Origin of the sequence: Frankia sp. R82 (assembly GCF_023716925.1) — a bacterium.
Lineage (GTDB): Bacteria > Actinomycetota > Actinomycetes > Frankiales > Frankiaceae > Frankia.
Window position 1 is genome coordinate 1 of the sequence record NZ_JAMQQG010000011.1, and the last position, 45890, is coordinate 45890.

At 70.6% G+C, this 45890-nt stretch carries 37 protein-coding genes and 3 pseudogenes; 20 read left to right on the forward strand and 20 right to left on the reverse strand.

Going from position 1 to position 45890, the window contains the following annotated elements; all coding sequences use genetic code 11:
* Both ND747_RS03815 and ND747_RS03820 read left to right on the forward strand, forming a co-directional pair.
* Positions 1-368 (forward strand): annotated as a pseudogene (locus ND747_RS03815) (hypothetical protein); the annotation flags it as partial.
* A gap of 3 nt (positions 369-371) precedes the next feature.
* The gene (locus ND747_RS03820; protein ID WP_251731845.1) at positions 372-1871 is read left to right on the forward strand and encodes a DivIVA domain-containing protein; all 1500 of its coding nucleotides are present in this window, start codon (positions 372-374) and stop codon (positions 1869-1871) included.
* Positions 1872-1888: 17 nt separating this feature from the next.
* On the opposite strand, the gene ND747_RS03825 is transcribed toward ND747_RS03820, so the two are convergent.
* Positions 1889-2731, reverse strand: coding sequence for a PAC2 family protein (locus tag ND747_RS03825; protein ID WP_251731846.1), 843 nt, complete (start codon positions 2729-2731; stop codon positions 1889-1891).
* A gap of 517 nt (positions 2732-3248) precedes the next feature.
* Here ND747_RS03825 and ND747_RS03830 point away from each other — a divergent pair.
* Positions 3249-4040 carry an HAD family phosphatase gene (locus ND747_RS03830; RefSeq protein ID WP_251731848.1) on the forward strand — a complete coding sequence of 264 codons (792 nt, stop codon included), beginning with the start codon at positions 3249-3251 and terminating at the stop codon, positions 4038-4040.
* Between the two features lie 76 nt (positions 4041-4116).
* Here ND747_RS03830 and ND747_RS03835 read toward each other — a convergent pair whose 3' ends face one another.
* The 4 genes from ND747_RS03835 to ND747_RS03850 all read right to left on the reverse strand — a co-directional run bounded on the left by ND747_RS03835 (position 4117) and on the right by ND747_RS03850 (position 11745).
* On the reverse strand, positions 4117-5340 hold the full coding sequence (locus tag ND747_RS03835; protein WP_251731849.1) for an endonuclease domain-containing protein: 1224 nt from the start codon (positions 5338-5340) through the stop codon (positions 4117-4119).
* Between the two features lie 553 nt (positions 5341-5893).
* Positions 5894-8425: an ABC transporter permease gene (locus tag ND747_RS03840; protein ID WP_251731850.1), complete on the reverse strand. Its 2532-nt coding sequence runs from the start codon at positions 8423-8425 to the stop codon at positions 5894-5896.
* Positions 8426-8429: 4 nt separating this feature from the next.
* Positions 8430-10499, reverse strand: a complete 2070-nt coding sequence (locus tag ND747_RS29160; RefSeq protein ID WP_285899941.1) for an ATP-binding cassette domain-containing protein — start codon at positions 10497-10499, stop codon at positions 8430-8432.
* Positions 10500-10860: 361 nt separating this feature from the next.
* Positions 10861-11745, reverse strand: coding sequence for a PD-(D/E)XK nuclease family protein (locus tag ND747_RS03850; RefSeq protein ID WP_251731851.1), 885 nt, complete (start codon positions 11743-11745; stop codon positions 10861-10863).
* A gap of 125 nt (positions 11746-11870) precedes the next feature.
* On the opposite strand from ND747_RS03850, the gene ND747_RS03855 reads away from it, so the two are divergent.
* Positions 11871-13085 (forward strand): site-2 protease family protein, encoded by a 1215-nt coding sequence (locus tag ND747_RS03855; RefSeq protein WP_251731852.1) that lies wholly within the window; start codon positions 11871-11873, stop codon positions 13083-13085.
* On the forward strand, positions 13082-14092 hold the full coding sequence (locus ND747_RS03860; RefSeq protein ID WP_251731856.1) for a tRNA (adenine-N1)-methyltransferase: 1011 nt from the start codon (positions 13082-13084) through the stop codon (positions 14090-14092). Before ND747_RS03855 ends, ND747_RS03860 begins: the two co-directional genes overlap by 4 nt.
* Before the next feature lie 224 nt (positions 14093-14316).
* Here ND747_RS03860 and ND747_RS03865 read toward each other — a convergent pair whose 3' ends face one another.
* Positions 14317-14646, reverse strand: a complete 330-nt coding sequence (locus ND747_RS03865) for a ferredoxin (RefSeq protein WP_251731858.1) — start codon at positions 14644-14646, stop codon at positions 14317-14319.
* 119 nt (positions 14647-14765) lie between these two features.
* On the opposite strand from ND747_RS03865, the gene arc reads away from it, so the two are divergent.
* From arc to ND747_RS03890, 5 genes are all read left to right on the forward strand, one after another.
* Complete coding sequence (gene arc, locus ND747_RS03870) at positions 14766-16571, forward strand: proteasome ATPase (RefSeq protein WP_251731860.1); 1806 nt, start codon at positions 14766-14768, stop codon at positions 16569-16571.
* Positions 16572-17133: 562 nt separating this feature from the next.
* Positions 17134-18651 carry a depupylase/deamidase Dop gene (gene dop / locus ND747_RS03875; RefSeq protein ID WP_374216135.1) on the forward strand — a complete coding sequence of 506 codons (1518 nt, stop codon included), beginning with the start codon at positions 17134-17136 and terminating at the stop codon, positions 18649-18651.
* A 140-nt stretch (positions 18652-18791) separates the two neighbouring features.
* Positions 18792-19010: a ubiquitin-like protein Pup gene (locus tag ND747_RS03880; protein WP_251731862.1), complete on the forward strand. Its 219-nt coding sequence runs from the start codon at positions 18792-18794 to the stop codon at positions 19008-19010.
* A 262-nt stretch (positions 19011-19272) separates the two neighbouring features.
* A complete protein-coding gene (locus tag ND747_RS03885; protein ID WP_251731863.1) occupies positions 19273-20526 on the forward strand; it encodes a WD40 repeat domain-containing protein in 1254 nt (417 codons plus the stop codon).
* 124 nt (positions 20527-20650) lie between these two features.
* Complete coding sequence (locus ND747_RS03890; RefSeq protein WP_374216136.1) at positions 20651-21124, forward strand: universal stress protein; 474 nt, start codon at positions 20651-20653, stop codon at positions 21122-21124.
* Between the two features lie 54 nt (positions 21125-21178).
* Here the strand turns inward: ND747_RS03890 and ND747_RS03895 are convergent, their stop codons facing one another.
* The 3 genes from ND747_RS03895 to ND747_RS03905 all read right to left on the reverse strand — a co-directional run bounded on the left by ND747_RS03895 (position 21179) and on the right by ND747_RS03905 (position 23475).
* Positions 21179-21811, reverse strand: a complete 633-nt coding sequence (locus ND747_RS03895) for a lipopolysaccharide assembly protein LapA domain-containing protein (protein WP_251731868.1) — start codon at positions 21809-21811, stop codon at positions 21179-21181.
* Between the two features lie 257 nt (positions 21812-22068).
* Positions 22069-22512, reverse strand: coding sequence for a hypothetical protein (locus ND747_RS03900; protein WP_251731895.1), 444 nt, complete (start codon positions 22510-22512; stop codon positions 22069-22071).
* A gap of 9 nt (positions 22513-22521) precedes the next feature.
* The gene (locus ND747_RS03905) at positions 22522-23475 is read right to left on the reverse strand and encodes a mechanosensitive ion channel family protein (protein WP_251731870.1); all 954 of its coding nucleotides are present in this window, start codon (positions 23473-23475) and stop codon (positions 22522-22524) included.
* Between the two features lie 157 nt (positions 23476-23632).
* Here ND747_RS03905 and ND747_RS03910 point away from each other — a divergent pair, with 157 nt between their 5' ends.
* Entirely contained in the window at positions 23633-24526 is an 894-nt protein-coding gene (locus ND747_RS03910; protein ID WP_251731871.1) for a DUF3710 domain-containing protein, read from the forward strand.
* A gap of 249 nt (positions 24527-24775) precedes the next feature.
* Positions 24776-25153 (forward strand): SsgA family sporulation/cell division regulator, encoded by a 378-nt coding sequence (locus tag ND747_RS03915; protein ID WP_251731872.1) that lies wholly within the window; start codon positions 24776-24778, stop codon positions 25151-25153.
* Between the two features lie 25 nt (positions 25154-25178).
* Here ND747_RS03915 and ND747_RS03920 read toward each other — a convergent pair whose 3' ends face one another.
* The 5 genes from ND747_RS03920 to ND747_RS03940 form a co-directional block, all read right to left on the reverse strand.
* Positions 25179-25400 (reverse strand): hypothetical protein, encoded by a 222-nt coding sequence (locus ND747_RS03920; protein WP_251731873.1) that lies wholly within the window; start codon positions 25398-25400, stop codon positions 25179-25181.
* A gap of 7 nt (positions 25401-25407) precedes the next feature.
* Positions 25408-25923, reverse strand: coding sequence for a DUF664 domain-containing protein (locus ND747_RS03925; protein ID WP_251731874.1), 516 nt, complete (start codon positions 25921-25923; stop codon positions 25408-25410).
* A gap of 83 nt (positions 25924-26006) precedes the next feature.
* Complete coding sequence (locus ND747_RS03930) at positions 26007-26846, reverse strand: ABC transporter permease (protein WP_251731875.1); 840 nt, start codon at positions 26844-26846, stop codon at positions 26007-26009.
* Positions 26847-26851: 5 nt separating this feature from the next.
* A complete protein-coding gene (locus tag ND747_RS03935; protein WP_251731876.1) occupies positions 26852-27943 on the reverse strand; it encodes an ATP-binding cassette domain-containing protein in 1092 nt (363 codons plus the stop codon).
* 147 nt (positions 27944-28090) lie between these two features.
* Positions 28091-29131 carry an aldo/keto reductase gene (locus ND747_RS03940; protein WP_251731877.1) on the reverse strand — a complete coding sequence of 347 codons (1041 nt, stop codon included), beginning with the start codon at positions 29129-29131 and terminating at the stop codon, positions 28091-28093.
* 214 nt (positions 29132-29345) lie between these two features.
* Here ND747_RS03940 and ND747_RS03945 point away from each other — a divergent pair, with 214 nt between their 5' ends.
* From ND747_RS03945 to ND747_RS30005, 5 genes and pseudogenes are all read left to right on the forward strand, one after another.
* Complete coding sequence (locus ND747_RS03945; RefSeq protein WP_251731878.1) at positions 29346-30494, forward strand: acyl-CoA dehydrogenase family protein; 1149 nt, start codon at positions 29346-29348, stop codon at positions 30492-30494.
* 333 nt (positions 30495-30827) lie between these two features.
* Complete coding sequence (locus ND747_RS03950) at positions 30828-31754, forward strand: serine/threonine-protein kinase (protein WP_251731879.1); 927 nt, start codon at positions 30828-30830, stop codon at positions 31752-31754.
* Complete coding sequence (locus tag ND747_RS03955; RefSeq protein WP_251731880.1) at positions 31755-33626, forward strand: hypothetical protein; 1872 nt, start codon at positions 31755-31757, stop codon at positions 33624-33626.
* Positions 33623-34576, forward strand: a complete 954-nt coding sequence (locus ND747_RS03960) for a hypothetical protein (RefSeq protein WP_251731881.1) — start codon at positions 33623-33625, stop codon at positions 34574-34576. The genes ND747_RS03955 and ND747_RS03960 overlap by 4 nt, the downstream gene beginning before the upstream one ends.
* A gap of 262 nt (positions 34577-34838) precedes the next feature.
* Positions 34839-35201 (forward strand): annotated as a pseudogene (locus ND747_RS30005) (helix-turn-helix domain-containing protein); the annotation flags it as partial.
* Here the strand turns inward: ND747_RS30005 and ND747_RS03970 are convergent.
* The 5 genes from ND747_RS03970 to ND747_RS03990 form a co-directional block, all read right to left on the reverse strand.
* Complete coding sequence (locus ND747_RS03970; protein WP_374216137.1) at positions 35189-35524, reverse strand: winged helix-turn-helix transcriptional regulator; 336 nt, start codon at positions 35522-35524, stop codon at positions 35189-35191. The pseudogene ND747_RS30005 and the gene ND747_RS03970 sit on opposite strands and share 13 nt — an antisense overlap.
* A 136-nt stretch (positions 35525-35660) precedes the next feature.
* Positions 35661-37169, reverse strand: coding sequence for an MFS transporter (locus ND747_RS03975; RefSeq protein WP_251731885.1), 1509 nt, complete (start codon positions 37167-37169; stop codon positions 35661-35663).
* Between the two features lie 245 nt (positions 37170-37414).
* The gene (locus ND747_RS03980) at positions 37415-38023 is read right to left on the reverse strand and encodes an RloB family protein (RefSeq protein ID WP_251731886.1); all 609 of its coding nucleotides are present in this window, start codon (positions 38021-38023) and stop codon (positions 37415-37417) included.
* A 53-nt stretch (positions 38024-38076) separates the two neighbouring features.
* On the reverse strand, positions 38077-39363 hold the full coding sequence (locus ND747_RS03985) for an ATP/GTP-binding protein (protein WP_251731887.1): 1287 nt from the start codon (positions 39361-39363) through the stop codon (positions 38077-38079).
* Positions 39364-39913: 550 nt separating this feature from the next.
* On the reverse strand, positions 39914-41329 hold the full coding sequence (locus ND747_RS03990) for an MFS transporter (RefSeq protein ID WP_251731889.1): 1416 nt from the start codon (positions 41327-41329) through the stop codon (positions 39914-39916).
* Positions 41330-41422: 93 nt separating this feature from the next.
* On the opposite strand from ND747_RS03990, the gene ND747_RS03995 reads away from it, so the two are divergent.
* The 3 genes from ND747_RS03995 to ND747_RS29170 all read left to right on the forward strand — a co-directional run bounded on the left by ND747_RS03995 (position 41423) and on the right by ND747_RS29170 (position 45356).
* Positions 41423-41806, forward strand: a complete 384-nt coding sequence (locus tag ND747_RS03995; RefSeq protein ID WP_251731890.1) for a helix-turn-helix transcriptional regulator — start codon at positions 41423-41425, stop codon at positions 41804-41806.
* A 398-nt stretch (positions 41807-42204) separates the two neighbouring features.
* Positions 42205-43353 (forward strand): hypothetical protein, encoded by a 1149-nt coding sequence (locus tag ND747_RS04000; protein WP_251731891.1) that lies wholly within the window; start codon positions 42205-42207, stop codon positions 43351-43353.
* A gap of 236 nt (positions 43354-43589) precedes the next feature.
* A complete protein-coding gene (locus ND747_RS29170; RefSeq protein ID WP_308204554.1) occupies positions 43590-45356 on the forward strand; it encodes an Ig-like domain-containing protein in 1767 nt (588 codons plus the stop codon).
* Between the two features lie 76 nt (positions 45357-45432).
* Here the strand turns inward: ND747_RS29170 and ND747_RS30010 are convergent.
* Positions 45433-45630 (reverse strand): annotated as a pseudogene (locus ND747_RS30010) (type II toxin-antitoxin system Phd/YefM family antitoxin); the annotation flags it as partial.
* Between the last annotated feature and the right edge of the window lie 260 nt (positions 45631-45890).

Genomic DNA, 45890 nt, shown 5'->3' on the forward strand with positions numbered 1-45890 from the left:
CCACGGCCCGGCTCGAGCGCTGGCGGGCCGCGGTCGCCCTGCCCGCGGGCCCGGACGCCACCGGGGTGCTCGACGCCGTCCGGGAACGCCTTGCCGACGACCTGGACGCCCCCGGCGCTCTGAACGCCGTCGATGCCTGGGCGGACGCCGCCCTGGCCGGGGCCGCCGCGGTCGACGGCGTTGCTGTTGGTTTCGAACCTGTTACCGAAATGCGCCCATCTGGTGGTGCCGATGCAGGTGAGGTCTCGTTCTCTTGGCCTTCTGGTGACGTGGCGGGCGTTGGGAGGGAGGCGCCCGCGCTGGTCTCCCGACTGGTTGACACACTGCTCGGTGTAGACCTTGAACCCGTCCGACCTACAGGGAGCTGAGGGATGGGGTCGCACCACCGCAGGACCGGTCCCGGATCCGCCGATGAGCGGCCCGCCTTCGACGAGGTCGCCCACGGCTACGACCAGCGCCAGGTGGACGACTACCTGCTCACCCTGTGGCGGTACGCAAGTTCCGTGACCTCCCGCGCCGCCGCCGCCGAAGCCGCCCTGCGGCACGAACAGGAACGCGGCGCCGCCGGGGGAACGGCTGGCGGTCCCCACGGGGCCGCGAGCGCCGGTGCCGGAGCTTCCGGTGGAGTCGAAGCGGAGGGACCGTCGGCCGGCAGCCGGATCGGTCAGATGCTCGCGATCGCCCAGCAGGAGGCCGAAGAGATCATCGACGGCGCCCGCCGGATCGCCGAGTCCGCCCTCGAAGAGGTCATCGAGGATGCCGGAGCCAACCACCCGATCGTCCGCGAGGCCCGCGAACAGGCCGAGAAACTGCTGCTCGACGCGGTCGAGGAAAGCCGGCGGATCGCTCACACCCGCCACCTCGAACTGCAGGAACAGATCGCCCGCGCCACCACCACCCTCGAGCTGCTGCGCCACCAGCAGGGCGAGATCGTCGGAGCGGTCCTACGGCTGCGCGCCGTGCTCGGCTCGGACGAGGTCGACCGGGCAGTCACCGATCTTGCCCGTGCCGGCTCCACCTCACCGCCCGGCGCTTCCCCGCCTGGCACTTCCCCGCCCGGGACGTCACCCTCCGGGACGTCACCCTCCGGCGGGGCCAGCCCCGATGGCGGCTTCGCAGGCTCGTCGGCCTCCGGTTCCTCGGCCTCCGGCCCGTCCACGGGCGGGTTCTCGGACTCCGGCTCCGCCGGCGACGTGTCCGTCCCGTCTGCCGCGGCCGACCCGGCACCGGCCGACTCCGGCTCGTCCACGGCAGGTCCGTCAGCAGCTGGCCAGGCGGCAGCCGGTGCGTCGGGGTCGTGGCCCGTCTCGTCCCCATCGGAGGCAGGCCCGGCGGACGAGCCGAGCAGCTACTCCGATGTGACCTTCGGTCCGGGCGGTACGGCCACGGCTGACCCGAACGGTCGCCCGTTCGGCAGCGGCCCCGCGGCCGGCGGCTGGGCCGCCGCCGCCGCAACGGCAGCGACCGGGAGAGCGACGACCACAACGGCGACAGCCGGCGACGGCTACTCCTATGGCACCGCCGGGGGCCGGTTCACCGCGGGGTCGGCCCGACCGTTCGTCCCCCGGACCCACGAGACGACCGCGGCGACCGGCCAGTCCGCCTGGGCCACTGCCGGCTTCGGCCGCCGTCCACCGGGACGCCACCGTCTCACCGACCCCACCGACGCAGGTCCCACCGACGCCAGCGCCACCAGCCCCGGCCCCCTGCCGACCGGCGCCGGCCACGCCGAATCCGGCCACGCCGACGCTGGCATGGCTGACCCGGTCACCGGGACGGCGGCGCGTCCGGGCAGCACAGCTACGACCAGCGTCCGCTACCGCCGCGGCGCCGACGAGGAGATCGTCGACGCGGAGATCGTAGAGGAGTAACGCCGGCGCCCGGCGACCTACTGGCCGCGGCGGCGCAGGTACCGCTCGAACTCGCGGGCGATCGCGTCGCCGCTGGCCTCCGGCAGCGCCGTCTCCGGCTCGCGCGACTCCAACGACCGGACGTACTCGGCGACCTCCGTGTCACCGGCGGCGAGCTCATCGACCTGACGCTCCCACGCCTTCGCCCGATCGGGCAGGTCCCCGAGCGGAATCTCGATATCGAGCAGATCCTCCACCCGGCGCAGCAACGCGAGCGTCGCCTTCGGGCAGGGCGGGTTGGCCACGTAGTGCGGCACCGCCGCCCAGAACGACACCGATGCGAGCTCGGCGCGTGCGCAGGCCTCCCCGAACACCCCGACGATGCCCGTCGGCCCCTCGTACCGGGACGGTTCCAGCCCGAGCCGCGCGGCGGTGGCCGCATCCCCGGCGGTGCCGCTGATCGGCACCGGGCGGGTGTGCGGCGAGTCAGCCAGCAGTGCCCCCAGCGAGATCACCATGTCACTGCCGAGCGCGTGCACCGCCTCGATGAGCTCATCGGTGAAACCGCGCCAGCGCATGTTCGGCTCGAGGCCACGGATGAGCACCAGGTCCGTCTCGGACTTGGGCGGCCGGGCCACCGACAGCCGGGTCGTCGGCCAGGTGATTTTCCTGGACGCCCCGTCAGTGCCACTCACCGTCGGCCGGTTGACCTGGAAATCGTAGTAGTCGTCCGGGTCGATCGCGCCGATCACCCGAGCCTTGAACGCCGTCTCCAGATGCTCGACGGCCGCGGACGACGCGTCGGCAGCGTCGTTCCATCCCTCGAAGGCGGCTACCACTACCGGCGACCGCAGCTGGCCGACGCCGGAGAACTCGATCACCTACCACCTCCTGCCGCCCAGCGGCGGCCCACTGCCCCCGTGACAGTGCAACGGTACGTCCTCACGCAGACGTCTCCTGCCCCGAGCCGACATCCGGTGACGTCAGCCCGCTTCGCAATCGGTGGGAATCCCCTACCCACGGGTACCCACCGCGGTACCAGTCTGCCGGTGTACTCGTGGGAACGCCCTTCCTCGGTCTGCTGACGGTCAGCTGACGCCACACAACTGCCTTGGTGTCACGTTCTGCGACCGACCTGGAGCGCCGTGCTCCAGCAATGCCGGACGGTGCCGGACCTACCGGGCTCACGTCCCGGATCGTTCCGCTGGCAGCACCGTATCGGCTCCGGACGGATACCCGCCGCCGCGGGATCGTGAACAGTTCCGCGGACCGCTGTCCGAGTCACGACACCCGGTGTGGGACAGACCGCACTGACCGGGTGTGGGGCGCTGCGACGCGGTCCGGCAGCATACGAGCTTGGACGGTTCACCTCACCGGCAAGCTTGGGCAGGAGCGAACGTGGGTAGCCTGGCGGCGGTCTTCTTCGACATGGACGGTCTGCTCGTTGACTCCGAGCCGATCTGGACCGTCGCCGAGCACGAGGCGGCCGCGCGGTTGGGTGGCATCTTCACCCCCGCGATGAAGCGGGCCATGATCGGCCATGGCATCGACACCGCGGTCCCCATCATGGTCTCGATGCTCGGCCAGCCACTGTCCGTTGTCGAGGACACCGCCCAGTTCCTCCTGCGCCGCTCCGCGGAGCTGTTCCGCGAACCCGGTGTCATCGTCGCCCAGCCCGGCGCCCTGGAACTGCTCACCGCCCTGCACGACCGTGGTGTGCCCACCGCTCTGGTCTCCTCGTCCTTCCGCAACCTGATGGACCCCGTCCTCGAGGTCATCGGCCGCGACCTGTTCACAGTCACCGTCGCGGGCGACGAGGTGCACCGCCGCAAGCCCGACCCCGAGCCCTACCTGACCGCCGCCCGCCAGCTCGGCGTGGACCCCCTGGCCTGCGTCGTCCTCGAGGACAGCCGGTCCGGCGCCACCGCCGGCATCGCCGCCGGCTGCGCCACCATCATGGTCCCCTCCATGCCCCCCCAGGACGACCCGCTCACCTCGCCCCCCACTCCGGCCGCTGATCCCGCCACGGTCCACCACCCGGCGGCCGCCCCGGGCCTCGCCGACCTGCCGGAGGTCGCCCACCTGCGCGACCAGCTCGCCGCCCTCGTCGCGAGCCTGCACGCCCTCGATCCCGACCGCCTCGAGACCATCCTCGCCGCCCACCGCACCCGCTCCCGTACTCACCCCTGACCTCCGCGCCGGTCGGCTCCTCCACCGCTGCCCTCCTTCGGCCTGTCCATCCCGCTCCTGCGTCCTGCCGATGCGGTCACAGTGTCCGGAACGTGAATGGCGGGCAGGGCAGACGCCGGGGAGCTCGCAGAGCATGTCGAACCTGCTCGACCACCGACTGCGGCCGGTGCAGCAGATCGGCCCAGGTGAACCGCAGCACCACCCATCCGAGAGCCATCAGGTCGTTCTGCCGGGTGCGGTCCCGGAACAGTGCCTGCGGCTGCTCGTGCACCACCGCCCCGTCCACCTCCACCGCCACCAGCCTGCTCGGCCACGCCAGATCAATCCGGGCCAGCACCTTCTGCTGCTCGCGTGGATGCCAGTCGCCGCCCAGGGACGGCCCCTCGCTTCTCACCGGAGCGGCGCAGCTGTGTGCCTGCGCCCAGTCATCCGAAAAGCCCGCCCCGAGTCCACCCGCCCCGACTCCTTCGGGTATCCGCGCCGACATCGGATCGCTTCTCCAGACCGGCCACTGCAACGCCTCGGGCACAAGGCCCGCATCCAGGAGCAGAAGCCGCAACCACGTCTCCAAGGGTGACTCCGCGCGCCCATCAACCAGCGCGAACCAGCCATACCGCTCGGCCATGCCCTTGCGCCCCACGGCAGCGTCGATGACCGGATCGAGCTCAGCGATCCGCCCGTGACGCAGGGCGGCATCCAGCAACCCGACGGCCGTCACCCGGTCACTGGTCCTGACGAGATCGACGAGAGTGCGGATCACCCCGGTCGCCGGAATGCCGTGGACGCTCTCCAACTCGTCCGGCCGCCAGGTACCACGATGGCGGACCAGCCCCCTGATGTCACCGGACCCATGGGCATCGAGCGGCACCAGCACATGCACCGGATGGACATGCACCGGATTGCTCTTCTGGCTCGGCTGGTCGGCAGCCCCGCGACCGCTGGCCGAGGCGGTGGTGTGCCGCCCAGCTGTCCGTCCGGGCCCGGACGGCCCGAGCTGACGGGATGAGCCTGGCGAGGGCGAGCGCGGCAGGCCCGGCAACATCAGCAGGTCAGCCGCGGTAGGGCCGCAGATCACCGCGTCGGGTCTACCCACCAACGCAGCTCGGGCCGGCCCCCGCACCGGATGGGCGCCGGGAAGCAGCACCGTACCGCGGCACGGCGTCGCCCAGCCATGCTCTCGCGTCATGCGTTCGAACTGCCAGCGAGTGATTCCCGCAGCGCGCACCTGCGGCCAGGTGAGCATGCCGTCCTGCCGACGCGAGAGGCGTCGCAGCTCGGTGGGAAGGTCGACGGACTTCACCTGCTCCACGGTGGACCGCCGACGGGCGCACGACCACTTTCTTCGGAAATCTGTGGACGACCCCGCCCCTGTGGAAAACTCGCTGGCGTTGCCTCCGTCCTTTCCCCGTTCCCATGCGCCACCGGCGTCCTGTCCCGACCAGTCGCCATCCGAGCGCGGCGGGCCACATGTGGAGGGTTGTTCGGGTTTTCCGGGGGTCATTCCTTGAATAACCCTCCACATGTCGGCGGAACGCCGGTTTCCTTGGCCCTGTGCACCGTTGCCGTTGCCGTTGCCGCGTGTAGAGGTGTGTCGCGACGTGTGATGTGGCTGCCGGAGTGGCTGTCCGGGAACGGAATTCAGGGTAGAGGGATCCACATGTGGAGGGTTGTTCGGGTTTTCCGGGGGTCATTCCTTGAATAACCCTCCACATCTGGGAGGATGGAACAGCGCTCTTGGCGAAGTGGTCGAAGGCGGGGACTCGGCTGTAGGCCTGGCACAGTTGTGGGATCAAAAGAAAGAAAAGTCCGAGTTTCCCACAGTAGCTGGCCAGGGCGAAGTGGATGGTCGACGGTCAGGCGGTGGAGATGGCGCGTAGGACGTCCATGCGGGCGGCGCGGCGGGCGGGGAAGACGGCGGCGAGGATGCCGAGCAGGACACCGATGACGATGACGATGACGATGGTGAACGCGGGATAGGCGAAGGTGCTGATGCCCTGGCTGGCCAGGGCCTGGGTGAGTGCCCAGCCGAAGACGCTGCCGACGGCGACTCCGAGTACGGCACCGAACACCGAAATGATGGTCGACTCCATGACGACCATGGCCCGCATCTGAGCTCGGGACATGCCGACGGCCCGGAGCAGGCCGATTTCCCGGGTTCGTTCGATCACGGACAGGGCGAGGGTGTTGACGATGCCGAACAGGGCGATGATGACAGCCAGGGCCAGCAGAACGTAGATGAAGCCAAGCAGCTGATCGACCTGTTTCTCCTGCTGGGCGACGAACTCGGACTGGTCGCGGACCTCGACCGTGGCATAGGGCTTGACGACTGCGTCGATGGTGGCACGCACCGCGGCCGGGTCGGCACCGTCGGCCCGTTTGACCAGGACGAACAGGTCGAGGTCCTGGGTGGTGTGCCGGGCGTACTGGCCAGTGGAAACGATCCAGGAGCCGGCGACCTGGCTTTTCTTGTAGATGCCGGCGACGGTGAGCTTTTCGGCACCGTCGGGATAGGTGACGGTCACGCTCTGGCCGACGGTGAGGTGGCGGTCGGTGGCGGTCGGCTCGTCCACGAGCAGGGTGTGGTCGGTGAGGCCCTGCAGGTTGCCGTCCACCTTCTTGATGGCGAGAACCTGGAGCACGCCGGTGGGGTCGCCGGCGAGCAGCTGGACGGCGCGCCCGTCGACCTTTGCCAGACCGCCACGCAGACCGGTGGCGACGCCGACGCCGGGACGGCTCGCCAGGTCGCGGGCGACCTGGCCGCTGAAGCCGGTGCCGAAGCCCTTCGCGGTGAGGTAGTAATCGGCGCCGAGGCTGTTGTTCACCGTGGTGCGCACAGATTCCTTGATGGACTGGCCGAGAATCGCGAACGCGCTGACGAGTGCCAGCCCGATCATGAGGGCGGAGGCGGTGGACGAGGTGCGGCGCGGATTGCGCATCGCGTTCTGCTGGCCGAGGTGCCCGGTGGTGCCGAACACGGCAACGAACGGACGGCCCAGGACCCGGATCACCGGGACGGACAGCAGCGGCGACAGGGTCGCCACGCCGAGGAAGATCGCTGCCGCACCGGCGCCGACGGCCCCGGCCGCCGACTTGCCCGACGAGGCGGTACCCACCGCGAGCAGCAGCACGCCGAGCCCGGCCAGCACCATGCCCGCGATCGCCCGCAGCCGCAGGGAACGGGCGGGCAGCACGTAGGTCTCCCGCATCGCCGCGACCGGCGGAACCGACGCGGCCTTGCGCGCCGGCACGAACGCCGCCACCGAAGTGATCACAATGCCGACGGCGTAGGCGATGATGATCGTGCGGGGCTCGAAGACCAGCGACCCGCTGGGCAGCTCCACCCCGAAGGCGCCGACGGCAGCCCGCAGCAGTACCGCGAGCCCCGCGCCGCAGGCGAGACCAACCGTCGCCCCGGCCGCGCCGACCAGAGCCGCCTCCATCTGCAGGGACACCTGGACCTGACGCCGGCTCGCCCCGATGGCCCGCAGCAACGCCAGCTCCCGCACCCGCTGGGCGACGAGCATCGTGAAGGTGTTGAAGATGATGAACGCCCCGACGAACACCGAGATCGCGGCGAAGACCAGCAGGAACGTGGAGAAGCCGCCGATCGCCTGCTGGATGGCGCTGGCGTTCTCGTCGGCGAGCTGCTTGCCGGTGATGGCCTGGACACCCGTGGGCAGCGTCGCGGCGACCCGCGCCCGCAGCGTCTCCTGGCCGATCCCGGGTGCCGCGGCGAGATACACGGAGCTGAACTGGTTCGGTGCGAGCAGCACCCGCTGCGCGGTGGCGGTGTCGAACGCGGTCACCGACGCGCCACCGAGGCTGTCCTGGCCGCCGATCGAGAAGGTGCCGACCAGGGTGTACGTCGCGGGGGCGCCCTTGGTCTGCACCTGGATCCGCGCGCCGAGCGCCAGGTGCATCGAGCGGACGGTGGCCCGATCCACCACGATCTCGCCGGTCCTCGGCGCGCGTCCCCGCACGATCGCCTGCGCGGACGTCGGCTCGCCGCCGGTCCAGTTCGAGCCGATCCCCGGCGGCCCGTTGTTGCCGGCAGGCTTGCCGGTGCGCGGATCGATCAGTACGGCCTGGCCCTGGATGGCGCCGACCGCGGCCCGCACTCCGTCCACTTTGGCCAGGGTCGGCACGATCGAGGCGGGCAGCGGCGGGCGCCCGGCGTCACTGGCCGCGTCAATCTGGTTGACGGCCCGGACGGAAACGCTGACGTTCTTGTCGATACTGGAGAACAGGCTGTCGAAGGTCTTGTTCAGCGTGTCGGTGAGAACCAGTGTGCCGGTGACGAAACTCACCCCGGCGACGACCGCCAGCAGGGACAGTGCCAGCCGCGTCTTGCGGGCCAGCAGGCTCTTGAAGGTGGCGCGCAGCATCGACTCAGGCCCACCCGGCGGTCTGCGATCCGCCGGAACGACGTCGACGCTGTCCCGTATCCCGGTAGAGCTCGCCGACCTCACCGGGCGGCCCGTCCACGCCGCCCTGGCTGTCCGCGCTCCGTCGATCGTCCGCGCCCCGTCGATCGACCACACCGCCCGGGTCGTCCGCGCCGCGTTCGGAGACGTATCCGCGGGCGTGGTCATCGGGCGAGTAGTTCCCCGGTGGGCCACCCGCGGTGTACCGCGCGTCCGGCGCGGCGAACCGTTGACCCGGCTCGGGGTATCGCGGCTCCGGATCGCCGTATCGCTGCCCCGGCTCGGTGTACCTGGGGTCCGGTCCGGCGGACCGCGGGCTTCGCTCGGCGTGCCGCTGGTCCGGGTAAGGGAGGTAGCCGCCCGTGTTGTCACCTTCGATGTAGCCGTCCGGGCCAGGCCGGTAACTCTCGGGAGCCGCACCGAAGCCGGCATCCCACGCCGACGGGTACCCGCCCGTGGGCGGGGTGCTATACCCGCCCGTGGGCGGGTTGTCGTAGCTGCCGCTGGGCGGGCCGCCGTACCCGCCGCCGGGTGAAGCGCCGTACCCGCCGCCGGGCGAGGCGCCGTATCCGCCGGTGGACGGATCGCCGTACCCGCCCGTGCCCGGGGTCCCGTACCCGCCCGTTGGATAGCCGCCCGTGGTCGGGTCGTAGGCCTGCGGGTCGGTGGGGTGGCCTACAGGCTCGGGCCACGAGCCCGCAGGCGCCCCGCGGTAGCCGGCGGGCTCGGCGCCGTAGGACTCGGCGGCACGGCCGTACCCGTCGCCTGGACGGCGGTCATACCCGTCCGCCTCCCGGGCGCCACCACGATCGCCGTAGCCACCGTCGGTGCCGCGATCTGCACGGCCGTCGTCGGTGCCGTGATCGCCGTAACCCGCCTCGGTGGGACGGGTGCCGGGGCCACGGCCGTCCCGGACGACGGCGCGTCGGCCCGGCCTTTCGGCCCTGCGGACCCCTCCGGTGGACGGATTCGGGACGTGTCCGGGCGGGTTCGGCCCGTAGTCGGCGGCGGCGTTGCTGTAGGCGTCGTCGGCGGGAGCGTATTCGTGTTCGTCCGTCGAGGGGCCCGGGATCAGACCGCGCTGGGCCGCGTCGAGGTGTTTCATCCGGTCAAGCACCTCGTCGGCGGTGGGCCGCTGCAGCGAGTCGACGAGCCGGCCGTCCGCGAGGAAGATCACCTCGTCGGAGTAGGAGGCGGCGGTCGCATCGTGGGTGACCATCACGATGGTCTGGCCGAGCTCGGTCACCGAGTCACGCAGAAACCCCAGCACCTCGGCGCCGGAGCGGGAGTCGAGGTTACCGGTCGGCTCGTCGGCGAAGATGATCTCGGGCTTGGTGACGAGGGCCCGGGCACAGGCGACCCGTTGCTGCTGGCCGCCGGACAGCTCGGTCGGACGGTGCGCCAGCCGCGGGGCGAGCCCCACCGCATCGACCACCGTGCGCATCCACTCCCGGTCGGGGGATCGACCGGCGATGCTCAGCGGCAGGGTGATGTTCTCCTGCGCGGTCAGCGTCGGCAGCAGGTTGAACTGCTGGAAGATGAACCCGATCCGGTCCCGCCGCAGCCGGGTGAGCTCCTTGTCGGACAGCCGGGACAGATCGACATCGCCGATGAACACCCGGCCGCGGGTGATCGTGTCCAGCCCGGCCAGGCAGTGCATCAGCGTGGACTTACCCGACCCGGACGGACCCATGATCGCGGTGAACCGGCCACGCGGGAAGCCGATGTCGATGCCCCGCAGCGCGGTGACGATCGTGTCCCCGGAGCCGTAGACCTTGGTCAGCTGGCTGGCGCGGGCCGCCGCGACCGGTGTTCCACCCGTCTCGGTGGGGCGCTGCTGGCCGCCGCCGGCGGGACCACCACCCCGAGGGCCGCCGCCGCGAGAATCGCTGACGCCTCGAGAGCCACCGCCGTCACGGGGGCCGTCCGCGGGAGCGGCGCCCTCATCTCCGCCGCGGCGGCGCCCGGCTGTGGAGCCATGGCTCGTTCCCGTGTCCCGCCTCCCGCCGGGGGATGCTCCGGTGCGTCGGGCCATCGTAGGGTCCTCCTCGCGCGTCGCCGCCTGTGCGGGACGGAGTTCACCGCGGCCACCGCGGCCGGGGAGCATGCCATCGTCCTATGTACGTCGTTGACCCTCGGATGGCCGCAGCGAGATCTTCCCGGCGGGCCCGGCCCGTCCGGGTGCGGCGGGCAACCGGGTAGTCATCGCCCGACCTCCAACGAACCAGCGGCGATCAACGTCTCCGGCGATCACCATCTCCGACGGTCACCGTACCGTCGCCGTCCGGTCTGCCTTCCAGCGTCCTGCGTGCTCGCCGCGCCACGACCGGCTGACCGCACATACCCGGCGGTGCGACCGAGACCGGTCACCACCGCGTGGGCGACACCTGCCCGGATCACCCCTCGGCCTCGCAGACCGGCGGGGCGCCGTCGTCGAGACCGGCCGCGGCCTGCGGCGACGGCAGCGGCGGCGGGGTGCCACCGAACGCCGGACACCGCGACTGGTGATCGCACCAGGAGCACAGCCGACTGGGCGTGGCCCGCCAGTCGCCCGTGCGGTGGGCCCGCTCGATCGCCGCCCACAACGCCGTGATCCGCCGTTCGGTGGAGCGCAGATCGGCCTCGTCCGGCGAGGCGCGCAGCCAGGTGCGGTCACCCAGGTAGTACAGGCGCAGCTCGCGGGGGATCACCCCGCGCACCCGCCACAGCAGCAGCGCGTAGAAGCGCATCTGGAACATCGCCGACGCCTCGAACGCCGGGCCCGGGGAGCGGCCCGTCTTGTAGTCGACCACGCGCAGCGCCACGCCCTGCGCCGTGGTCGCCGCATCAAGCCGGTCGACATACCCGCGCAGCCGCAGACCCGACTCCAGCACATGCTCGACGTACAGCTCCCGGGCGGCGGGGGCGAGCCGGGTGGGATCCTCCAGCGCGAAGTAGCCGTCGAGCAGATCGCGCGCCGAATCCAGCCAGGTGGCCAGCGCCTCGGCACCGTCGAACAGCTCCTCGACCGCCGGCTCCCGGGCCCGTAGCTGCACATAGGCCGGCTCCACCAGCGCCCGGGCAGCCGACAGCGTGCGCTCCGGCGACGGGAGATCGAAAAGCCGCTCCAGCACCGTGTGCACGAGCGTTCCCCGGCTCGCCGCGGCACTCGGCGGCTCGGGCAGCCGGTCGACGACCCGGAACCGGTACCGCAACGGACAGCTGACGAAATCCGCCGCCCGCGACGGCGACAGCGACCCGATCAGCGGCCGGGAGCCGGATGGTGGGGTAGTCGTGGTCACGCCCCGACCCTAGATCCCGCCACCGACAGTTTGACGCGCCGCCTCCCGCTTCTCCCGCCCCCGCTGGTCACGAGCGTGCACAGGCCCGGCAGACGGGGCCGGATCCACTCCGTAGCATCGGATCCATGACGGACCAGCGCTCCCACGTCGGCTCGGATGCCCACGGCGGCCCGGGTGACGCCGGGCAGCCACCCGGGCAGCGCCCCGGGCATCCGGGGGGTGAGCGCCCGGCCGGTATGACACTGGGGCGCATCCGCGGCGTCCCGATCTTCGTCTCACCGTTCGCGCTGGTCTTCGCGGTGCTGGTCGCGTACCTGATGTCCGGCTCGATCCACGACCGGCTGCCGGCCGCGTCCGACAGCCAGGTGCTGGTGCTCTCCGCGGCGATCTCGGTCGGCTTCCTGGCGTCCCTGCTCGCCCACGAGCTCGGGCACGCCCTGGTCGCCCTGCGTCTGGGACACACCGTGCGCTCGGTGACGCTGCACGGCTTCGCCGGATTCACCGAGTACGAGCCCGAGCCGCGCGGCGCCGGGCGGATGTTCCTGATCACCTTCAGTGGCCCGGCGGCCAACGGGATCCTCGCCGGAGCCTGCTACCTGGGCCTGCTCGCCGTCTCCGGCGACTCCCACCTCGGCGTCGTGCTGCGCGACCTGGGCCTGGTCAACCTCACGCTGTTCGTGTTCAACCTCGCCCCCGGCCTGCCCCTGGACGGCGGGCGCATCGTCATGGCGGCCGTGTGGGCGGCCACCGGCGATCAGCTGCGCGGGCTGCGCGCCGGCGCGTACGGCGGGTTCGTCGTCGCCGCGGGGCTGGTCGTGTGGGGATCGATGCTGGGCGGCAGGGGCATCGGCCTGTTCTACACGTATGCTCTGGCGGGCTTCCTGGCGTTCGCGGCCTACCAGTCGCTGCGCGCCGCCCAGCTGCGCGGCCGGCTGCCCGGGTTGTCCGCCGGGCGGCTCGTGCGGCGCACCCTGCCCGTCGAGGGCGCGGTCCCGCTGGCCGAGGCACTGCGTCGCGCCCAGGAGGTCGGCGCCACCGCGGTCGCCGTCATCGGCCGCGACGGCGCCCCCCTGAAAATCATGAACGGCTCGGCGGTCGATGCGCTGCCCGAGCATCGGAGGCCGTGGATGAGCGTGGACGAGGTGAGCCGGGAGATCGGGCCCGGCATGGTGCTCGATGCCGATCTGGAAGGCGAACACCTGCTCGCCGCCGTCCAGCGGGTCCCGGCCTCGGAGTACCTCGTCACCCAGGCCGGCCGGCCGGTCGGCGTGCTCGCCATGGTCGATCTCGTCGCCCGGCTCGACCCGTCCGCCGCCGCCCGCATGGTGGCCCACCGATGAGCGTCTCCGCGCCCGAACCGACCGACCCACTGCCGTCCACGGTGGACGAGGACGACTCGACGCTGCGGCCGGGGCCGACGGGGGCATCGCATCGGCGTGGGCCATTCACCAAGGGCGACCGGGTCCAGCTCACCGACCCCAAGGGACGCAAGCACACGGTCGTGCTCGAGCCCGGCAAGCAGTTCCACACCCATCGGGGCGCCGTCGAGCACGACGCGCTGCTCGGCCGGCCCGAGGGCATCGTCGTCACCAGCACCGGTGGTACCGACTACCTGGCGTTGCGGCCGCTGCTCGTCGACTTCGTGCTGTCCATGCCCCGGGGGGCCACCGTCGTCTACCCCAAGGACGCCGGTCAGATCGTCACCTACGCGGACGTCTTCCCGGGCGCGCGGGTGCTGGAGGCCGGCGTCGGCTCGGGGGCGCTGTCCTGTTCCCTGCTGCGCGCCATCGGCGACGACGGACGGCTGGTGTCCTACGAACGGCGGGCCGACTTCGCCGACATCGCCCGGCGCAACATCGAGACGTTCTTCGGCGGCCCCCACCCGGCGCACACCATCCGCGTCGGTGACCTGGCCGAGACGTCCGAGCGCGACATCGACCGGGTCGTGCTCGACATGCTCGCGCCCTGGGACGTCGTGGACGCCGCCAGCGCCGCCCTGGTGCCCGGCGGCGTGGTCTGCGCCTACGTGGCGACCACCACGCAGCTCTCGCGCACCGTGGAGGCCCTGCGCGGCCACGGCACCTTCGCCGAGCCCGCCGCCTGGGAGACGATGCTGCGCGACTGGCACGTGGAGGGCCTCGCCGTGCGACCCGGGCACCGCATGGTCGGCCACACCGGCTTCCTGGTGACCGCCCGCCGCCTTGCCGACGGCGTCACCCCGCCGGTGCGCCGCCGCCGCCCCGCCAAGGGCTCGCTGCCCGACCCGGCGGACGTGGCCGCCACCACGGAACCGCCCGGGCCCGGTCCGCAGGCCGTCCCCGCCGAGCCGCCCGCCCCGCTGCCGTGATCGGGTCGCCGATCACGGCACCCGAGGCCAGGTAGCCGGTGATCCGTCCGCGCGAACCACGGTGCGTGACGGAGATCTCGGTGGCACGCGGGAGACTGGCGCCATAGCGGTCGCCGTGGGGGCGTTCATGGGCGATTCGCCCCCATGGCGACCCGTGCGGACGGATCATGCTCGGTGGGCTGTTGCTGAGTGTGGCGACGCGCGGGGTGCGGCGGGTGGCGGGGTCAGACCTCCTCGGCGGGGCCGCCGGCCTCCAGGGTGCCGTCGGCGCGTTCGACGTAGATGCACGTCCCGGGGCACTCGTCGGCGGCGCCCAGGACGGCGTCCACGACGGGCAGGGGGACGGGCACGCGCGCGCCGTCGAGCGTCTGGAGCTCGCCCGTGTCGTCCTTGACGTATGCCAGGCCGTCGACGTCGAACTCGAACACGCTCGGAGCAAGCTGGACGCACAGGCCGTCACCGGTGCAGGCGTTCTGGTCGACCCGCACGCGCAGGCCTGCCGAAACGCCCGACTTCGCTGGAGTTGCCACAGGGCTCCGATCTTCTGTCACCATGGCACCGTAACCCGCTGTTTACGGCAAAGCCGGGTCGTCCTTGCCCGACCGGCCTGCCGGCGGCGGTCACAACGGTAGTGTGGGTGCGTCCCGGTCAGCACGGGGGAGGTGGAGGCGCAGTGTCCGGTCCCCGTTCGGGCTCTGGCTCCGATGGGAGCACGGGTCGTCCAGGTGATGCCGAATCACGGCGGTCGGCGTACGAGAAGGAATCACACGAGCTCACGACGCAGGTCGCCTTCCTGGAAGAGGAAGTGGCCATGCTGCGGCGTAGGTTGTCCGAATCGCCCAGGCAGGTCAGGGTGCTGGAGGAACGGCTCGCGGAGGTCCAGGCGGAGCTGTCGTCTGCTTCAGGGCAGAACGACAGACTCGTCGCGACTCTGCGCGAGGCGCGCGACCAGATCGTCACCCTGAAAGAGGAGGTCGACAGACTCGCGCAGCCGCCCAGCGGCTACGGGGTCTTCGTCTCCGGCTACGACGACGGTACCGTCGACGTGTTCACCCAGGGCAGAAAGCTCCGGGTGACAGTGTCGCCGAGTGTCGTCATCGAAGCTCTCGAGCCTGGCCAGGAGGTCATGCTCAACGAGGCCCTCAACGTGGTCGAGGCGCGCTCGTTCGAGCGGCAGGGCGAGATCGTCCTGCTCAAGGAGGTCCTCGAGGGCGGTGATCGAGCGCTGGTGCTCGGTCACACCGACGAGGAGCGCGTTGTCATGCTGGCCCAGCCGCTGCTGTCCGGGCCGATCCGCGCGGGCGACTCGCTGCTCATCGAACCCCGCTCCGGGTACGCCTTCGAGCGCATTCCCAAGTCCGAGGTCGAGGAGCTGGTCCTCGAAGAGGTCCCGGACATCGGTTACGAGCAGATCGGTGGGCTCAAGAGCCAGATCGAGTCGATCCGGGACTCGGTCGAGCTGCCGTTCCTCTACAAGGATCTCTACAAGGAGCATCAGCTCAGGCCACCGAAGGGCGTGCTGTTGTACGGCCCGCCCGGCTGTGGCAAGACGCTGATCGCCAAGGCGGTCGCCAACTCGCTGGCCAAGAAGGTCGAAGCGGCGACCGGCCAGGGTTCCGGGCGGGCGTTCTTCCTCAACATCAAGGGCCCGGAGCTGCTCAACAAGTTCGTCGGCGAGACCGAGCGGCAGATCCGGCTGGTGTTCCAGCGGGCGCGCGAGAAGGCGTCCGAGGGGATGCCGGTGATCGTGTTCTTCGATGAGATGGACTCGATCTTCCGGACCCGTGGCTCGGGTGTGTCCTCGGACGTGGAGAACACGATCGTTCCGCAGCTGCTCAGCGAGATCGACGGCGTCGAGCAGCTCGAGAACGTCATCGTGATCGGCGCGTCCAACCGCGAGGACATGATCGACCCGGCGATCCTGCGGCCCGGCCGGCTCGACGTCAAGATCAAGGTGGAGCGCCCCGACGCCGAGGCGGCACGCGACATCTTCGCCAAGTACGTCGTGACCAGCCTGCCGTTGTACCCGGACGATCTCGCCGAGTTCGATGGCAACCGTGAGGCCACCGTCGCGGCGATGATCCAACGGGTCGTCGAGCGGATGTACGCCGAGACGGAGGAGAACCGCTTCCTCGAGGTGACCTACGCCAACGGCGACAAGGAGGTCCTGTACTTCAAGGACTTCAACTCCGGTGCCATGATCGAGAACATCGTGGCCCGGGCCAAGAAGATGTCGGTCAAGGAGCACATCGAAGGCGGCAAGAAGGGCCTGCGCATGCAGTACCTGCTCGCCGCCTGTCTGGACGAGTTCAAGGAGAACGAGGACCTCCCGAACACGACCAACCCGGACGACTGGGCCCGGATCTCCGGCAAGAAGGGTGAGCGGATCGTCTACATCCGCACGCTCGTCACCGGTACCAAGGGCACTGAGGCCGGCCGCTCCATCGACACGGTCGCCAACACCGGCCAGTACCTCTAGGACGTCCTGGAAGTACCGGTCACCACGCCGAGTCCCTTGCCGGGGCCTCGGGGATCAGCACGGCGCGGGGCCTGCCCACGGGGCCGTGACCGCCCATCCCGGGTGGTCGCCATCCGTGGGCAGGCCCTTGCCGTTTCCGAGCTCACCGTCCGCGGCTGCGGCGACGTTATGTCTGTTCAGTCGGATGTCTGTGCGGCTGGACCTCGCGCTGTCTCCTGTACAGGGCTACGCGTCCGTTTTGCCCCTACGGAGCAGACGGCGGCCGGCTCGGCCGTGCACCGGCGCCGGACGGCGGCTGCGTGCCGGGCCTGGCCGGGCCGGGCCGGGCCGACGATCGCTTCGGGTGACTGGTGCACGTGCGGACGTGTCGGATCGGCGTGTTCGGCGTGCACGAAAGTGCGGGGGAGGGCAGGGGGATACGCGGGGCGGCGCGTGAGCGGATGCGAGCGGACGGTGGCGGAGCTGATCCTGGCGGCGCCGCGGGCAGCGGGGTGGACCGCCCAGAACAAACAAGCGCGACGTCCGGCTAACCGATGGGCCGCGCAGGACCTACGCTTGCAGGGTGAGCGCGCGCCGGATCATGGGGATCGAGACCGAGTACGGAGTGTCGGTGCCCGGTCAGCCGAACACCAATCAGATGTTGGCCTCGTCGTTGGTGGTGAACTCCTACGCCAACCGGGCCTCGTCCACGGGCAGTCGCGCCCGGTGGGACTTCGAGGAGGAGTCGCCACTGCGGGACGCCCGCGGCTTCGAGCTGCCGCGGGAGCCGGTCGTGGACCCGAGCGCGCCGGCCAACGAGGACGACCTGGGCCTGGCCAACGTCATCCTGACGAACGGGGCCCGACTGTACGTCGACCATGCGCATCCGGAGTTCTCCGCGCCGGAGGTCACCAACCCGCGGGACGCGGTGCTGTGGGACAAGGCCGGCGAGCGGGTGATGGCCGAGGCGGCCCGTCGCGCGCTGACGGTGCCGGGGACGCGTCCGGTGCACCTGTACAAGAACAACACCGACAACAAGGGCGTCTCCTACGGCTGTCACGAGAACTACCTGATGGCGCGGTCCACGCCGTTCGGAGAGATCGTGCGCCATCTCACGCCGTTCTTCGTCTCCCGGCAGGTGGTGTGCGGGGCGGGGCGGGTCGGCATCGGGGTGGACGGGCGGGAGTCCGGGTTCCAGATCAGCCAGCGGGCGGACTTCTTCGAGGTCGAGGTCGGCCTGGAGACGACGCTGAAGCGGCCGATCATCAACACCCGGGACGAGCCGCACGCCGACCCGGAGAAGTACCGTCGGCTGCACGTGATCATCGGCGACGCGAACATGAGCGAGGTCGCCACCTATCTGAAGGCGGGGACGACCTCGCTGGTCCTGTCGATGATCGAGGACGGCTGGTTCAGCGTCGACCTGTCGGTGGATGCGCCGGTGGCGACGCTGCGCGCGATCTCTCATGACCCGAGCCTGACCCATCTGCTGACCCTGAACGACGGGCGGCGGATGACCGCCGTGCAGTTGCAGATGGAGTACTACGAGCAGGCCCGCAAGTACGTCCAGAACCGGTACGGGGCCGATGTCGACCCGCAGACCGCCGACGTGCTGGCTCGCTGGGAGTCGGTGCTCGGCCGGCTCGAGGTCGACCCGATGAGCTGCGCCCGCGAGCTCGACTGGGTCGCGAAGCTGTCGATCCTGCAGGGCTACCGGTCCCGCGACGGCCTGCCCTGGGACTCGCCCCGCCTGGAGCTCGTCGACCTGCAGTACCACGATGTGCGGCCGGACCGCGGTCTGTACAACCGGCTGGTCGAGCGGGGTCGCTTCGACCGGATCGTCACCGAGGACCAGGTCACCCGGGCGATGACCGAGCCGCCGGAGGACACCCGGGCGTTCTTCCGTGGTCGCTGCCTGGCGCGCTACCCGCAGCAGGTGGCCGCCGCCTCCTGGGATTCGGTCATCTTCGACATCGGTCGGGACTCGTTGCAGCGCGTCCCGACGCTGGAGCCGCTGCGGGGCACGAAAGCGCACGTCGGGGAGCTGCTGGACCGCTGCGCCACCGCCGCCGAGCTCGTGGACGCCCTCGCCGGCCGCTGATGTCCGGGCTCGCGGGTTGCGCCCTGGGCGGACGGGGCCACGGGACGGCCGGATCGTGATGGAGTGGACCTCTCACCGACCCGACCGACAGTGTCGGTGGGGCGGGATAGTCTCACGCGAGGCGATCGAAGGAGGGCGTCATGGCCACCAGGGACAGTGACGGCGGGCAGCAGCATGCCAACCGGCGCGCGGATGAGGCTGACGAGGTCGCGACCGAGGACACCGCCGCCTCCGACCTCAAGGAGCGGCACGAGAAGCTCTCCGAGGATGTCGACTCGTTGCTCGACGAGATCGACGACGTCCTGGAGGAGAACGCCGAGGAGTTCGTGAAGGGCTACGTCCAGAAGGGCGGCGAGTGACCCACCGCGGCACGCGCTGACCGGCTGACCCGTCGGCCACCGACCCGCGCCGTAGGTCGCGCGGGCCGGTGGCCGGTGGGGTGGGGCCGGCCGGGTGGGTCGTCCAGCTCAGGACAGTCCCGCACCGAGCCGCGGCTCAGGGCGGCAGAGTGGTCCAGAGCGGAGCGGTTCGGGGCAGCAGGACCGTGCGGGGCAGGACCGTGCGGGGACCTCGTCGGGGGCGCACGCGGGGCGGGTCCGGCGGGGACGGCGGTGGCTGGGTGTGGTGGCGATCGTCGTCGTGCTGGTCGTCGGTGGGGTCATCCTGCTCGCGGGACGGGACAAGAACGACTCGAACGTCGCCGACCTGCCGGCCACCGTCGCCCTGGAGGCGATCACCACGCAGGACACCGACCTGGGCCTGGCCCGACGACTCGCCCTCGCCGCCTACCGGGCCGCACCCACGTCCTCGCGGACCCGTGAGGCGATGATCGCCGTGTTCGGTGACGTCGTCCCGGAGACGTTCGACTCCGGGTCGGCCGACGTGCACTCGGTCGCCGTCAGCCAGGACGGCACCCTCGTCGCTGTCGGTGGCGCTGACGGTGTCATCACCCTGTGGAAGGTCACCGACCGGACCCGGCTGCAGCGCCTCGACCTGGCGAGGACCTCCGGATGGGTCGATTCCCTCGCCTTCAACCGCGACGGCAGACTGCTCGCCTCCGGCAGCGCCGACGGCTCCGTCCGGGTGTGGGACGTGCACGATCCCACCGACCTGCGCCAGCTGTCGATCACCCACCGGCACACTGACACGGTGCGCGCGGTCGCCTTCACTCCGGACAACAACACGCTCGCCTCCAGCGGTGCCGACGAGACGCTGGCCCTGTGGGACATCACCGACCCGGCGCACCCCACCATCCGTTCGCATATCCGCACTGTCACCGGTGGCGTGTTCGGCATCGCGTTCGCGCCGAAGGGCGGCATCCTCGCCCTCGCCGGGGAGGACGCGACCATCGGCCTGTGGAACATCACCGACGCCGCGAATCCCGTGCGCATCCAGGTGCTGCGTGGTCACGCCCACGCCGTGCAGGCCCTGGCCTACACCGCGGACGGCGCGACTCTCGTCTCCGGGGGCGTCGATGCCACCGTTCGGCTGTGGAACGTCGCCGACCCCAACCAGCCCGTCTCGCTGGGCACGATCCCGGGCCAGCTCGGCGGCGTCACGACGGTCGCAAGCTCCGGCACCGTCATCGCCTCCGGCGGCGACGCCCAGGTCGTCCGGCTGGCCGGCATCACCGACCCCACCGACCCCGCTCCGCTTATCAGCTGGCACGGCCCCACCCGATCGGTGACCACCGTTCGCTTCCTGGGGGACACCGGCGTGGTCCTGGCCGCGGCCCACGACGGCACCCTGCGCCTGTGGGACGCCGACCCCGCCCACCTTGCCACCGCCGCCTGCAAGGACGCCGCCAACCGCATCACCGCCGCCGAATGGTCCACCGCGTTCGGCTCGATGCCCTACCACCCGCCCTGCTCGTAGTTGTTGCCATTCCCATCGGACGTCGTGACCTGGGTGTTGCAGACTGGGCCCCGTGGGTGACGACGGATGTGTGGATGATGTCCCAAGCGGTGCCAGCGACGAGATCGGCCCCTCGGTACTTCAGGTGGAGGACTTCGGTCCGGCCCACGTGCCGGGACGTTTTGAGCTCGGCACCGACGGTCCCGGCACGATCATCGCCGGGGTGGACGGTTCCCGGACCTCGCTGCGCGCGGCGGCCTACGCCGCGGGACTCGCTCGCCGTCAGGCGTCCCGTCTCGTCGTCGTGTACGTCGTCGCCCCGCCGACGTGGGCCGCGATCTCGGCGGTGCCCGCTGGCGACGCCCTGCAGGAGGCCACGAACGAGGTTGTCGCCGAGGTGCGCTCCCTCATCGTGAACCGCTACGCCGAACTCCAGATTTCCATCCGCCTTCTGGTGCGTGCCGGCGACCCACTGGACGGCATCCGCCGCACCGCCACCGAGGCCCAGGCCGACATGGTCGTGGTCGGTGCCTCCGAAAGCGCCGGTCACCGGCTCGTCGGCTCGCTGGCCGGACGCCTCGTCCGCACCGGAAAATGGCCCGTCCTCGTCGTCCCCTGACCGATGGCTCCGATGTCTCCGGGCAGCGGCGCGGTTGAGTGACGGGTCGAGCGATCAGTGGCGATGCCTGATCTTCGTCATGGCGCCGGAGCGCTGACCGGTGGGGGCGGGGCCGTCGACGGGTGGCTGGGCGGCGACGCGGCGGACGGTCTTGCGAAGCTGAATCATGCGGCCGACGCCGGGGATGGCGACGAGCAGCGCGCCGGCGACGGCGGCGAACAGCATCGCCACGGCGAGCGGCATCGAACCGCTTGCGCCGAGGAAGGACACCTTCACACTGTCCAGATTCTGCAGAATAAAGATCAGCAGAATGATCAGGACCAGCGAGAACAGCACCAGAGTCGTCCACACCCGGCTGGTCCGGGTGGAGTGAAGGTCCGGTCGTGTGGCCGGAGGATAGCCAGGACCTGAACCCGGCCCGGCCGAGCCGGGTCCGACGGGGCCGGGACCGACGTTGCCGGGGCCGGGGCCAGGGCCGACGTTGCCGGGGCCAGGGCCGGCGGGGCCGGGGTGCACCGGGTCCGAACCGGTGAGGCCGGGATAGGCGGTGGCAGCGGGCGGTGCGCCGGTCGGCGGAAAGCCCGGCTGCGGGCGGGTGCTCGTGGGGGGCCCGGCCGTCTGGCCTGGGCTGGGAGTCGGTCGCGCAGCGCCGCCCTTGGGCGGCAGGTCGCGGGGCGGCGTCGTCATGCCCGGCGTATACCCCGCCGGCTTGACAGTATCCCGGCTTTGTGAAATTCCAGCCACGCCGCTTGCTGGCCCTCGTCCGCCCGTGGTGGTCCCTCACTGTTCGCCGGTCGGTGGCGGGGTGTGGCGGTGGCGGGGGTGGTGTTGCTGCCGGGCTTGGAGTCACCCTCCGCACCGTGGTCGCTCAGCCCGGCTGACGCCGTGGCCAGCGACCACACATCACCCCCGACCGCAGCAGCCCCTGATCCACGGAAAACGGCCTACGGCGCCGTGGTCAGGCCGGGGGTGACCTGCCCGGAACCGGGGAGGGTACCGGCGGTGCTCCCGGGGGCGGGGCTCGCGCCGTTCGAGCCGAACAGACCGCCGTCGGTGGACGGGGTCGGGGTGAGGTCGGCCGGGGTCGGCGTTGTGGTGGGTGTCGGCGTCGCGGACGGGTCCGGAGTGGGTGTGACGACAGGCGTGGGGGAAACGGTCGCCCGCGGGGTGGAGCGGGGGACGGTGGTCGTGGTGACCGTCGTCCCGTCCTCGTCCACCGTCGTGGTGCGGACCAGCCGGTTGGTCTGCGCCACGTGGGTCGGTATCGGCCGGACCACGAGATACGCGGCAACCGTGACGAAGAAGAAGATGATCAGTGCGGCGGTGGAGCGCCGCATGTGGATCGACTGGGCGAAGCGGATCACCCGCTCGCCGGTGGACGATGTCACCTGGCAACCTCACGAGGCGGTGGGAGCGGCCGTGTCGAGGTCCGCGGGGACGGTGATGCCCTCCCGTTTGAGCGCGGTGCTGATCCGGGCCCGCAGGGTGCGTCCGACCTCGAACTGACGGCCGGGCTGGGTGCGGGCGACGACGCGGATGCGGTATTCGTCGAGGTCGAGGCTCTCCACGCCCATCACCGACGGGGCGTCGAGCAGCAGGTCGTGCAGCACCTCGTCGGCATATGCCTCGATGCCGACCCGGTTGAGCAGGTCACTGACGGTCGTGACGTCCGCCGTCGCGGGAATCGGCACGTCGATCACGGCGCGGGCCCAGTCCCGGGACAGGTTGATCACCTGGACGATCTGCCCGTTCGGCGTGGTGACGACCTCCCCGCTGGACGTCCGCAGCCGGGTGATCCGCAGTGTCACCTCCTCGACGGTGCCCAGCGATCCGGCCCCGGGGCCGCCGGAGACGTACAGCCGGACCAGATCGCCGAAGCCGTACTGCCGCTCGGCGATCAGGAAGAACCCGGCGAGCATGTCCTGCACGATCCGCTGCGCGCCCAGGCCCAGCGCCACACCCACGATCGTGGCCGGCGCGACGAACCCGGTCACCGGCACGCCGAAGCGTTGCAGGACGAGCACCGCCGTCAGACAGTAGACGAGCACGAGGGCCACCCACGTGATCACCTGGGCGACGGCATGGCGATGTTTGGCCGCCTCGGTGCGCACTCCCCGGTCCTGCCCGGAGCGGACATCGATCCGGCTGGTGACCCGATCACCGACGAAGGTGGCCAGCCGGGTCAGCAGGATCGCCCCGATCAGCAGCATGACGACCTCGAGGCCGCTGCCCCGGGCCCAGTGGGTGATGTCGCTCAGCGGCGCCGTCGCGGTGACCGTCGCCGACGCCTGCGCCGCTCCGGCGGCCACGACACTCACGTCGGCAGGTGGGATCGAACTCCGCTCACTCACCCGAACCTACCCGCTGCCCGCACCCCGGGTACCCGACGGAGGTGCCCCGTCCCACTGCGAACCGGCGACCAGCGCGTCGTCACCGAAGCCGGCGGCAGTCGACAATGCCGCCCGCGGCGGCGACCATGAGTGTGCGGACGGTAGGAGGTGGACGCGCATGCGGCCAGGTCGGTGGACGTCATCTCGGTGGACGAGCAGGTCCCGAGTCCAGGCACGGCCAGCTGGGCCTGCTGCCCCGCCCGGTGGCGAGGCCGGTCCCGGTGGGGCGGTCGGCCCCTACGACCTGGCCGATGCCCCGAGCGACGGGTGGTCGCGGGTCGATCTGGGTTCGCTCGTCGTCCCGTCACCCCCGGGGGCGACGGTCGGCGTCTCCGGGCGGCGCACCGCCCGCGGCGAGCGGGAGGCCGTTGCGGTGGTCGGGCTCGGGCAGGCCGAACTCGTCCTCGCCGCGTTCGCCGCACCTCGATCCCATCCGCTGTGGGGCGCCCTGCGTGCGCAGCTGCGCACCTGTCCACGGGCCATCCTTGCCGCCGCCGGCCTACCGGCCACACCCCCGTTCGGTCCGGTCCAGGAGACGATCGGCCCCTGCGGCCCCGAACTGCGCCTCATCACCGGAACCGCCGGTGAGCCCCGCCTCGTTCGGGTCTTCGGTTTCGACGGGCCGCGCTGGTTGCTGCGCGCCGTCCTCACCGTCCCGCTCGAGACCGTCCCGCTCGAAGCCGTCCCGCTCGAACCCTCCCCGGACGGGGAGCGCATCGTCGCCGAGGTGCTCCGCGGGGTGATCGTGCTGCGGGGCGGCCGGGCTGTTCCCAGCGGTGGGGCCCTTGCGCTGGTCCCCGCGGAGTCACCTGGTGGGAAGGATCATGCCCACGTGGCCGCACCTGCGCGCGAGGGCCAGGCGGACGTGCTGCACGACGCGGTCGAGCTTGATGATCGGCTGGGCCGGATTCGGCCGAACGGCGCGATCGTCGGGGTGGCCCGGGAGAGCACCTCGCGGGATGTCGCCGAGCGCGGCCCCTACCTCAACCGCGATCTGTTCACCTGGTCCTGAGTCTCCTCCCGGCCTCCTCGCCCGACGTCCGACCTGCGGCAGACGCCGCCGCCACGGCGTGGTGCGGCCGACCGGCCCGTGGTCGGCGGGTTGTTCCGCCTGTGGACTCGGGTCCCCCGGGGAGCGCGACGAGGCGGTTACGGCAGCGATGCTGACAGGGTCGGTTCCGATCGTGTTGGGAGGCAGCGAATGCTCCGTCACAGCTCGACGCCCGCGCATGTCGTGGTGCGCGACCTCTGTGCCGATTTCGTGACGGAAGACGGGGCCCGAGCGGCCGTCGCGGGTACCCTCCGTTATGACCCGGCGGACCCGTTCGCGGTCGAGCTCATCCTGCGCCCCGGCCGGGAGTCGATCACGTGGATCTTCGCTCGTTCCCTGCTGGCGGACGGCACCCAGTCCCGCGCGGGCACCGGTGACGTGCGGATTCGTCCGAACCGCTCGCACGGACGCGCGGTGGTGACCGTCTCCCTGTCCAGCCCCTCCGGGCGCGCCGACCTGGAGCTGCCGCGTTCGGTGGTTGCCCGCTTCCTCTCCGAGATCGAGGCGCAGGTGCCCACCGGACGCGAAAGCGACTCCGTCGACTGGGACGCCGAACTGCGCACCCTGTGGCGCACTCCCAATCCCTGATCACGCCGCCCGTACTGCTTCGACGTCAGCGGTCGTCTTTGTCGGTGCGGTCGGTGCGGTCGGTGCGGTCGGTGCGGTCGGATGTGGGGGGCCAGGGGGGAATCGGCGGGGGGCGGTCGATGCCAGCGTCGTGCATGATGGTTTCGATGGTCAGGGGAGCGACGTAGGTGCGGTGCAGGGTGGCTGCCGGTTCGCAGGCGTCCAGGTGGACGGGCCGGCCGTCACGGGTGACGAAGCGGCTGGCCACGGTGGGCTCAGGCTCCCCGCCGCTCGAGGATGCCGCGTAGCAGGGCGGCTTGGCCGACGTGCTGCAGGTCGTCCGCGATCACACTGATCAGGCGGACGCCGAGGGTGACCGGCGGCTCCCAGCGCCGGTCGACGACCCGGTCGAAGTCGGCCGCGGCGAGAGTGGCCAGATAGCTGACGGTCTGGTCGTGGACTGCCTCGTGGTAGGCGACGAGCAGGTCGGGGTCGTCGACCTGAACCGCATCGACCTGGGCGGACGTGTGCCCGTAGCCGATGGACGAGGTGTCCAGCCCCAGGGCGAACCGGTCGGCGAAACCCTGGGCCGTCCAGACCTGGTCGAGGCCGGCGACCTCGGCGACATGGTCGTCCTGCACCCGGGTGAGATGCCAGATCAGCCAGGCGATCGAGTTGGCTGAGCCGTCGACGCGGACGCCGAGGGTCAGACCGCTCAGCCCGGTGACGGCATCGCGGACCTCGTCGCGGATCCGCCCGAACGCGTCGGCCAGCAGATCGGAACCGTTCATCACGTGGACTCCCTCCCGTGATCATTACGGTACCGGTGGTACCGGTGCCGATCTTAGGTGTCGGCCGGGTGTCTGCGGGCTGATCAGACCCGCCGTTTGAAGGCGCGCACCGCCAGCGGCGCGAACACCGCGACCAGGACCACGCCCCACACCAGCACGTGCCAGGTGGGGGTCAGCACCGGGCCGCCGACGAACAGCCCGCGGGTCGCGTCCGCCAGCGCCGTCACCGGGTTGACCTTGACGAAGGCCTGCAGCCAGCCGGGCATCGTGTTGGTCTGGACGAAGACGTTGCTGACGAACGTGAGTGGAAAGATCAGCGTGAAGCCGAAGACCATCACCTTCTCCGGCTCGGACACGAGCATCCCGACCAGCACCGCGATCCACGACGCGCACAGCGCGAACAGCGCCACCAGCCCGACCGCGGCCAGGGCCTGCAGGGGTCCGGTCTCGATGCGGAAGCCGAGGATGTAGCCGAGGCCGAGCAGGATGCCGATGGCCCACACCTGCTTGGCGAGGTCCGCGAGGATCCGTCCGGCCAGCGGCGCCGAACGGGCGATCGGCAGGGACCGCAGCCGGTCGAACACGCCCTTGGTGAGGTCGGTGTTCAGGCCGGTGCCGGTGTTCAACGTGGCGAACAGGGTGTTCTGGACGATCAGGCCGGGCAGCGCGAACGTCAGGTACTCGCTGGTCGACCCGGAGATCGCGCCGCCGAACACGTAGGTGAACAGCAGCAGGAACATCAGCGGTTGGACGCTGAAGTCGATCAGTTCCATCGGGTTGTGCTTGACCTGGACGAGGTTGCGCCAGGCCAGCGTGCGCACATGGCGCAGTGTCTCCAGCGGGCTGACCCGGGCCGGGCCGGGATCGGGCCACACCGCGCGGCGAGTGGACGGCTCGGGCAGGACGGCGGTCACCGTGGACATGGCGGTCAGCTCCTGGTCGCCGCGGGAATCCGCGCGGCGGGGTCGTCATCGTCGTCTGAGGTGGAACGGGTGCCGGCGGGGGAGTCGGCTGCGGCCGGAGAACCGTCATCGCCGGTGCCGGTGCCGGTGCCGCCGCCCGCCGGCTCGGCGGGGTGACCGGTGAGGGCGAGGAAGACCTCGTCCAGGCTGGAACTACGCAGGGTGATCTCACCGACGGTGACGCCGGCATCGTCGAGCCGGCGCACCACCGCGGGCAGCGTCGCCGGATCGGTCACCCGGGCGCTGACCAGAGTGCCGGCGACCTCGGGGCTCGTGTCGAGGACGGCGGCGACAGCGGACACGACCAGCGGCAGATCGGCCTCGGCCGCCGGGCGCACCGCAAGAGTCTGCGCCCCGGTCTGCCGCTTGAGCTCCTCCGGTGAACCCTGGGCGATGATCCGACCGTGGTCGACGACGGCGATGTCATCGGCGAGCTGGTCGGCCTCCTCCAGATACTGGGTGGTCAGCAGCACTGTGACCCCGTGCACGCCGACGAGGTCGCGGACCACCTCCCACATCTCGTTGCGGCTGCGTGGGTCCAGCCCGGTGGTCGGCTCGTCGAGGAACAGCAGGCGGGGCCGCCCGACCAGGCTCGCGGCGAGGTCGAGGCGCCGGCGCATCCCGCCGGAGTAGGTCTTCGCCGACCGGTCGGCGGAGTCGGACAGCCGGAACTCGGCGAGCAGCTCGCGGGCCCGCTGTTTCGCCTGCGGACGGGACAGCCCGAGCAGTCGGCCGATCATCAGCAGGTTCTCGGTACCGGTGAGCATCTCGTCGACCGACGCGTACTGCCCGGTCAGCCCGACCAGACGGCGCACCCGGTGGCCGTCGTGGCGGACGTCGTAACCGCCCACGAACGCGGTGCCGGCATCCGGGCGGACCAGGGTGGCGAGCACCCGTACCGCCGTCGTCTTGCCGGCACCGTTCGGCCCCAGCAGCCCGAAGACGGTGCCGGCCGGCACCTCCAGGTCCACTCCGGCCAGCGCCGTGGTCTCGCCATACCGCTTGACCAGGCCTTCGGTGACGATCGCGGGGATCGTCTGTTCGTCTCGAACCGTCATGCCCGCCAGCATGCCCGCCAGCACCGACAGTTTGACGACTCACCGCGGTCTCCCGGCTGTCAGCGGCGACAACCCGCTGGCAACCCGCTGACCACCGGCCGGCAGATCGCTGGCGCTGCCAGCGGGTGTCCGGGCCGGTCGGTCAGGTCAGCGGCGGCGGCGATCGGGGTCGAGTGCCGGGCTGCGGTCGAAGTGGTTGACGCCGCTGATGTCGGTGCCCGGCGGTACGACCTTGTCGATCGCGTCCAGGGTCGCCGGGTCCAGGACGACGTCGGCGGCGCCGAGGAGATCCTCGAGCTGCGTCATCGTCTTCGGCCCGATGATCGCGGATGTGATGGCCGGGTGGGCGTCGACGAACGCCAGCGCCAGGTGGGTCAGCGACAGACCGGCCTGCTCGGCGATCGTGATCAGCGACTCCACCGCGTCGTACCGGGCGGGTGTGCTGGGATCGGCGTCGAGGTCGGCGTTCGGTCGGATCCGGGAGAACGGGCCGTCCTTGCCGTAACGCGAGCCGTTCGGGGTGTCCTGACCGCGGCGGTACTTGCCGGTCAGCCAGCCGCCGGCCAGCGGGCTCCACGGGATGACGCCCAGGTCGTGGCGCTGCGCCGCCGGCAGCACCGCCTCCTCGATCCTGCGGGCGAAGATGGAGTACTGCGGCTGTTCGCAGACGAACCGCTCGCTGCTCCGGCGGCGCGCCGCCCACTGCGCCTCGACGATCCAGTCCGCGGGGAACGTCGAGGAGCCCAGGTAGCGCACCTTGCCCGCCCGCACCAGATCGGTCAGGGCTCCCAGGGTGTCCTCGAGGTCGACGTCCCAGTCGAGGCGATGGATCTGGTAGAGATCGATGTGATCGGTGTCGAGGCGGCGCAGGCTGTCCTCGACGGCCCGGATGATCCAGCGCCGCGAGCCGCCACGGTGGTTGCGCTCGTCGCCCATCGGGTTGAAGAACTTCGTGGCGAGCACGACGTCGTCCCGGCGGCCCTGCAGGGCCCGCCCGACGATCTCCTCGCTGACGCCCTGTGAGTAGACGTCGGCGGTGTCGATGAAGTTGATCCCGGCGTCAAGCGCCCGGTGGATGATGCGGACGGCTTCGTCCTGGTCGTTGTTGCCGATCGGGCCGAACATCATCGCGCCCAGGCACTGGGTACTGACCTCGACTCCGGTCCGGGCCAGCTTGCGGTACCGCATGGGGATGCTGCCTCCTGCGCTGTCGTCTGCTGTCGTCGCTCTGTGCTGTCGTCGATCACGGTTGCCGCTCGAGGTCATCGGTGAATCGAGGACGTCAGCGACATCGCGGCTGGCGTCCACGTCACGGGAGGTGCCCTGTCGACCGTAGCGACTTCGCCCCATGGGCAGTAGCCTTACGGCGCGTAGCAGTGTTGGCGCGCAGGGGAGGTCCAGGGTGCAGCGCACGCTGTTCGACGCCGACCATGAGCTGTTCCGTGCGTCGGTGCGGGCCTTCGTCGAGCGGACGATCGAGCCCGGCCTGCCGACGTACATGGCCGAGCGGCTGATCGACCGGGCGGCCTGGCGGGAGGCCGGCGAGGCAGGTTTTCTCGGTGTCGGCATTCCCGAGGAGCTCGGCGGCAGCGGCGTCGGCGACTACCGGTTCAACGCCGTCTGGCTGGAGGAACTGGCGAAGGCCAGCCTCGGCGTCGCCACCTCGTTCAGCCTGCACACCGACATCGTCGCGCCGTACCTGGTCGAGCTCACCACGCCGCAGCAGCGCACCCGCTGGCTGCCCGGGTTCTGCGCCGGGGACATCGTCACCGCGATCGGGATGACCGAACCGTCCGGCGGGTCGGACCTGGCCGCGCTGCGCACCACCGCCGTCCGGGACGGCGACGACTGGATCATCAACGGGTCGAAGACGTTCATCACCAACGGTTCCTCGGCGGAGCTCGTCATCGTCGCCGCCCGCACCAACCCGGACGCCAAGGCCGCCCGCGGCATCACCCTGTTCGCCGTCGAGGAGGGCATGCCCGGCTTCACCCGCGGTCGCAAGCTCGACAAGGTCGGCCAGCACGAGGCGGACACCGCCGAGCTGTTCTTCACCGACCTGCGGGTCGGCGCGGACGCGGTGCTCGGCGAGGTCGACCGCGGCTTCGTGGCGATGATGGAACGCCTGCCGCAGGAGCGGATCAGCTGCGCGATCACCAACCTCGCCCACGCCGACGCGATCCTCGCCGAGACCATCACCTACGCCCGCGAGCGCCGGGCGTTCGGCGCGCCGATCGGCAGCTTCCAGCACAACAAGTTCCTGTTCGCCGAACTCGTCACCCAGCTCGACGTCGCCCAGGCGTTCATCGACGCCTGCGTGCTCGCGCACAGCGCCGGCGAGCTGTCCGCGGTGGATGCGGCCAAGGCGAAATGGTGGTCGTCGCAGGTGCAGAACGACGTGCTCGACGCCTGCGTCCAGCTGCACGGCGGCTACGGCTACATGACCGAGTACCGCGCGGCCCGCGCCTGGATGGACGGCCGGGTCACCCGCATCTGGGCCGGCTCGAACGAGATCATGAAGGAGATCATCGGCCGCGATCTCGGCTTCTGAGTACTCCGGTCGGCCCGACCGGCGGATTCCAGCCGCGTCGCGCGGGTGGCGGCTCGTTCCGGCCGGTTCCCCCGTCCTCCGATTGGTTCTCCCCAGCTCTCGCCGGCATTCCTGGGTCGATGCGCGAGGATGCTATAGTTCCCGGGAAATCCGTTGTTCTTCCGCGTTTCGGACACGGATCGGGGGGCCCGTGTTCCATCAGTGCCGAACTTCGCCGTGGCCGTTGGCATGCCGCTGGCGGAGCTTCGACGGATCAGTGAGCCGGCCGGCTCCGGCCAGGCCCGGAGCGCGGGTCGAGGCGTTTTCTGGTGCTGGCGCCAGCGCGAGGCTGGCATGAGGGGCGGGTACGGGCTCGGCCCCTACGATCCGCGGTGGATCGGGCCGTACCGCGTCGACGGCCTGCTCGGCCAGGGCGGTATGGGCCGCGTCTATCTCGGACGTGATCCGGTGGACCGGCCGGTCGCCATCAAGGTGATCAAAGACGACCTCGCCGGAAACGCGGAGTACCTGCGGCGTTTCCGCGAGGAGGCAGCCAACGCGCGGCGCATCGCCCGCCAGCACACCGCCCAGGTGCTCGACTTCAACGTCGACCGCGGTTCGCCCTATCTGGTGACCGAGTACGTCGAAGGTCCGACGCTACGTGACCGGATTCGCCACGGCCGGCCGATCGTCGGCTCCGAACTCGACCAGCTCGCCTTCGTGCTGGCCACTGCGCTGCAGGCGATGCACCAGGTCGGGCTGATCCACCGCGATCTCAAACCGGAGAACGTCATCCTGTCGTCGATGGGCCCACGCGTCATCGACTTCGGGGTGGCCCGGGTCTCGGACGGCCCGCATGAACCGGACCGGAACTCGACCTTCGTCGGCACCCTCGGGTACATCGCCCCCGAGATCCTGGCGAGCAGACCCGCGACGGCGAAGGTCGACATCTTCGCCTGGGGGGCGACGGTCGCCTTCGCCGGTACCGGTCGGCCGACGTTCGGCGACGGAAACATCGAACAGCGCCGGTACCGCACCCTTGGGCAGGCTCCGGACCTCAGCGGACTCGAACTGCCGCTGCGGGACGTGGTCGATCGTGCCCTGCACAAGTCGCCGGCGATGCGTCCGTCCGCAGCCGATCTGGTCCGGGTGCTCAACGGTGGCGCGGCGCTGGGCGCCGGGACGGACGAGCTGTCGGCCGGCCTCGACGGTGAACTGCCACCGCGCCCGGAACGTGAGCTCACCCTGGAGCAGGAAATTCTTCGCAGAATGGGGATGTAGGTGCACGGAGCAGCGCCGTCGATCGTCGCCGCCGTTGATTTCGGCACCTTTGGCTCCGGCTATGCCTGGGCGTTGAAGAATCCGGCCGGCACCTACATCCCGAGCCATGACATCAACTGCAACGACCAGTGGAAGGGTGCGGATTCCGGATATCCCAAGAATCGCAGCGCGATTCTGCTGGGCGACCAGGGCGAGACCCTGGCCTGGGGCTACGAGGCGCTCAACCGTTACACCGACGGGGGCGAGCAGGCGGGCGGCTTCGCCGTCGACTTCAAGATGCGGCTTGCCTCCGGCGACGGTCCGGGCGCGGGGCCGGGCACAGCTCCGCAGGCGGGGTCGGGCAGTGGTCCGGGTGGTCGGCCCGGGAGTGGTCCGGGGAGTACCCCGAGCCAGGCCGAGGGCGGTCGCAACGAGACCGGCCGGTCGACCGAGCATCTCATTGCGGCCTATCTGCGCGAGCTCCACACCGTCGCCCGTCAGCACATTCTGCGGGCCGGGTACGGTGATCTGCCGATTTCCTGGTACCTCAGCGTGCCTGCCATCTGGAGTGACTTCGACCGGCAGGTCATGCGCCGGGCCGCGATGGCGGCCGGTCTCCCCGCCGACCCGTACCGGTTGTCGATCGTTCTTGAACCGGAGGCGGCCGCGCTGTACTGCATGGCCAGCGAGGCCCGCGCCGGCGGTTTCGGCCCGGCCGGCCCGGTCGGTGTGCCCGGTCCGGCCCAGGTCGCCGGGCTGGGCACACCGCGGCACCGGCCGGGCTCCCGGTTCGTCATCGTCGACTGCGGTGGCGGCACCACCGACCTCGTCCCACTGACGATGCGTTCCGACGGCACCTTCGACCAGATCGGCGTGGCCACCGGGGACACGTCCGGGGCGAACCGGGTCACCCGGCAGTTCACCGTGTCCGTGCTGGCCGAGCGGCTGGGCCGCCCGACACTGCTGCACCTGGTGAAGGCGGAACCGAAGGCCGTCAACGAGCTGATGCGGGCCTGGGAGAAGGCCCGCGACGTCTTCGACCCCGCGCAGCGCACCCCCCTGCGGATCGAGCTGTCCATGCGGCTGTGGAAGGCGCTTCCCGGGTCGGCCCGCGCACAGCTCGCCGCCACGCAGAACGGTGAGAACGAGGCGATCCTGCTGTCCGCGGCCCAAACCCGGGCCCTGCTCGACACGTCGGTCGACCCGATCTGCGCCCTGGTGGACGAGCAGCTGCACCGGATCGCCGAGCAGGCCAGCACGCGCGGGCCGGGCGATCCGGACGAGCCGACCGCGGTCTGTCTCGTCGGGGGATTCGCCAACTCGCGGTACCTGCAGCAGCGGCTCGCCACGGTGGTCGAGGGACGGGCCCGGCTGTTCGTGCCACCGCGACCGGAGAACGCCGTCCTGTTCGGCGCGGTGCAGTACGGCAACAACCCGGCGCGGATCCGTTCCCGCACAGCCGCGCGGACCTACGGCTACGGTCTGCTGGACGCGTTCGATCCCGCCCTTGATCCTCCCGAGCGGTTGTACCTCAACGCGGAGAAGAAGGCCCTGTGCAAGGGGCGGTTCCGCGTCCTGGTCCGACGTGGAGAGATCATTCCGGTCGGGAGTGAGAAAACCTCACGGGTCTATCCCCGCGAGGGGAACCAGACCCGGATGAAGCTGTCGTTCTTCTCCTCGGACGAGGACGATCCGCGCTACGTCGACGATGGCCGGGTGAGCGAGGTCGGCTTCGTGACCATCTTCCTGCCCGACGTCGGGAACCGGCGGTACACCGCCCGGGAACGCGCCATCGATGTCAGGACGATCTTCGGTGAGACGGTGATCCGGGTGCAGGCGGTCGATCTCGCCACCGGTTACCAGACCGATGCGGAGATCGAGTTCACCGCATGACGGCGTCGGTGTTGCGGCAGCGGGCGGTGACGTCGGCGGGAAGGAGATGCGGTGCGGGCCGCGGTGGCGGAAAGGAGCAGCGGATCATCGTGAGGATCTTCCGGGCCGCGGACTCTCTTCCGGCCGCGGATCCGGTGGTGGATCCGGCGGCTGGTCCGGCGGTGGCTGATCCGCGCCTCGAGGCGGTGCTGGGCGACGTGGCGCCCGGCACGGTGGATGGTGCGGCCGTTCCTGCCTCGGTCGGCGCGGACATCGTCCGCCTGCAGGCGTACTTCGAGGCGATCCGGGACGATCTGGGCGCCCGCCTGCTGGCCGCCGAGGCGCAGATCCGGGACCTGCGCGTTCGGGTGGCCGAGCTGGAACGCTTCCGGGGCCCGGCCGATGCCGCCGCCGCGACGATCGGGGCCTCGACGGCGCGCCATGACGAGTACCGCGCGATCGCGTCCCGGGTGGAGGGCCTGCTCGACCAGCAGATCACCTACCTGGCGACCCGCGGTGGACGGGCGACCCCGGACGCGGCCCGGCTGGCCCGCCGCCTCGCTGACGTGCTGTTCACCGGCCCGGCGCCGGACGTCGAAACCGTCCGTGACGGGCTGCGGCAGCTTGTCGCGGACGCTGTGGTGGATCCGACCATGCCGGCTGGTGGCGGTGTTGTCGATGCCGGTGCCGTCGAGACGGAAACCGCCGCGGCCGTCGCGGCTGTCACGGCCGGTGCGGAGATCGGCCGGCTGCGTGACGCCGCCGTGCAGGGCGGACTCCCGCATCAGTGGACCTTTGAGGCCGCTCTCGGCGGACCGCTCGACGAGAGCCGGCAGCGGACCTTCGGCCTGTGCGACCCGGATCATCGTGTCGATCTGGTCGTCTTCCCCGCACTCGTGGTGGACGGCGTCATCATGATGCGCCAACGCGTCCATACCGCAGCCCGGGTCACGCCCGTTCGGACCGGGTGACGCAGGCGCGAGGGTGCGTTCTCACCCAGCAGCCCGCGTCTGGTCCCCTGCCTGGCGGCTGGCGGCTGGCGCAGCGGCTAGTAGCGGACGGTGCTGGCCAGCAGCGGTGGGTAGACGGTGGACGGTTCACCGTGGTGCCGGCGAAGATCGGCACAACCGTGCCCGTGGTGGCGCTGCGGCGGTACTTGCCAGAGAGAAAGCTGCACGCGCCGGCAGCGGGCCGAGACACGTCCTGCGTGGCAGCGTCGACATCGACGGCGGACTCGCCCAGGTCAGCCGAGCGATCCGCTGGATCCGCGAGCACTACGCCGAACCGTTGCGGATCGCCGACCTCGCCCAGCTCGCCGGCCTGAGCCCGTCCGCCTTCCACCGCCGCTTCCGCGAGATCACCGCGCTCAGCCCGTTGCAGTTCCAGAAGCGCATTCGGCTGTAGCAGGCCCGCACTCTGCTGGTCGCCGGCCCGGCAGACATCGCCGGCGTCGGCCACCTCGTCGGCTACGACAACCCCACCCAGGTCAACCGCGAATACCGCCGCCTGTCCGGCGCCCCACCCGGCCGCGACGCCACCCGCCTGCGCGCCGACCCCGAGACCCAGCTCCTCGACCCGGCTCGTCACCTGCCGTGAGATGCGGCCGCGTCGTAGGCGGTACGGGCGGCGGCGATGTCGCCTCGGTGCCGCTCGGCCCAGCCGGTCAGGGACAGCAGCGAGGTCAGCAGCTCCCTCGCCATGTCCGTGAGCCGATAATCGACCTTCGGCGGGACGGTGGCGTAGACCGTGCGGGTCAGCAGACCATCCCGTTCGAGGTTGCGCAGGGTGAGCGTCAGCATCCGTCGGCTGATGCCGTCGATCGCCCGCTCGAGCTCGGTGAAGCGCGCCGGCCCGTCGGCCACCGCGACGATGATCAGGATGCTCCACTTGCCCGCGACCCGGTCGAGCACCTCGGTCAGCGGGCAGGCACGCGTGCTGAGGTCGCTGGCGGGCTGGCCACGGGTGTGCTGGTCGCTGACGTACCGATCGGGCAGGTGGGACACCGCGGAGCTCCCCTCGACGAGCTCTACGATGCCATCCGGGGGCCCCGTCGGGTCAGACCTCGGCAGGTCCCACCCCGAGCTCGGCGCCGGTGGCCCCCAGACGCGCTGGCTCCCGCTCTGGTTCGTGCGCCGACATCGATTCCGGTTCCGCTGCCGGCGGGGGTTCCGTCGCAGGTCGAAGGGTGATGGCGGCCAGCGCCAGCGCGGCGAGGGCGAAGGCGGCCGCGAGCAGAAAGGCGACGTGATAACCGCCGAGCAGGGCGGCCCTCGGGGACGAGCCGGACCCGGCAAGCGCGGTCGTCCGGGTGCCGACGGCAGCGTTCAGGACGGTCAGGCCGATCGCTCCGCCGATCTGCTGGCTGGTGTTGAACAGCCCGGACGCAATGCCGGCATCGGCCGGTGCCACCGCCGACATGCCCAGCCCCATGGCGGCCGGGAGCGCCATGCCGGCACCGCAACCCAGCAGAAGGGACGCGGGCAGAAAGTCAACGAGGTAGCTTCCGTCGGCGCGAGAGAACGACAGCCCGACGAATCCCAGCACGATCAGGGCGAGCCCGCCGACCAGCATCGTGCGTGGACCGACCGACAGAACCAGCCGGGCGGCGAGACCCAGCGACACCGCCGCAATCGTCAGCGCGATCGGCACGAACGCCAGTCCCGCCTCGAGCGGGTTGTAGCCGAGCACGCGCTGCAGGTACAGGGTGCCGAAATAGAGCAGGCCGAACAGGCCGGCGATCAGCAGGAACTGCACGGCGTTGGCGGCTGACACCTGACGGGACCGAAAGATTCCCAGTGGCAGCAGCGGCTGCACCGCGGTGGCCTCGCGCAAGACGAAGGCGACCAGCAGAACAATCGACAGCGGGCCGAGTACCACGGTCCCAGTGGAACCCCATCCGACCTGTTCCGCATGGACGATCGTGTACACGAGCAGCATCAGCCCGGAGGTGACCAGCAGTGCGCCCGCGATGTCGACACCCCTGGCAAGACCGGGCCCGGTGTCGCGTTCGACGGTGCGCAAAGCACAGATCACGACGAGGGCGCCGATCGGGACGTTGATGAAGAAGATCCAGCTCCAGCTGGTCAGATCGGTCAGCACACCGCCGGCCAGCGTGCCCACCGTGCCGCCGCCGGCCGACGCGAAACTGTAGGCGGCGATGCCCTGCGCCTGCTCGCGTGGCCCGGCGGACATCGCCGCGATCATCCCCAGCACGCAGGCGGACGCCACCGCACCGCCGACTCCCTGCGCAAAGCGGAACACGATCAGGGTGGCCTCGGAGGTGGCGAATCCGCACAACAGCGAGGCGGCGCTGAACAGCGTCACCCCGGTGGCAAAGACCGACCTTCGGCCGATCAGATCACCGAGCCGGCCCGCGAACAGCAACAGCCCACCGAACGGGACGACGTAGGAGTTGACCACCCAGACCAGGCTCGCGGACGAGAAGTGCAGGCTGCGCTGCACGGCGGGCAGCGCCACGTTCACGATGTTCTGATCGATAACGATCATCATCTGGCCCGCGCACAGCACCGCGAGAGGCAGCCAGCGCGGCATCGACCTGGTCATGAACGAAAACTCCTCGAGGGCGACCGTAGTTACCCGCGACCAGAGATCATCGCGATTGGTTCTCATGATGGCCGACCGCTCGAACCGGCGAAAGAAGGCACATGTATGTGCCACGGTTACACCGATGTGACCATGGCCAAGCAGCCTGATCTTCGTCGGCGAGATGCGCCACCCGATGGGCGATGACGCTCGGCACGATCGTTCGTCAGCAGCTCCGCCGCCAGGTCAGTGCCCCTGTGGTGGCTTCAGTGCCCCTGCGGTGGAGAAGGTCCGAGCTCGCCCGCACCCGGCTGATGGTCGATGGCCATGAGCAGATCAGTCATGGATGACGATGGATTGTTGCTGGGAAAAACTGCGTTGTCTCGCTTGTGCTGGGCGTCGAGAGCGCGGGCGTTGGCGATGGCCGTCGCCCGTAACGGCATGTACTTCGCGGCATCGATCCCTTTTCCGGCCCGGCCGTCCAGGCGTTTGCTGTGGCGCTCGACATCGTCGGTGCTCGCGAAGCGGGTGTATCTTTCGAAGTGGAGGATCAACCACAGTTCGAAACAGGGGTTGGAGATGGCGACTCTGATCTTCGGGCGCTGGCGTGCTAGGTTGACCGCCTGCTTCAGGTACGGGTGGTTGTTCGGCCACTCCACATCGAAGACGCACCGGCACTCGTCGATCTCCTGGTCCTGGCTGCGCTCGATCGCCCGCTGGACCAGTTTCAGCGGGACTCCACGCTCGGGGTCGATCTCGATGCTCACTGCCGAATTGGCGGCCACATGAGGTAGCTTTTTTATACCGTTGATGTAGTCGGGTTCGGAGAGCTTGCCCTCGCAGAAGATGACAAAGGTCTTCTTCTCGGGCCGCACCTGTGTTTTTCGTTTGAGGGGGCTGGAGCCCACTCTTCTCGGGGCCACCGAGGCTATCCAATGCGCCGAAGCGAACGGAGGAGATCGGTCTGGTTGACGTCCGGCACGGCGCCGAATCTGCCGTGCAGGTAGGCGCGCTCGAGGTTCTGGGACGTGCGAACCCGCTCGCCGGCGAACTCGGCAAGCGCGCCCAGCCGGGTCGCTCCCGCCCTGGTCTTCTCGGTGAACCAGACCTCGTCCCGGTTGAGGTGGTTGAGGAGGCTGGTGTTGTGGGCCGCGAAGATGAGCTGGGCGCCCCTCGGGTTCGTGGCGCGCTCGTGGAAGAGCCTGATCAGTTGTGCTGTCAGGGTCGGGTGCAGGCTTGCGTCCAGTTCGTCGAAGAGGAGGGTCGTGCCGGCCTGAAGCGCGACCAGTACGGGCCCGATCAGATCGAACCAGATCTGGGTGCCCTGGCTCTCGGCGATGAAGTCGAGCGGGATCTGCTCTTCCTCGGCCTCGTGGACGAGGCGGACCCCGCGCATTAGCCGCACGGAGCCGGGGTCACCCGCTCTTGGCACCTCGTCCTCGTCGATGAGAACGTCGACTATGCCCATGTCCGCCATTCTAAGCAGAGCCAGCGCCAGATCTCGATCAGGGGTCGGCAGGTCTGTCTCGTCGAAGAGCGCGGGCTGTGTGGCGGTGGCCTGGTTGTCAAACCAGCGAATCGAGGATCGGGCTGCCGGCAGGTACCGGCCGCTGGTCCGTCCGAGCCGGGATCGCCGGGGCATGCCGAATGTCTGCGCCCGCGTCAGGGTTCGGACAAAGTCGGACACGAGAGGCTCTTTGAAACGAGCTGCCACGGAGAGCGCGAGCGTTGCCTCGGTGAGCAGCTCGCGAGTGCCCGACAGACCACCCAGGCCACGCTGCAACTTGAGTTCGGAACCTTCACGTTCGAAGATTCTGCGACGCTTCTTTTCGGGGTAGTGAAAAAGTCCTTCGTAGTAGACCATGGTCCGGTCAAGCTGCAGTACGTACTCGAATCTGACGCCACCGACGAGCAGGTCGACAGTGAACTCCGAGGGTGTGTCCGGGCCGTTTCCAAAGGCGTGGGATTCGATGGGTATATCGCGGTCCCACAGTCTGAGCGAGTGCTGGACCGCGTCACGAAGCCAGGTGAAGGCGGCGATGACGTTGGATTTTCCGGACGCGTTCGGCCCGAATATTGCGGCCACGGTCAGCAGACTCTCGCCGAGTAGCTCGGCGGGGCGCACCTCGTCGCGATCCTGGTCTACCGCGATCATGGACAGCTCGGCTGTACTGAGGATCGATCGGAAGTTCGTCACCTGAAAGCGGATCAGCATCAGCTATCCCAACGTCGTCGATCGACGCTACCAGTCGCTCCTTCTCGTCGGATCTTGACGAATCTCCTGGCCAGCGTGCGGTCAGGTCGTCATCCTAGACGACAGTGCTTCCCGAAGTTGGTTGTCTGCTGTGGTCGCTACCACCGTGGGCCCAAGTGCCAACGGTCAATATCGGTCTGCTTCGTCGGCGCTGACTCCGATCGAGGCTCCCCGCCCCGCTGTCAACCGATTCGGACATCTTTGTGTTAGCTGACCGTTACCCGGAGTCCGGCTCGGAGGTGTGCTCTCGAGGGGGGTGCTCACGTGCTAGCGATTGCCCCCATTGGGTGAGACCCGGTGGTGGCATCCAGCTGCCTGTCGAAGGCTCGTCGCCTCGACTCGTGGCACCGCTTGCCCATATCGGTTATATCGCCGCAACGGGTTGATGCTCCGTGGGCAGAACGGTTGTGGAGGCGGCGTGCGCGGTTCACGCCGCGGTCGACTGTGGTGCGGATGGTGGAGTGCTGGAGGTGAGGATGTGGGGGATTGATACGTTAAGGTCGTATTTGCCCTATTTAGACGGTCTGGTGCGCATGGTCGGCGTGCTGGGATGCGGCAGTGTGACTCCCGCACCCTCGGCCGGGTGCGCAGGTGAGCCGGCGGGGCGGCCCTGACGGTCCTGGCGGCGTTCGGGGGCGGACAGGGTGCTGTAGACGAAGGCGGCGGCGCCGAGCAGGGCGGCGGCGGCCGGGATGGTGGAGGCGCCGGAGAGGTCGACGGTCAGGCCGCCCAGCGCCGCGCCGACGGCGGCACCGGCATAGATGGCGGAGCCGTTGAGGCCGAGGGCGACGGCGGAGACGTCCGGGGCGACGACGAACAGCCGGTGCTGCTGTGGGGTGATGGACAGCCCCTGGAAGGCGCCGACGGCAAACATCGTGACCATCGCCGCGCCATACCAGGCCTGTGTGCCGATCAGCACGGTGAACGCGCAGGTCATCCCGCCGGCGCCGAGCAGCAGGACGGGCAGCGCGCCGCGGCTGTCGACCAGTCGCCCCACCACCCGGTTGCCGATCAGGCTGCCAGCGCCGAACGCCAGCAGGACCAGCACCAGGCTGGTGTCGGTGCTGTCCATGTCCAGGACGACGGGCAGGTAGGTGATGAGCATGATCGGCGCGGCGACCAGGACGACCGTCGTGAGTAGCACCAGCAGCACGGGCGTGCGCGTCAGCACACCGAGGCGGGTCCGCATCGACGTCTGCGGCACGTGGGCCGCCGGCAGCCGCAGTACGCACAGCGCCGTCAGTGCCGCGAGCCCCGTGATGATCCACAGCACCGTCCGCCAGCCGAACCACTGCCCGATCAGCACTCCGAACGGAACCCCGAGCACCGTCGACAGGGACGTCCCCGCCGTCACCGCGGCCAGCGCCCGCCCGCGTCGTTCCGCGCCGGCGAGCACCCCGGCCATGATGTACGCGTTTGACTGGAACGCCGCCGCCCCGACCGCGGCGAACGCCCGCCCGGTGGCCATCACGGCGTAGGACGGCGCGAGCGCCTGGGCGACCATCCCGAGCAGGAACAACACGAGCCCGCCGCCGAGCAGCACCCGCCGGTCGTAACGTCCGGTGAGCGTTGCGACGACGGGGGACGCGACCGCATAGGTGATCGAGAAGATCGTCGTGAGCTGCCCCGCCGTGGACACCCCGACGGACAGGTCCCTCGAGATCGACGGCAGCAGCCCGCTGAGCACGAACCCGTCCACCCCGAGCGTGAACGTTCCCGCGGCCAGCACCCCCAGCTGCCATCCCCGCAGCCCACCGGCCGGAGCGCCACCGCTCGCCGGAGCGACCGCCAGGGTTGCCGCGGTCCCGGGTTCGCGGCTGGCGGTCGTGGTGGCCGCCGTGGTGGCCGACGGCGCAGGTGCGCCGCCGCCCCCCGACGCGGTCGTCTCGTCGCCGACGGTGTCGTTCGATGCTTGTCGAATCGTCACAGTGTGAGGGTAGAGTTCACTTCGATGGATGTCAAAGTGTTGGAATCGTCGGGTGGCCCTTCGTAATCGCAGGGGCAGGGGAGGGGGTCGGGGATGGCACGTCAGCTCCCGCAGCCAGGCCGTGACTCGATCAATCTGGTCACGGTGCTGGCCGCCCTCGCTGATCCGGTCCGCCTCACGCTGATGCGTTCGATCTATGCCCACGGCGACCCGATCGACTGTGCCACCATCGCCGCCGGCATCGAGGTGACCCCGCCGACGATCTCCCATCACTACCGCGTCCTGCGCGAGGCCGGCCTCACCACGACGACGGTGGACGGCCGCCGCCGCATCGTCACCATCCGTTACGAAGACCTCGATGTCCGCTTCCCAGGACTGCTTGCCGCGATCCTGACCCCCGAGCTCATCCCACCCACTGCCGGAGCAGGGAAGGACCCCGCGCCACCGGTGCGGCAGGGGCAGATCTCGGTGCACTGATCTGTCGGATCCGGCCGCCGACCCTGTTCGCGAAAGATAACGACGTCACTACCATGCGTCCACCTGGCGGCCCTTTCGCCGAAAAATCACCGGGGGGCGTAGGTGCTGGGCAAAAAGCGCCGAAGATTCCGCATGTGAGAGCGTTCCAGCTGCTAGAGTCCGCATCTGCGTGCAGCGTAGGGGGGCTCTCTGCAGCTTTGTAACCCGAGCTGACGCCGAGTGCGCGTCGGTCCCGCGAGGGCACCCGGTGCGTTTGGCCGCGCGTTTCCCGTCGAGTGGGCCGCAACGGAGCTGCCACCTCACTCCCGCCAGTACTTCGGTGCTGCCGGATGCCTGTGTGCAGCCCGGACCGTCCCATCACGACCACTCGCGAAAACCAGACCGAGGGAGACCCGACCATGCCACGGTTGCCGCGCCCTGCCCGCTTTCCCAACAGGCCCACGGCCCTGCCCGCCGACCGTCCCACGTTCCGCGGCACTGTCCGCGCGGCTGGAGTGGCGGGCGCGACCACACTGCTGTGTGCTGCCGTGGTCGTGGCTGCTCCCAGCGCGGCGCACGCGAACTCGGTGAGCCTCACCGTCCGGACGCCCGGGGCAACCAGCGGCCCCAGCGCGACCTTCGCCGAGATCTCCACCCACGCGGACTGCGCCAGTGGGCTGATCGCCGGGGGCGGGGTCGACCAGGCGATCGGTACCGGAACAGCGTCGAACGGCAACCACGTCATGGGCTCCTCGCCGAGCTCGAACGGCAGCTCCGAGTACACCGGCTCCACTGGCGTCGTCGACACGGACGTCACCCACTGGCTCGGTATCGGCGGCACCGGTGGGGCGACCGACGCCGCGTTCTCCACCACGCCATACGCGACCTGCCTGACCAGCACACTGATCAACCACACGCAGGTCGTGATGAACAAGGTCGCCGGCCCGACGACGGCCTCGACGGTCGGCCTGGTCACCGCGGTCTGCCCGGCGAACACGGTGCTGCTCGGCGGCGGCGCGCGCAGCACGCCGGCGAGCATCGGCAGCATCAAGCCGATCGCCAGCTTCCCGACCTTCAACGATGCGGCCCACAGCTACGGCGCCAGGGCCGCGGCCGACGGTGCGACCAACCCGAACGCCTGGAGCGCGGTCGGCTGGAACGGCGGCGGTGGCAACGTCGGCAACACCACCTACGCCTACGCGATCTGCAGCGGTAGCGGCATCAACGTCAGCGGGGTCACGGTGAAGGTGCGCTTCGCCGAGGTGAGCGGCCCGACCTCGGCCACCACCGGGCAGACCGCCACCGTCGGCTGCGGCGGTTCGGACGGCAGGCTGATCAGCGGCGGCGCGGCGGTCAGCGGCGGCAGCGTGACCACGACCGACTTCACCGGCCCGGGCTCGGGCGGCACCCACCTCAACGGCAGCTTCCCGAGCGGCTCCACCGGCAGCCCGGTAGCCAACGGGACGACCACCGCCGCGTACTGGACCGCCTTCAGCCACACCGGCGGCGCAAGCTCGCCGAGCACCTACACCGATGCCTGGGTGCTGTGCGCCGACGACGGCGTCTGACCCCGGCAGCCACCGCGCGTCCGTAGGCCCACGCGTCCGTAGGCCCACGTCCAGGATTCCGTACGTCCCACCGCCCGAAAGAGTCGACTTGCATGCCCGCACGACACTCCCGGCGCGCCGCGCCGTCATCCCCCCAACCATCTCGGCCCGTCCAGCAGCCCTGCCCGCCGCCCCGGTCGGCTTCGTCACCGTCCAGCCGAGACGTCCGCCGGCGGACCAGAGCGGGACACCTTCTCGTGGTCGGCGCGGTCGGTGTGCTGGCCGCGGTCACGGGGGCGGCCGTCGTCAGTCCGGCGGCGGCGGCTGATCCGGCGCCGAGTTCGTCCCCCTGCGGGACGACCGGAGCGCTGACGACCTCGGCCGGGGCGCCGGCATGCGGCTACGGCCAGCCGGGGACGGACACCTTCACCGTGCCGGCCGGCGTGACCAGCGTGACCATCGACCTGTTCGGCGGTGAGGGGGGCAGCGCCGCCGGGTACGTCGCACCGAACCCGGTCAACGACGGTGCTCCCGGCGGGCTCGGTGGCCAGAGCCATGCCACCGTCGCCGTCCGGCCTGGGCAGGTTCTGCAGATCACGACCGGCGCCGCCGGAGTGCCGGGGACCTCCCGCCACGGCGAGTTCGCCCGCCTGGGTGGCACCGGGCACGGCGCCGGCGGCGGCGGCGCGCACGGTGGTGGCGGCGCCGGTGGTGGCGGCTCGGATGTCCGGATCGGCGCCATCGGTGCGGACGACCGGATCCTCGTGGCCGGTGGTGGTGGCGGGGCCGGCAACGGTGGGCCGCTGCTGCACGGCGGTGACGGCGGCGGGCTCGTCGGCCAGGACGGCGGCCAGGGCGGCGGTCCGGCCGGTTCGGGCCTCGCCGGTGGTGGTGCCAGCCAGAGCGCGCACGGCACCGGCAGCCCGAACTCGGCGAAGGGCGGCCCCGGCATCGCCGGCAGCGACATCGACCCGGCCAACAGCCAGCCCAACCCGGGCAGCGGCGGCCCCGGCGGCAACGGCGGTGGCGGCGGCAACGGTGGCGGTGGTGGCGGTGGCGGCTACCGGGGCGGCGGCGGCGGATCGGGCGGCGGCGACCCGGGTAACTTCTACGGCGCTGGTGGTGGCGGTGGCAGCGGCTATGCCGCGCCGTCCCTCACCGACGTGGCCCTGACCGGCGGCGTCAACCACGGCAACGGCCGGGCGGTCGTGGCGTTCCGCTGGGGGAGCGCGGTGACTGTTTCCGCGAGCCCGGCCACCCCGTTGTTCGGTCAGGCCGTCACCCTGACCGCAACCGTCACCACCGATCCGGCCGCGGGCACGCCCACCGGCACCGTCACCTTCCTCGACGGCGCCGCCGCCCTGGGCACCGCGATGCTCGACGGCGGACAGGCCACCCTTGCGGTCGGTGGTCTGCAGCCCGGGCCACATCCGGTCACCGTCACCTACAGCGGTGACGCGGCCCATGCGCCGAGCCAGAGCGCGGCCGCCACCACCGTCACGGTCGGCTTCAGCCAGCCCTGCCTGACCAGCGCGCGTAGCGGACCGTTGACGGTCGCCGCCGGCCAGTCGCTGTGCCTGGGCGCCGGGGGTCGCCAGAGTGGGCCGGTCACCGTGCGGGCCGGGGGTGCACTAGCCGTCACCGGTGCCACGATCTCCGGTCCGGTGAGTGCGGACGGGGCGTTGGCGATCACCGCCTGCGGGGCGACCATCTCCGGCCCGGTGTCGATCCACGCCACCAGCGGATACGTCCAGCTCGGCAACCCGTCCGCCTGCGCCGGCAACACGATCTCCGGGCCGTTGACGGTCGAGGCCAACCGCGGCGGCCTGACCGTCGCCGCCACCACGGTCACCGGACCGGTGCGGATCAACGACAACAGCGGCACCGGCCCGGTGCCCGGCAGCGACGTCCCGTCGTTCACCGGCAACCGGGTCAGCGGCCCGCTGAGCTGCACCGGCAACCAGCCGACCCTGCGCCAGTCGGGCAACACGGTGACCGGACCCCGCTCCGGTCAGTGCGCCTGACGGGGTACAGGGGAACATCGGCGGCCTTGGCCAGGCGTTGGCAGCGCCCGGCCAAGGCAGTCGGTCCTCCCGGGCCTCACTCGGCCTGATCTCGGACGACTCCGCCACCGCTCTCGAGCCTGTCGATGGAGATCGCCAATCTGCGTGCGTTCTCCAGGCTGCAAAGCAGGTAGACGGTCGCCTTGAGGGACTGGTAGTCGTCCAGGGACTCGATGACGACCGGCTCGTGGCCGGCGCGCGTGATGATGACTTCTTCGTGGTCGTCCGCAGCTGCGGCCCGACCGCCTACGAAATCGCACGAGAACGGTTCCGCGGAACCGTTGGAGCCCGGCCAGGATGCCGGAGATGCACCGGACGACGAAGGAGACGTGACCGAGACGCACTCGAAGGCCGGTCTGGTCGCCTGGTAGGCCTCGCGCGCACCCGGCCCGCCCATCCGGCGTTCCCGCAGCTCCGCCTAGGCAGTTTCTCGTGGATCTTGACTGCCGGGTAGGCTTCATGATCCATGGTTGGTCGGCATGAGATCACCGACAT

Bases quoted from the DNA above. Each gene is read 5' to 3' on its own strand.
- ND747_RS03820 (WP_251731845.1), top strand. From the start codon at position 372: ATGGGGTCGCACCACCGCAGGACCGGTCCCGGATCCGCCGATGAGCGG.
- ND747_RS03840 (WP_251731850.1), bottom strand. From the start codon at position 8,425: ATGCTGCGCGCCACCTTCAAGAGCCTGCTGGCCCGCAAGACGCGGCTG.
- ND747_RS29160 (WP_285899941.1), bottom strand. From the start codon at position 10,499: ATGGCCCGACGCACCGGAGCATCCCCCGGCGGGAGGCGGGACACGGGA.
- ND747_RS03855 (WP_251731852.1), top strand. From the start codon at position 11,871: ATGACGGACCAGCGCTCCCACGTCGGCTCGGATGCCCACGGCGGCCCG.
- ND747_RS03860 (WP_251731856.1), top strand. From the start codon at position 13,082: ATGAGCGTCTCCGCGCCCGAACCGACCGACCCACTGCCGTCCACGGTG.
- ND747_RS03865 (WP_251731858.1), bottom strand. From the start codon at position 14,646: ATGGTGACAGAAGATCGGAGCCCTGTGGCAACTCCAGCGAAGTCGGGC.
- ND747_RS03880 (WP_251731862.1), top strand. From the start codon at position 18,792: ATGGCCACCAGGGACAGTGACGGCGGGCAGCAGCATGCCAACCGGCGC.
- ND747_RS03895 (WP_251731868.1), bottom strand. From the start codon at position 21,811: ATGACGACGCCGCCCCGCGACCTGCCGCCCAAGGGCGGCGCTGCGCGA.
- ND747_RS03910 (WP_251731871.1), top strand. From the start codon at position 23,633: ATGCGGCCAGGTCGGTGGACGTCATCTCGGTGGACGAGCAGGTCCCGA.
- ND747_RS03925 (WP_251731874.1), bottom strand. From the start codon at position 25,923: ATGAACGGTTCCGATCTGCTGGCCGACGCGTTCGGGCGGATCCGCGAC.
- ND747_RS03930 (WP_251731875.1), bottom strand. From the start codon at position 26,846: ATGTCCACGGTGACCGCCGTCCTGCCCGAGCCGTCCACTCGCCGCGCG.
- ND747_RS03935 (WP_251731876.1), bottom strand. From the start codon at position 27,943: ATGACGGTTCGAGACGAACAGACGATCCCCGCGATCGTCACCGAAGGC.
- ND747_RS03940 (WP_251731877.1), bottom strand. From the start codon at position 29,131: ATGCGGTACCGCAAGCTGGCCCGGACCGGAGTCGAGGTCAGTACCCAG.
- ND747_RS03950 (WP_251731879.1), top strand. From the start codon at position 30,828: ATGAGGGGCGGGTACGGGCTCGGCCCCTACGATCCGCGGTGGATCGGG.
- ND747_RS03960 (WP_251731881.1), top strand. From the start codon at position 33,623: ATGACGGCGTCGGTGTTGCGGCAGCGGGCGGTGACGTCGGCGGGAAGG.
- ND747_RS03975 (WP_251731885.1), bottom strand. From the start codon at position 37,169: ATGACCAGGTCGATGCCGCGCTGGCTGCCTCTCGCGGTGCTGTGCGCG.
- ND747_RS03985 (WP_251731887.1), bottom strand. From the start codon at position 39,363: ATGCTGATCCGCTTTCAGGTGACGAACTTCCGATCGATCCTCAGTACA.
- ND747_RS03995 (WP_251731890.1), top strand. From the start codon at position 41,423: ATGGCACGTCAGCTCCCGCAGCCAGGCCGTGACTCGATCAATCTGGTC.
- ND747_RS04000 (WP_251731891.1), top strand. From the start codon at position 42,205: ATGCCACGGTTGCCGCGCCCTGCCCGCTTTCCCAACAGGCCCACGGCC.